Consider the following 57,671-nt stretch of genomic DNA (forward strand, 5'->3'; position numbering starts at 1 on the left):
CTAAATACATAATGGCATCCCAAATGGTTCTTAAATCATATTTTCGTTTTCTGTTATTGAAGTTTAAAGTCTTTTTTATAAATTGCCATTGATTGTCAGAAATGTTTGTAGAGTAATTTTTCACCGTAGCTTAATTGATTAGTTACCAACAAGTTACGAAAAATAATCTACATAAACAACTGACAATCAATTTTTTAAATTATTTTTTTACAGATCCACTCCTTACAAATTTTTCTAATTTAATTTTTAAACAGGCTCTAAAAATTATTTATCCTTATGCTAATTTTTCTATATTTGGGCACAAAGATAAAAAATATGGAAACTGCCACAATGGACAACTTAAAAATGATAGCTGAAACGGCAAAAGATTTTGCCGAAAAAAATATTCGCCCCAACATTATGGATTGGGATGAGAGCCAGACTTTCCCAAAAGAACTCTTCCACCAATTGGGAGAATTGGGTTTTATGGGAATCGTAATCCCTGAAGAATATGGCGGTTCGGGTCTTGGTTATCAGGAATATGTAACTATTTTAGATGAAATCTCACAAGTAGATCCGTCCATCGGATTGTCATTGGCTGCTCATAATTCACTATGCACCAATCACATTTACGAATTCGGGAACGAGGAGCAAAGACAAAGATGGATTCCCCAGTTAGCTTCAGGAAAGGTAATCGGCGCGTGGGGACTCACGGAGCATAACACAGGTTCAGATTCTGGCGGAATGTCCACAACAGCTGTCAAAGATGGCGACGATTGGATCATCAGCGGTGCAAAAAACTTTATCACGCACGCCATCTCTGGAGACATTGCAGTGGTCATGACAAGAACTGGAGAAGTGGGTGCAAAAAATAATTCGACAGCTTTTGTTCTGGAAAAAGGAATGGCTGGATTCTCTTCTGGTAAAAAAGAAAACAAACTGGGAATGCGCGCCTCAGAAACTGCAGAACTGATCATGGACAGCGTTCGCGTTCCGGATTCTCACAGATTAGGCGAAGTGGGAAGCGGTTTCAAACAGGCGATGAAAATCCTGGATGGTGGCCGTATTTCTATTGCAGCATTGAGTTTGGGAATCGCAAGAGGCGCTTACAAAGCGGCGCTAAAATATGCTCAAGAGAGACATCAATTCGGAAAAGCTATTTCGGGTTTCCAGGCGGTTAACTTTATGTTGGCTGATATGGCGACAGAAATTGACGCCTCGGAACTACTGATCAGAAGAGCGTCTGACCTTAAAAATGCAAAACAGAAAATGACCCGAGAAGGTGCTATGGCAAAACTATTCGCATCCGAAGCATGCGTTAGAATTTCCAATAATGCATTACAAATCTTCGGAGGTTACGGTTATACCAAAGATTTCCCAGCGGAAAAATTCTACAGAGATTCTAAATTGTGTACGATTGGCGAAGGAACTTCTGAAATCCAAAGATTGGTGATTGGAAGAGACATTACTTCTTAAGTTATTACAAACTTGTTTTAAATTCTATCAAAATTATTCCCCCAACCCTAAAGGGAGTAATTTTGATGGAATTTAAAATTTAGTTTTGCTCCCTTTAGGGTTGGGGCAAACAAAAATCAATTATAAATAAATACTTTTTTTTAAACATACTATAATAATTAAAATATCCAGCCCTTTCAAAATTAATAACTTTGAAAGGGTTTTTAAATTATATCCAATGAATCCAAACATCATTTCATACAATCATAAATTAGAATCTGAAGATGAAAAAATTGCAAATATTCTTTCCGAAGAAATCTGCAAACATCTTCCGCAAGCTGAGAACAACATCTGGCACGCACATCCGGTTTGGTTTCTCGATGGAAATCCGATTGTTGGCTACAGCAAGCAAAAACGAGGAATTAGATTAATGTTCTGGAGCGGAAAATCTTTCAATGAAGAAAAGCTGAATGTGGAAGGTGAGAAATTTCAGGATGCTTCAATTTTTTATAATGATTTGAATGAGATTGATAAAGACGATTTGAAACGTTGGCTGGAAAAATCCAAGGAAATCCAATGGGATTATAAAAATATTGTGAAGAGGAAAGGGGTTTTGGAACGTTTGAAGTAATTTTAATAAATCCTTCGACTCCGCTCAGGATGACAATTCTAATATTAAAAAATTAATCGTAAGCGATGTCAGGCTGAGCGGAGTCGAAGCCTTTTTTCAACTTGATTCTGACTTTTTGAAAACTATAATTACTACTCAAAAAACATTTTAATTTTATAAATGCTGTCTTTAAGGATGGCATTTTTTATATTTGTTAAAATTTTAGAAAATATATGGAAAAGTTAGATAGCCTGAACCAAGTTGCCGAATTTCACAAAACCTTCAACGCCCCAATTCTGGACACACCTCAGATCCCAGCAAAAGAACGTGCTGAGCTGAGAGTTAGCCTTTTACAAGAAGAATTGGACGAACTGAAAAAAGCGATTGAAGACCACGATTTGGTAGAAGTTGCGGATGCACTTTGCGACCTTCAGTACGTTTTGAGCGGTGCTGTTCTGGAGTTTGGATTGGGAGAGCAATTTGTAGAATTGTTCAATGAAGTTCAGCGTTCCAATATGTCCAAAGCTTGTGATAATGAAGTCCAGGCTCAGGAAACGGTAGAGTTCTATAAAGCCAAAGGAACCGATGCTTACTACGAAAAATCTGGCGACAAATACAATGTTCACCGCGTTGCAGACAACAAGGTTTTGAAAAACAAATACTACTCCGCTGCCGATCTGGCTTCACTTTTAAAATAAAAACTCAAGATGAAAAAAATTACAATATTATTTGGTTTGATGTCTTTGATGCTTGTCAGCTCTTGTGCAGAACGCATCATCGTGAACCGTGAAGTAGAATCCAAGAACGACGGCAAAATGCTTTTGGGAACGCAGTCGCTTGACCAATTCCGAAAAGAACCTTACAATACCTGGTTTGATGAAGAATACAACCGCTACCAGATTGACCAGCCAAGTTTGGCAGAATTGAAGAAAGAAAAACTGAACACCTACACATTGGTCGTTTTCGTCGGAAGCTGGTGCGAAGACAGCCACAGAGAATTTCCAAGACTGATCAAGATCCTGGAAACCCTGAAATACAATACTGAGAAAATGCAAATCATCGCCGTTAACCGCAAAAAGGAATCGCCTGCCGGCGAAGAAGGCCTTTACAACATCACCAGAGTGCCTACGGTCATCGTGAAAAAGTACGGTAAAGAAATCGGAAGAATCACAGAAATGCCGGAAACCGGATTTTTGGAGAAGGATTTGCTTAACATTCTGAAAAAAGATAACAACTCAGGTTTGTTTAAATAAAATAGTCTTCGCGAGCTTCAGACTGACAAAACGTATGGTTTTAAATAGGTCACACTCAGCTATTCGAAGTACATTTAATAATTTTAAACATTGCTGACAAATTCAAAATCAATGACAAAATTCACAGGCCTACTTTCTTTTATTTTCGGAATCATTCTTACCGTTTTCGTCTTTCTATCGTGGAGAAGCTGCAACAAAAAAGAAGATGCAGCGCTCATCAATCAGGATTATTACCTCATCACCAATCAAATTCAGAAAATGAATAAGATGGTGGTTTTGGAACAGGATTTCTCCAGTTTCCAGACGCACAAAAGTTCAGCAGCCAATATTGCCGGATTTGATATTCTGCCACGCGAAATGGTCCTTTACACAACGGCAAAAGCTCAGGTTTCCTATGATTTGAAACAAATGAAAATTGATGTTGATACTGTGAATAAAAAAGTCATCATCAAGGAATTGCCTCAGCCAGAAATCAAGATTTTTCCTGATGTGAAAATCCATTTTATGGATGATTACGCAATCAACAGATTCACTCAGAAAGACATTAACGGTGTGATGGACTCTGCCAAGAAAAATATGGCGAAAAGCGTGAATCAAAACCGTTTAAAAGAACAAAGCAAAAAACAATTAAAAGATAATCTGAATGATATATTCGTTTTGGCAAAGGCATTGCATTATTCCATAGAGGATAAGACCAATACTTTTCCCGCCACCGAATTATAAAATCAATCGTTATGGAACCAGATAAAAAACAAGAAAACGCCAACGCTTCCGAACAGCAAAAACAGACAGAAGATTTTCGCGATATGCCCGCTTCTTCCGACAAAAAGAATCCACCAAACATCAGTAAAAAAGACATCGATAAAAGCTTTGAAGTCAACAAAGACGGAAAGACCGACAACACGAAAAAGTAAATGTTCTTTGCGAAAAATTCAACAAGCCTTTCAGTTTATTCTGAAAGGCTTGTTTGTTTGGAAAAATTAACATACATTTAATATAGCGAATCAGGTTCTGTAAAATCCGCTTCGCAAGTGTTCTTTTAATTCCGTCTCATCAAAACATTACAGCTATGTCTTATATTGTTGTAGGGCTTTTTCCCACTCAGCTAGAGGCTGACAAGGTCCTTTTAAAATTGGAAAATGCTGGTTACAATGACTATAATCTTTCTCATTCTCATCTAGAGACTGTGCAAAATGTAGACATTGAGAAGAAAAATGGTTTTTGGAATTGGTTATTTGATGACAATCATATCGACAAAGCCCGTTTTGAATACGCAAGTATCGATCACAACACGATCACCGTCCATCTGCACACAGAGCAGGATGCGCACATCGTGAAAGATATCCTGGACAACAATGGCGCCGTGAATGTAGAAGAAAAGACTCAGGATTATATGACTGAAAACTTTGCCAATCACGAGAATGTTATTTCTGAGAGCAAAAATGCAAAGATCATTGCAAAAGCCAAAAACAATCTGTTTTTCACCAACAACCGAAAACCGCACCACGTTCACGAAAACCGAAAAGCCGAAGAAATAGACGCATTGGTATTTACCAAGTTCAAATAATTTTTGGGCAGCTATTTCCGTCCTCCACTCCCACTCTTTTTTTGCACACGCTTTGTGAATAAGATCGAATTTTGATCCCGCAAAAAAAGGAGTTCCGTTCAGGCCGGGCTGCATCACCCAAGTGCTATAACAAACTTTTAAAATTAACACGATGGAAACCTTTCGGCTGAAACCGGAAGGTTTTTTCTGTACCGAAAAGTTCAACCTGGCGAAGCGCGCCCCGACTTGAACGGAAATCCTTTTTTGCGGCTGGTAAAGCGATGGCAAAAAGATTGGGAGTGGAAGGCGGATCAAGGCGCCCAAATCTTAAATACTGTTAAAATTTTGTCCTACAATAGATTGTGTCATCATTTTTGTTTGGGTAAGGGAAATAAGTTTAACCACCCAAAAAAATAGGATTATGTCTTACACGATTATCGGGATATTCCCAAACGAAACAGAAAGCAGAGATGTCATTACAAAACTGGAAGAAGCTGGATTGTATGAATATTCTCTGGCCAATTCAGAAATCGAAGCTTTGGAAAAAGTGGAAACAGATAAAAAAGAAAGTTTCTTTGACTGGCTTTTTGACAGAGATGCGGTAGAAAAAGACAGATACGAATACGCCAGCATCAACAGCAACACGATCACAGTCTATGCAGAAACAGAAGCAGATGCTAACGCAGCCAAAACAATCCTGGACGAGAATGGCGCCATAGATGTGGAGGAGAAAACAAGAGATTACCTTTCAGAAAAATACCCTTCTACCAATCACGAATATCCAATTTCTGAAACCAAAAAAGCGAGGATCATTGCCAAAGCAAAGAACGACCTCTACTTTACAGCGGACAGAAAAGCGCCTAAAACCAGCACAGAAGGAATGGTAGATGAGATGGATTCTTTAGGAAATAAAGACTAAGCCCACCGTTTTTAATTTAATTTTACATAGGTGATAAGAGCCGAAAATTTTCGGCCCTTATTTTTTATTACACAATGGTCGATTTCCCTAACTGAACATTCTCGTGATTGTAATAAGACCGCTCGGAAAACCGAATATAATCTGCCATAAAATCCCCCACTTCACTTGTGGAATAATGAATATCAGCATTCAGATCTATGGTGACGTAGCGGCTTTCGATGGCATTTTCTACACTTTCTCTCAGTTTGTTGGCCGCCTGATCCAGCTTCAGATAATCCAGCATCATCGCTGCACTTAGGACAGAAGCAATGGGATTGGCAATTCCTTTGCCCTTTGCTTGAGGATACGACCCATGAATAGGTTCGAATAAAGCTTGCCCATCCCCAATTGATGCGGAAGGCAACAAACCGATAGAACCGCCAATCACACTGGCTTCATCAGAAATAATATCGCCGAACATATTTTCTGTAAGGATCACATCAAACTGTTTTGGATTCAGGATCATCTGCATTGCGGCATTATCTACGAACATAAAATCCAAAGCAACATCAGGATATTCCCAAGCAATTTCTTTCACGCTCTTGCGCCAGAGTCTGGAGGTGTCCAACACATTGGCTTTATCTACCAAGGTGAGTTTCTTTTTTCTTTTCTGTGCATCCTGAAACGCCAGATGTGCAATTCTTACAATTTCCTCTTTGGCATATCTGCAGACATCGTAAGCATAATCACCGTTTTCCTCCGTGAATTTCTCTCCGAAATAGATACCGCTGATCAACTCGCGGTAGATCTGAATATCGGTGCCTTGTACAATCTCTTTTTTAAGTGGACTTTTTTTCAGGAGCGAAGGATAGGTTTTGACAGGTCTGATGTTGGCGAACAATCCCAATTCTTTTCTCAGTTTCAATAAACCTTGTTCTGGACGCACTTTCGCATCTGGATTGTTGTCAAATGCCGGGTCACCAATGGCGCCAAACAAGACCGCGTTAGCATTTCTGCACAATTCCAAAGTGGCGTCTGGCAAAGGATTTCCTGTCTGATAGATCGCTTCTGCGCCCATCAAGCCATAATCGAATTGGAAATTGTATTGAAAAGCCTCACCGATGACCTTCAGAATTTTTACACTTTCATGGGTCACTTCCGGACCGATGCCGTCACCCGGCAACACTGCTATTTTATAACTCTTGCTCATATATTTTTTGTGTTTTTTGTTCAAATTTCTGAATGGCTTCTTTTTTACTCGTTAAAAAATCAATATCGTCATAACCGTTTATCAGACATATTTTTTTGTAAGAATCCAGTCCAAAACTTTCTGTTTTATCATGGTACGAAATCGTCTGTTTTTCTACATCCACTGTTACTTGAGTATCAGGATTGTGCGTAATGGTTTCCATTAAATCCTGAAGATAAGCTTCTGAAACTTTCACTGGAAGCAATCCATTATTAAGCGCATTGCCTTTAAAAATATCTGCAAAATAACTGGACACCACCACCTTGAAACCGTAATCCGTCAATGCCCAAGCGGCGTGTTCCCTGCTGCTACCACATCCGAAATTGTTTCCTGCCACCAGAATTTCACCGCAATATTGAGGATGATTCAGAACAAAATCTGGATTTGGTTCATTGGTGTGAACAAGATACCGCCAGTCTCTGAAAAGATTCTCGCCAAAACCTTCTTTGCTGATACTTTTGAGGAAACGCGCCGGAATGATCTGGTCTGTATCTATATTTTTACTCGGCAACGGAACGGCCTGAGATTTTATTAAAACTAATTTTTGCATACTTTAGTTCAATGTTCAAGATTTAAAATTCAATGTTTCAAATTCCATATTATAATTAATTCAAATTATCAAAAGCAGGAATTCGGCCTTCCACAGCCACTTTGGCGGCGGTTAACGGACTTGCTAAAAGCGTTCTTGCACCTTGACCTTGTCGGCCTTCGAAGTTTCTGTTGGACGTGGAAACGCAATATTCACCTTCGGGGATTTTGTCATCATTCATTGCCAGACAGGCAGAACATCCCGGTTGACGGATTTGAAAACCTGCATCATTAAAGACTTTATCCAATCCTTCCTCATAGATTTGTTCGGCTACTTTTTGCGAGCCTGGAACCAGCCAAGCCACAATATTGGCCGCTTTTTGTTTTCCTTTGACATAAGTTGCAGCAGAGCGGAAATCCTCAATCCTTGCATTGGTGCAACTTCCGATGAACACGTAATTTATTTTGATGTCTGAGGCAGATTGTCCTGCACTCAGTCCCATATATTTCAGGGCTTTTTCTTCAGATTCGTTTTGGGTTGTGGGGATTTTAGAATCTATGGAAATTCCCATTCCGGGATTGGTTCCGTAAGTTATCATCGGATGGATATCTTCTGCGGAGAATTCAAATTCTTTGTCAAAAATGGCATCAGAATCGGATTTCAACGTTTTCCAATATTCGACTTTCTCCGTCCATTCATCTCCTTTTGGTGCAAAGGTTTTGTCTTTTACATAGTCAAAAGTAGTTTTGTCCGGCGCCATCATCCCACCACGCGCTCCCATTTCGATGCTCATATTGCAAACCGTCATTCGGCCTTCCATAGACATTTCTTCAAAGATATTGCCTGCATATTCACAGAAATATCCCGTTCCAGAATCCGTTCCGACTTTCGAAATAATATAAAGAATCACGTCTTTCGGCTGAACATCTTTATTGAGTTTCCCGTTTACAGAGACCCGCATCGATTTTGGTTTGTTCATCAACAAACATTGGCTCGCAAAAACCTGCGCCACCTGACTTGTCCCAATTCCAAAAGCAATGGCACCAAATGCGCCGTGCGTAGATGTATGACTGTCACCACAGACAATGCTCATCCCGGGTTGCGTAATTCCCAACTCTGGTGCAATGATGTGGATGATGCCTTGATATTGATGACCAAGTCCGTACAACTCAATGTTATGTTTTTTGCAATTTTCTGTCAATTGCTGCACCTGTGTTCTGGATAATTGATCTCTGATTGGCAATTCCTGTCCCAAAGTTGGAACGTTGTGGTCAGCAGTTGCGACAATTTGATTTGGACGAAAAACTTCCAAACCTCTTGCTTCCAATTCCGCAAAAGCCTGTGGACTGGTGACTTCGTGGATCAAATGTTTGTCTATGTAGATCACTTCCGGTCCATCCGTAATGGTTTCTACCACGTGAGCATCCCAGACTTTATCAAATAATGTTTTGCTTGTGCTCATTTTCTATCCTATTTTTTGGTTGAAGGATCTCATCATAAAACTTAGATCATCATTATTAATTTCTTTTTTGGTGTCGGCAATTTTCAAAAACTCCTGATACAAAAGATCCAACTCTATTTTTGTCACATCAAAACCGATATTCTTGAAACGGTAAGCCAGAGCAGAACGTCCACTTCTTGCGGTCAAAACAATAGAAGATTCATTGATGCCGACTTCTCTCGGGTCTATGATTTCGTAGGTTTCTCTGTTTTTGATGACACCATCTTGGTGAATCCCGGAACTGTGTGCAAAGGCATTAGAACCCACGATTGCTTTGTTCGGCTGAACAGGCATTCCCATCAATTCTGAAACCAGATCACTCATTTCGCTCAGCATTTTGGAATTGATATCCGTGAAAAAATCAAGCTCAGGATGCTGTCTGATGATCATCACCACTTCTTCCAACGCCGTATTTCCGGCACGTTCACCAAGCCCGTTGATGGTGCATTCGATTTGTCTGGCGCCGTTGATAATTCCTGAGATCGAATTGGCGGTTGCCATTCCTAGGTCGTTGTGACAATGGCAAGACAAAATAGCTTTATCTATATCTTTAACGTTTTCTCTCAGGTATTTAATTTTTCTTCCGTATTCTTCCGGCAGACAATAACCCGTTGTATCAGGAATATTAAGAACAGTTGCGCCAGCTTTGATGACTTCTTCACAAACTTTTGCCAGGAAATCATTATCAGTTCTTCCTGCATCTTCCGCATAAAACTCGACGTCATCAACAAAATTCTTTGCGTATTTTACAGCTTCAATCGCTCGTTCCAAAACCTGCTCTCTTGTAGAATTAAATTTGAATCTGATGTGTGAATCAGAAGTTCCAATTCCTGTGTGAATACGTGGTCTTTTTGCATATTTCAAAGCTTCTGCAGCGACTTCAATATCTTTTTTGTTGGCTCTCGTCAGTCCGCAAACTTTCGCATATTTTACGATTTTCGAAATCTCCTGCACAGACTGAAAATCACCTGGACTGGAAATTGGAAAGCCTGCTTCGATAATATCAACGCCAAGAAAATCGAGTTTCTCGGCTATAATAATTTTTTGTTCTGTATTGAGTTTACATCCGGGAACCTGCTCACCATCTCTCAACGTCGTATCAAAAATTTCAATTTTTTCCGGATTCATAATAAAGTTTTTTACCTAATTTTGATATTCAAAAGTAGAATTTGATTGATGATATCTGATTGATACTTTTTAAAAAATACAATATTCAATTCCTTTAAAATAATTGACAACAAATTAGTTATCAATGATTTATATATTTTAAATTTACAATGTCAGAATTACAAAAAGATTTTTTATTTGTTCTCATCAAGTCACTTTCGACCTCAGAAAAGCGACAATTCAAATTGTATGTGAACCGACTGGGCATTAATGTTGACGCCAAATTTCTTTTGCTTTTTTCTGAACTGGACAAAATGAAAGCGTATAACGAGGAGGTGATTCTTGAGAAAAAAATATCGTCGAAACAGCAACTTTCTAATCTCAAAGCGCACCTTTATAAACAAATCCTGATCAGTCTGAGACTGAATCCTAGTCTTCAAAACAGCAGAATCCAATTGCGCGAACAGCTTGATTTTGCAACGATTCTTTATCAAAAAGGTTTATACAAACAAGCTTTGAAAATCCTTGATAAAGCCAAACAATCTGCATTGGATTTAGACGAAAAAAGCATCGCTTCCGAAATCATTGAACTTGAAAAAGTCATTGAATCCCAATTCATTACAAGAAGTATTGATGGACGGGCAGATGAATTAATTCTGCAATCGACTGAAATCAATAAACAAAATAGTTACGCCACGCAACTTTCCAATTTATCTTTGAAATTGTACAGTGAAATGCTGACACATGGTTATATTAAAAATGACGAAGACCGAGATAAAATCCTGGATTTGTTTGATAAGAAAGTCAAAAAAATTGATCTCAACAAACTTAATTTCACAGAGAAACTTTGGTATTTTAAAGCGCACGTCTGGAAAAATCAGCTTTTGCAGGATTACAAATACACCTTGAAATACGCGTATCAATGGGTAGAATTGTTTCACAACAATCCTGAAATGATAAAAAACCATCCGGTCTGGTACATCAAAGGAAATACTTATCTATTCAAAATTTTGTTTCTGTATGGCAACATTAAAAGGATTGAAGAAAGTTTTGAGAAGTTTAGTCGCGTTGTAAAATCGGACACTTTTATTCATAATGAGAATTCGCAATCGTTGATTTTCCTTAATTATTATAACACCAAAATGAATCTTTATTTCATCAAAGGAGATTTTTTCGGTGGCACAAAGATGATTCCCGAACTGGAATTAAAAATGGAAAAACACCGCGACAAGATAGATGAACATCATTTTCTCATCCTTTTCTTGAAAATCGCATCGATGTATTTTGGCAGTAAACAATATCAAAACACCATTAAATACGGTTTGAAAATCATTAATTCAAAAGGAAATATTCAGGAGGATTTGCTTTTCCACACAAGGATTTTGATTCTGATGGCGAAATTTGAAGCTGGTTTTGATGACGATTATGATGACTTTGTGAAAAGCACAATTAAGTTTGTGAAAAAGATGAAAAATCCCGGCGATTTGCATTTTAAAATTGTTGATTTCTTTAAAAAAATCAATGACCAAAATGCCAACGCGCAACTTTCAACTTTCGAGGAATTTGAAAAACATCTTCAGGAATCAGAAAAAAACAGATACGACAAAAGAACGCTCGTCTATATCGACATCCACGGCTGGGTAAAATCGAAAGTCAGAAATGTAGATGTCATCGAGATTATAAAAGAGAAAGTTAAGCTAAAATAAATCCGGTTTTTTCTTTAAAAAATCACTATTTTTGCATCCTAAAAATTTCAGTCATAATGCTAAAAATTACGCTTCCTGATGGCAGCATCAGAGAATATGAAGGAGCAGTTACTCCACTACAAGTTGCACTAAGTATCAGTGACGGTTTGGCAAGAAACACCATTTCTGCCGTCGTAAATGGAAAACAGACAGAAGTAGACACCACGATAACGGAGGATTCTACAGTGCAACTACTGACGTGGAATGACGATATGGGGAAAAAAGCATTCTGGCATTCTTCTGCTCACTTGCTGGCTCAGGCGATTATGGATTTTTATCCGGAAGCCAAGCTGACAATCGGGCCTGCAATCGCAAACGGATTCTATTATGATGTAGATTTCGGAGGAGAGCCTTTGTCTGAAAAAGACTTCGAAAAACTGGAAAAGAAAATCTTAGAGAATGCGAAGAAAAATTCGACTTTCAACCTTCGTGAAGTTTCCAAAGCCGACGCACTGAAAGAATATGCAGACAATCCTTTCAAAACCGAATTGATTGAAAACCTTCCTGATGGCGAAATCACTTTCGTGACGCACGACAACTTCACAGACCTTTGTAGAGGTGGACACATCCCATCAACCGGAATCGTAAAAGCTGTAAAAATATTAAACGCAGCCGGCGCTTACTGGCGAGGTGACGAGAAAAACCCACAGCTAACAAGAGTTTACGGAATCTCTTTTCCTAAACAAAAAGAACTGACAGAATATCTTGAAAGACTGGAGGAAGCCAAAAGAAGAGACCACAGAAAACTCGGGAAAGAATTGGGAATTTTCGCCTTCTCAGAAAAAGTGGGTGCAGGACTTCCACTTTGGTTGCCAAAAGGTGCTGCTCTTAGAAAAAAATTAGAAGAATTCCTTTCCAAAGCTCAGAAAAAACAGGGTTATGAATTCGTGATTTCGCCACATATTGGAGCGAAAGAACTGTATGTCACTTCTGGACATTGGGACAAATATGGCGCAGATAGTTTCCAGCCCATCAAAACGCCTAATGAAGGTGAAGAGTTTTTATTAAAACCAATGAACTGTCCGCACCACTGCGAGATTTACAAGGCACAACAATGGTCTTACAAAGATTTGCCGAAGCGTTATGCGGAATTTGGGACCGTTTACAGATATGAACAATCCGGAGAGTTGCACGGCCTGACGAGAGTTCGTGGCTTTACCCAAGATGATGCGCACCTTTTCTGTACGCCAGACCAGTTGTTGCAGGAATTCGAAAAAGTAATTGACTTGGTATTATATGTTTTCGGATCACTTGGATTTGCTGATTTTACAGCTCAAATCTCGTTAAGAGATAAAGAAAACAGAGACAAATATATCGGTTCCGATGAGAACTGGGAAAAAGCTGAAAACGCCATTGTAACGGCTGCCAAAGCAAAAGGTCTGAAAACGGTAACCGAATATGGTGAAGCGGCTTTCTACGGTCCTAAGCTGGACTTTATGGTAAAAGATGCGTTGGGAAGAAGCTGGCAATTGGGTACCATTCAGGTAGATTACAATTTACCGGAAAGATTCGACCTTTGGTACAACGGAAGCGACAACGAAAAGCACAGACCAGTGATGATTCACAGAGCACCGTTTGGTTCTATGGAACGATTCATTGCGATATTAATTGAGAATACCGCAGGAGATTTTCCACTTTGGCTGAGTCCGGAACAGTTCACAATTTTGCCAATCAGCGAAAAATATTCAGATTATGCAAAAAAAGTTTCAGAATCATTGGAAATTCACGATATTTGCGGATTGATTGACGACAGAAACGAGAAAACGGGTAAGAAAATCCGGGATGCCGAATTGAAAAAGTTACCATTTATGCTTATTGTAGGTGAGAACGAGGAAAATAACGGTACGATTTCTGTAAGAAGAAGAGGCGAAGGTGATTTGGGAGAAATGACGGTAGATGCGTTTATCACCTACTTTAAACAAGAAGCAAAACCAGCATTTGACTTAGGAGCCAACCAATAAGCCAACACTAATTATTAATTTTAAAATTTAAAACCATAGCACTAAAAAGAAACAACAGCAGAGGCCCGATGAGACGTCCAGTCCAAGAAGACCTCCATCAAATTAACGGTAAAATTCGTGCCAACGAGGTACGTCTTGTTGGTGACAACGTAGAACCGGGAGTTTATCCTTTATCAAAAGCTTTAGAAATTGCAAGAGAACAAGAGTTGGATCTTGTGGTGATTTCTGATAAAGCTGAGCCTTATATTTCTCGTATCCTGGATTATAAAAAATTCCTGTACGAGCAAAAGAAGAAAACCAAAGAGCTAAAAGCGAAGCAGGTAAAAGTGGTTGTAAAAGAGATCAGATTTGGGCCTCAGACCGATGACCACGATTATGACTTCAAGAAAAAGCACGCAGAAAAATTCTTAGAAGAAGGTTCTAAACTGAAAACTTATGTTTTCTTCAAAGGACGTTCTATCATCTTTAAAGATCAGGGAGAAATCCTTCTTTTGAAACTTGCCCAGGATCTGGAGCACGTTGGCAAAGTAGATCAGCTTCCTAAGCTTGAAGGAAAAAGAATGATTATGATGATGAGCCCTAAGAAGCCGGCTAAATAACATTGACCAATTCACATTTACATATAAAACCTCGAATTAATTTTTGAGGTTTTTTGGTGTTATGCTCTTATTCATACCATCGTAAAATCAAAACACAAATTTTACCATCTGAGTTTCAGATTTTTTTTGTAATTTTGCAAACTATTATTCTTAGATATATTTAGGAATAACAAAATAGATATTGATAACAAAACATAAAAAGCAAAACAATGCCAAAATTAAAAACGAAATCAGGTGCTAAAAAGCGTTTTGCTCTTACCGGAACCGGAAAGATCAAAAGAAAAGGTGCTTTCAAAAGCCACATCTTGACAAAGAAAGAAACTAAGCAAAAGAGAAATCTAACGCAAACTTCTTACGTTGCAGAAGTGGACAAGAAAAGTGTACTACGTCAATTAGCGTTAAGATAGTTTTTATAAATCTCATTCGGTTTATAGGAATTAAACAATTCAAAAATTAACCCTGAAACGGTGCACCTAAGAGAATTATTATTTAAGTATAAAATTCCGCCCTTTTCAAAAAAACAATTTAAATTATGCCAAGATCAGTAAATTCTGTAGCGTCTAGAGCGCGTAGAAAAAAAGTTTTAAAAAAGGCTAAAGGTTTTTTCGGTAGAAGAAAGAACGTTTGGACTGTAGCAAAAAATGCGGTAGAAAAAGCAATGTCTTATGCTTACCGTGGTAGAAAAGAGAAAAAAAGAAGTTTCAGAAGCCTTTGGGTAATGCGTATCAACGCAGGAGCCAGAGAACACGGATTGACTTACTCTCAGTTTATGGGAGCTCTTAAGAAAAACAACATCGAGCTAAACAGAAAAGTTCTTGCAGATCTTGCAATGAATCATCCAGAAGCTTTCAAAGCTGTTGTAGATCAAGTAAAATAATTACAAATCTTTGTTATCAATATAAAATCCTGAGGAATCCTCAGGATTTTTTTTATTTTTGCTAAAATTATTATTAATGATAAAAAAATACATCCGTTTATTTCTTTTTTTGGCAACTGCTCATTTTACACAAGCTCAAACTTTTATCCAGGCCTATCAGGACAGAGCTAATAAAGTTTCCCAAGTCAACGTTAACACTTATCTTCAGGAGTTCGAAGCTTTGGGTGTCAAAAAAACCGGAACAACTCAAAATACAAACGCTTTCAATTGGATCAGGAACAAATACACATCTTTCGGCTATACCACTGCTCATTTCCAGGAACATGCCTGGACAAGCAGTGGTTTTTCTTCCAAAAATTTTATTGTTACAAAAACAGGAACGCTTTATCCTAATAAATTTGTGATCGTGTGCGGCCATTTCGATTCTATTAATGGACCGGGAACCAATGATAATGGAAGCGGCACCGCCATCATTCTGGAACTGGCTCGTATCCTGAAAGATGTCCCAACAGATTATTCTATCAAGTTCATTCATTTTTCCGGTGAAGAACAAGGACTTCTGGGAAGCTCCAGATATGTTTCGCAAATCGTAAACGGCACCAGTCCGAAAATGGACATCAAAGTCGTCGTGAATCTGGACCAAGTAGGTGGATTGGCCACAAAATCTAATACTAAAATCTATTGTGACAAAGATCTGAGCAATCCAACGTCTAATAACGCTGCTGCGGCATTAGCAGTGCAGGAACTGGCAAACTGCACCACATTATACGCTCCACTGGGTGTAGATTTTGATCCGGCAGAAAGTACAGATTACGTCCCTTTTCAGCAAAATGGTGAAATCATCACTGGATTTTGGGAATATGAAGGCGGCTACAACAATCCTTTTGTCCACACAGCAAATGATCTTTATGTCAATATGGATCCTGTTTATGTATACAAAGTGGGCAAAGCTGCAGTTGGCGCCATCCAGCATTTTTCGGTAGCTTCTACAACGGCTCTGGCAGTAGAAGACATTTCAATTTCAAAAATATTGGAATCTGTAGAATTCTATCCAAATCCGGCGAATAGTATTTTGAATTTAAAAATGATGGATAATGCCTCAAAAACTTTCCTATTTGAAATAACAGACATGAGCGGAAGTCAGATATTGATGACCAAACAGAACACAAACACTATTGACATTTCATATCTAAAACCTGGCGTTTATCTTGGAACTATAACGATGGAACATGAAAAAGTCACTAGAAAAATTATGATTGAGTAAGTAAAACCCTCATACCAAACATAAATCCTGAGAATGATCTTGGGATTTTTTTATTTTCATTAAAGGGGATTGTGATTGTCCTTTATTCATCATACGACTTATTTTCACCACAAGGAACTCGAAGAGAAGGTTTTAATTTTATCAAAATGATTCCCGACCCTAAAAGGCGTAATTTTGACGAAATTTTCAAGGCATTTTTCCAATTGGTTTTTTTGATGGCGTCCACTCTATATTTAAAAAAGAATCAATTAAAAATGATAACACTTTACAAACATCTATAATTCCCGAATTTGACGAAAGGTAAGATTGATCCGCGGTTTCATCTGCTGCCCTGATTTGGCGATCCGATGTTCCCATTGCCTCTGCAGATCACCTTTCATGACAAGCAGTGAGCCGTGCTGGAGCGGCAGACTGTATTTGTTTTGATGATTATCCATTTTCCGGAAATCAAAATTCCTGACTTGCCCAAAACTGACCGACGCGATAACCGGACGGTTTCCCAATTCACTTTCCTTATCCCGATGCCAGGCTACAGAATCGTTCCCGTCTCTATAAAAATTGAGCAATACAGAATTAAATTGATGCCCCGTCAATTTTTGAATTTTAAATTTCAAACCTAAAAGATCCGGCGTCCAAGCATTGACACTGAAGTCGTTGCCTCCCAGATGGTAAGACTTGTCATGATCACCATACCAAGCCGTCAGACGTGGGGTCAAAACTTCTTTATCATATATTTTTTGCGTCCTTTGTTTCCAAGGAACAGTCTCTATCAATTTTTTTTCAAGTCTGGTGGCCTTCTCCTCAGACAAGAAGTGTTCGGTATAATCCAATAGCTCTGTCGGAAATTGGTAATAATCGCCTGCATCGAATAAACTGAGTTGCATATAGGTATTAAATATTTTAAAATTTATTTTAATTTAGAAACTTTGTCATCCAGATCTTGGATATCTTTTCTTAATTCCAGAAACATATCTTTCAAATGGTAATTATCAAAGTTGTCCGGTTCAAAATCCTCAGGAAAAATGCCCGACGCGTATTGCCAGATTTCCACAATATCGCCCAACGGAATTTCATAAGGTTTATAAAAAGAATTGTCTGCAGAAACCTCGATTGATTTTTTCTTTTTGTTTTTAAATCTTTTATAAGAAATCCCATCATTCAGAGTGACGAAAACGTAGCTCCTGTTCACTTTCAAATCCTCAATATCTTCCACATATTTCCCAATGATGAAGGAGCCATCTTTGAAAGGCGGCATAGAATCTCCCTGCGCAGGGAAAGCCCGGTATTTCCCATTGGTAAGAAATGGCAATGAGATCCTCTGCAGACTTTCGATATATTCTGGGTCGCTGTACCCAGACAGATAACCCATAGATGCTTTCTGCGGAATGATTTCTATGCTGTTGTTCCCCAATTGGTCTACCACTACTGGCAGTACGATCCTGTTATCCGGAAGATTCATCATGTCTTCCAAAGGATATTTTCTGATATTCACCGTCAGCAGCAGATCGATGCTGATGTGGAAGAACTTGGATATTTTAATCAATACATCATACGGAGGTTCCGACCGGCCATCCTCGTAAGAAACATAGCGCGATCTTGTAATAATTAATGTATCTGCCAAGTCTTGCTGAGTCGTTATTTTTTTAGCTCTTAAAAACCTGATGTTATCTGAAAAAATTGACATTGTTATAATTTGTAACAACAAAAGTAATCATTTTGTTTGAAAACGTAACTAATTTTGTCACGTGAATCGAGCAATTGTACATATGGATATGGACACCTTTTTTGTGTCCTGCGAGAGACTGAACCATTCAGAACTTGAAGGAATCCCTTTGATCATAGGTGGTGGAGACCGTGGCGTGGTGGCATCCTGCTCGTATGAAGCGCGCAAATTTGGCGTTCGCTCTGCAATGCCGATAAGAATGGCGCTTAGACTTTGCCCGGATGCAAAGGTGATAAGGGGCGATTATGAACTTTATTCCAAATTATCTCATCTGGTGACAGAAGTAATCCAGGAAAAAGTACCATTGATGGAAAAAGCCAGTATTGATGAATTTTATCTTGACTTGTCTGGAATGGACAAATTTTTTGGCTGTTACCAATGGTCCCAGGAAATTGCCGCCTCTGTAACCAAAGAAACCGGACTTCCGATCAGTTTTGCCTTATCGAATAACAAAACCGTTTCAAAAATCGGAACAGGAGAAGCGAAACCAAAAGGAAAACTTCAAATCACCGATACAGAAATACAGCCTTTTCTGAATCCTCTTTCCGTGAAAAAAATCCCCATGGTTGGGGACAAAACCTTTCAGCTTCTTTCCAGAATTGGCATCAGAACGATCCATACACTTTCCGAAATGCCCGTCTTGGTTCTTCAGCAGATGATTGGCGCAAACGGTAAAGAACTTTGGAAAAAAGCGAATGGTATTGATGAAAATCCCGTCGTCCCCTATTCTGAAAAAAAATCAATCTCCACAGAACGGACTTTCGCAACAGACTCTATCGATATCCTAGAAATAAAAAGGCTCATCACGGGAATGGCAGAAAAATTAGCCTACCAACTGAGACAGGAAAAATGGCTGACTTCTACGATCATTATCAAAATCCGATATTCTAATTTCGATACGGAGACCAAACAGCACAAAATAGCTTATACGTCTGCCGATCATACGCTGTCCAGGGTTGCTCTGGAAATTTTCAATAAAGTTTACACGCGAAGAATGCGCATCAGGCTAGTGGGTTTGCGTTTCACCGATCTCGTTCACGGCAATCATCAGATGAATCTTTTTGAAGATACCGAGGAACAGATGAACCTTTACCAAACGATGGATTACCTCAAAAACCGTTTCGGGAAAGACGTACTTGGACGCGCTTCCGGATTTGATTTCGGCAAATAATTTTTTAAAATTTTAATTAAATGTATCTCAACTGTCATTCTTTCCACAGCCTTCGTTATGGTACTTTATCAGTTAAAAATCTGGTAGAGCAAGCTTCTGAATTGGGAATCAAAGCATTGGTTTTGACGGATATCAATACGGTGACTGCGATTTATGATTTTAAAAAAGAATGCGAAAAATGTGACATCAAACCCATTGCCGGTATTGAGGTGAGAAAAGAAAACCAATTGCTTTATCTTGCCATCGCGAAGGAATTCAGCGGAATTGGCGAAGTGAATAAAATTTTAACAGCACATCATTGCGACGGCGTTGAACTTTCTGAAACGGCTCCAACTTACCACCAAGTATTTGTTATTTATCCTATTCAAAATATTCCTGAAACCTTAAGAGAAAATGAATTCATTGGAATCCGTGAAGAGGAACTTAATCTGTTGATCCGATCGGAATTTAAAGATAAAATCCATAAAATGGTGGTTCTGCAACCTGTCACTTTCAGCACGAAAAAGGAATATAATCTTCATAGAATCCTAAGAGCGATTGACGGAAATACCTTGATCTCCAAACTTTCTGAAAATGAGATTTGCAGAAAATCAGAACATTTCCGACCAGAAATTAATTTGATAAAATCGTTTGAGCGTTATCCAGAAATCATTAATAACACCAAAAACATCCTAGCTCTATGTACTTTTGAATTTACATATAAAGAACGAGGAAGTACTGAAAATAAGAACAAAAAATACTTTACAGGCTCTCAGCAAGAAGATATGGCACTTTTGGCGAAGCTTGCCTATTCCGGACTGAAAAAGAAATATTCTACAAGCGACGAAGTGGCAAAAAAAAGAATAGAAACGGAACTGAAAGTGATTGGCGACCTGCAATTTTCTGCCTATTTTCTCATCACTTGGGATATTATCCAGTACAGCAACAGAATGGGTTTTATGCACGTTGGCCGTGGCAGTGGCGCCAACAGTATTGTAAGCTATTGTCTTGGGATCACCGATATTTGTCCCATAGAACTGGATCTTTACTTTGAACGGTTTCTGAATCTTAACAGAACATCTCCACCAGATTTTGATATCGACTGGAGCTGGCAAAACAGAGATGCGATTCTCCAATATATTTTTGACAGATACGGAAAAGACCACGTTGCTTTCTGCGGGACGAATGTGGAATTCAAATACAAATCAATTTTCCGGGAAGTGGGTAAAGCCTTTGGTCTTCCCAAAGAAGAGCTGGACCATTTGGCTGGCAAATCGATGGAAAATCACGACCTAAACTTGATTGTAAAACAGGTTCATAAATACGGAAAGTTGCTGGAGAAATTCCCAAATCAGCGCAGCATGCACTCCTGCGGCATTCTCATTTCTGAAGAACCAATTACCAACTATACCGCTTTGGAAATGCCACCAAAAGGATTTCCCATTGTTCAGTTTGATATGAATGTCGCAGAAGACATCGGGCTGGAAAAATTTGACATTCTTTCTCAGCGAGGACTTGGAACCATCAATGACACAGTGGAATTAATTAAAAAAAACAGAGGTATTGAGGTTGACATCCGGGACACTTCTATTTCCAAAAATGAATCTGTCTGCAATGAATATCTCGCAATTGGCAAAACAATCGGCTGTTTTTATATAGAAAGTCCGGCTATGCGTGGCCTTTTGAGAAGATTAAAATGTGATAATTACAGAATTTTGGTGGCCGCATCATCCATCATCAGACCAGGTGTGGCTCAAAGCGGAATGATGCGCGAGTACATTTTCCGCCACAACCATCCAGATCAGTTTGAATATTTCCATCCAGTGTTTGAGGAAAATCTGAAGGAAACTTACGGCATTATGGTTTATCAGGAAGACGTCATCAAAATAGCACAGTATTTTGGCGGACTTACTTTGGCAGACGGGGACATCTTGCGGCGTGCGATGAGCGGGAAAGAAAGGTCGATTGAAAAATTACAAGAAGTGAAGTTTAATTTTTTTAGCGCTTGTAAAGCGCAAGGACATTCTGATCAAATGACGGCGGAAGCCTACCGCCAGATCGAATCTTTTGCAGGCTATTCTTTCTGTAAAGCGCACTCAGCATCGTATGCAGTGGAAAGTTACCAAAGTCTGTATTTGAAGGTTTATTATCCGTTGGAGTTTATGGTTTCGGTCATCAATAATCAAGGTGGTTTTTACCGGACAGAAGTTTACATTCACGAAGCAAGAATGTCTGGTGCTGATGTCCAAAATCCTTGTGTGAATAACAGTCATCATCAGTCGGTCTTGAAAGGAGAAGCAATCTATCTGGGTTTTATGGTTTTGCAGTCACTCGACAGTAAAATCGCTCAACTTATTTCAGAAGAACGTGACAAAAACGGCGACTATAAATCATTGGACAATTTCATCAAACGTATTCCGATTGGGATAGAGACTATTCAAACGCTTATTTTCATTGGTGCTTTCAGATTTACGGGGAAACCAAAGAATGAACTCTTGGTAGAAGCGAGGTTACTATTAATTAATTTTAAAATTGAGAATAGAAACAACGCCCTTTTTGAAGAATCAACTCATGAGTTCAAACTTCCACCATTAAAAAGAGAGCCGTTTGAAGATGCTTTTGATGAATTAGAAATGATAGGATTTCCTGTTTCCTGCAGTCCGTTCGATTTGTTACAAACCAAATTCCGAGGTCATATTTTTGTGAAAGATTTACTAAAATTATATAAACAGCAAGTGAAAATGCTGGCTTATCTGATTTCCAGAAAACACGTTCCCACCAAGAAAGGAGCGATGTTTTTCGGAACATGGATTGATGTGAACGGTGATTATTTTGATACGGCCCATTTCCCGGACAGTCTGGAAAAATATCCGTTTCAGGGTGGCGGCTGTTATCTTTTGTTGGGAACGGTGGAAGTAGATTATCATTTCCCGACCATCACAATCAATAAAATGGCAAAGATGCCGATGATCCCAGATCCGCGATATGCTTATGACAAAGAAAAGCAATATGATATCCACAAACAGATCAAAGAAGACATCAGTGTGACTTCCCGGCAACCTTATCCGCAGCCCCACGAGATTAATTTGCCAAGACAGAAGTTTAATTAAAACAAAAACGATCGCAAAAGCAATCGTTTTAATTTTTATACTATTTCGGAACTAAGACCTTTATCAAGCAATGCCTGATGCATGGGTTTAAGCTTCTCCAGAGCGCCTGTTTTTACGGTGCATTTTCCTTTGTAATGGATCAGCATTGTGCATTGTTCTGCCTGCTCCAAAGTATGCTCGCAGATTTCTACCAGACACATAATGACGTAATCAAAGGTATTGACATCGTCATTGTGAACGACCAATTTGTAGACTTCATCTTCCTGTTCCAAAACCAATACATCTTCTTCGTACTGGCGTTTTGGCTCGTCATAAGATTTATTATTATAGATTTTCATCTTAATAAAATTTAATTATTCGGTAATCTCATCGGTGATATCTTCCAAAAATGGTTTGTTGTATAAAAGCTCGACCAGTTCTACACTTTTATTCTGCATTTTCAGGATCTTGAAATGGTAATTACCATAATCAAATTCCTGATTCTCCTCCGGAATGTCCTGTAACTCATTCAGGATAAATCCAGCAAGCGTGTTATATTCTCCTTCTTCTGATGGTGGAATATTTTTCGGAAGCTGCTCATTGATCTCGTCCAGAGGCTGAGTTGCTTTTACCCAATAGATATTTTCGCCCACTTTGTCCACGATTTTTTCTTCTTCGTCCTCTTCATCCTGGATCTCTCCTACCAATTCTTCCAGAATATCTTCCAGCGTAATAATCCCTTCCGTTCCACCAAATTCATCAATGACGATTGCCAAGTGCTGTTTCTTCAACTGGAATACTTTTAGAAGGTCTGATATTTTTTTGCTACCAACCACAAAAAATGCTTCTCTCATAAAGTCTCTAAGGCTCTCATGAGTCACTTGTCCTTTGCTTTTGATGTATTCTCTGATAATCTCTTTTGTATAGAAAATCCCAATGATATTGTCTATAGAACCTTCATAAACAGGAATACGGGAATAGCCGCTTTCCATAATCTGGTTGATGATATCTTCCGGATCATCATTGATATCGATAGACGAGATATTCTGCCTCGTGATCATAATCTGTTTGGCATTGTGATCTGTAAAATCAAATGCATTTTTGATAATCTCGTAATTTTCTTCTTCAATTTCTCCGCTGTCTGCAGATTGTTTTACCAATAACTGTAGTTCCTCGGTCGAGTGAATGTCGTGCTCCGAAGCGGGAAATATTTTTACCAATTTCAGGAATGAATTCGATAATGAGTTCATCAACCAGATAAATGGCCGGAAGACATTATAAAAAACATGCAAAGGATAAGCGATGAACAAAGTCGTTGCTTCTGACTTTCTGATCGCAATTGATTTTGGAACCAACTCTCCGAAGACAATGTGCATAATCGTAATCAGTAAGAAACTACAAACCACGGAAATGGTAGTTACTGTAGCTGCTGCCAGTTCTATACTTAAGGAATGGAACGTGGCTTCTATGATGTGGTGCAGAGCGCTCTCTCCTACCCAACCTAAAGCTAGGGAAGCGAGTGTGATCCCCAACTGTGTTGCAGAGAGATAGGCATCAAGGTTTTTGATGATGTTTTCAGCTTTTTTGGCCATTGTGTTTCCCTCCGCGGCTTTCACCTGAATTTGGGAATAACGTACTTTTACTATTGAAAATTCGGCGGCTACGAAAAAGCCATTTAGAAGAACTAAAAATAATGCTATGAGAAGTTTGATTAAACTATCGGGGTCCATTTAATGTTGTTATATACAATCCCTGCAAAGATAGCTATTTTTTTTAACTTGAAAATTAGATCTTAGAAGTGAGATGTTAGAGGTGAGATGTTAGAGGTGAGATAAACCACCCCGTCAAAAATTCCGCGAATTTTTGAATCCCTCCAAGGAAGGGAAATTTTTAAGAACAAAATGCGTTTTGATGTTGAAGCGTGTTTTATGTGGAAGCTGCAGCCCGACTTGAGCGGCAATCCTTTTTTACTTGTACTCAAGTCCAACTTAACGGAAATCTCGAGCAAAAAAGATTGACTCCGTCGAACCACTTCGTTAGGTTTGGGAGCGGAAGGCGGATTAAGCTGCCCAAATAAAAATAATCAACTAAATACGAACGTCCATAAATAATAAAAAGCACTGAAGTTTGACCCTCAATGCTTTTTATAACTAACTACTAACTTTAACTTTATCTTTATTAACTGTTCTTGAGCGCTTCTGCTCCGGAAACAATTTCTAATATCTCGTTGGTGATGGCTGCCTGTCTTGCTTTGTTGTAGAAGATCCTAAGATCTGTTCTAAGCGCATCTGCATTGTCGGTTGCCTTGTGCATTGCTGTCATCCTTGCACCGTGTTCTGATGCTACGGAATCCAGAATGGCTTTGAAGATCTGAGTTTTGATCGATTTTGGAATCAACACGTCTAGAATCTCTTTTCTACCTGGTTCGAAGATATAATCTACATTGATCTCTGAAACCGTCTTGTCCTGTGAAACTGAAGAGATCGGCAAAACCTGCTCTGTCACTACTTCCTGCGTTGCTGCATTGATAAACTTGTTGTAAACCACATACACTTTATCAAATTTGCCTGCTTTGAAATCTGACATTACTTTCGCTGTCATATTTGAAACGTGATCGAAAGAAAGATTTTCAAACAGTGAACTGTGATTTTCGTAAACTGTCTTGTTTCTTCTCACCGCATCGAAGGCTTTTTTACCTACTGTCAAAACTTCTATTTCCACATTTTCGTTTGCTGAAAACTGGATATTCAGTTCTTTGATGACAGATGAGTTGAAAGCTCCAGCCAAACCTCTGTTGGAAGTTACGGTGATGAAAAGCACTTTTTTAACTTCTCTTTCCAATGCAAATTCCGAGATGTTCTCTGCATCAGACGCCGCACTTACATTTTCTATGATCTCCTGAAGTTTTTCAGAATAAGGTCTCAACATTACGATTGCATCCTGCGCTTTCTTTAGTTTCGCTGCGGAAACCATTTTCATAGCGCTTGTGATCTGCATCGTAGAAGATATAGATGTAATCCTGCCTCGTATTTCTTTTAAGTTTGCCATAATCTTTAATCTAACAATGTATCAATCTAACAGTTTAACAGTTTAACAATTCATATTGCTAAATTGTTAAACTGTTTTACTGTTACATTATTTTTTAATTGTATTTCGCAGAAAGTTCTGTCGCTACTTGTCTCAAAACACCAGTCAATTGATCGTCAATTTTTCCGGCTTTAAGAGCTGCCATTACTTCTGGATGCTTGTTTCTCAAGAAATCCACATACTCGATCTGGAATTCTTTTACTTTCTTGATTGGGATATTTCTCAACAGGTTTTCTGTTCCAACATAGATCATCGCCACTTGACTTTCCACAGGAAGCGGAGAGTTTACCGGTTGCTTTAGAAGCTCTACGTTTCTTTCTCCTTTTGAGATCACTGCCAAAGTAGCAGCATCCAGGTCGGATCCGAATTTTGCAAACGCTTCCAATTCTTTATATTGAGCCTGGTCCAATTTAAGTGTACCAGAAACTTTTTTCATTGATTTGATCTGTGCATTACCACCAACTCTGGATACAGAGATACCAACGTTGATCGCCGGACGAACTCCTGAGTTGAAAAGGTCTGTCTCCAAGAAGATCTGACCATCTGTAATTGAGATCACGTTTGTTGGAATGTACGCAGAAACGTCACCAGCCTGAGTTTCGATAATTGGAAGTGCTGTCAAAGATCCGCCACCTTTTACAAGAGGTCTTAGAGATTCTGGCAAGTCATTCATCTGAGCTGCAATCGTATCATCTTTGATGATCTTTGCTGCTCTTTCCAACAATCTTGAGTGAAGGTAGAAAACGTCTCCTGGATAAGCCTCACGTCCCGGTGGTCTTCTCAATAGTAGAGAAAGCTCACGGTAAGCAACCGCTTGTTTTGAAAGATCATCATAAACGATCAAAGCTGCACGACCAGAGTCTCTGAAGAACTCTCCGATAGATGCACCTGCCATTGCAGAATAAACCTGCATTGGAACTGGATCAGAAGCATTAGCTGCAACGATAACCGTGTAAGCCAAAGCCCCTTTGTCCTCTAATGTTTTAACGATCTGTGCTACAGTTGAAGCTTTTTGCCCAATGGCAACATATATACAATATACTGGTTGCCCAGCATCATAAAATTCTCTTTGATTGATAATGGTATCAATAGCCACAACTGTTTTACCAGTTTGTCTGTCACCAATGATCAACTCTCTTTGTCCTCTTCCTACAGGGATCATGGAGTCAATCGCAACAATACCAGTTTGAAGTGGTTCTGTTACCGGCTGACGGAAGATCACTCCCGGCGCTTTTCTCTCCAATGGCATCTCATAAAGATCTCCTTGGATAGGTCCTTTACCATCGATAGGATTACCAAGAGTATCTACAACTCTACCCAGCATTCCTTCGCCTACTTTGATAGAAGAGATTCGGTTTGTTCTTTTTACAGTATCACCTTCTTTTACCAATTTGGATTCACCAAGAAGTGCAACCCCAACATTATCTTCTTCAAGGTTAAGAACGATACCTTCTACGCCAGCCTGGAATCTTACCAATTCTCCGTACTGTACGTTTTCTAAACCGTAAACACGAGCAATACCATCCCCTATCGTAAGAACAGTACCAACTTCTTCTACGTTAGATTGAGTATCGAAATTTGCTAATTGCTGCTTTAGTATCGCTGATACTTCTGCCGGATTTATTTCTGCCATTATATGGTTGTTTTTTCTTAATTAAGTTGAAATTCTTTTTTGATATTGCCCAGTTTTGTTCTCACTGATGCATCGATCTGCTGATCTCCTACTCTCAGGATATATCCTCCTAAGATCTCTGGTTTTACGGTAGTTACTAAATCATAGTTAGAAATATTTACCATTTTGGAATCCGTAATGATCTTCTGAATATTTTCCTGTGATAAAGGCGAAGCTGTTACCAAAGAGATACGCTGCGTACCATTGATATCTTCTACTTTATTGATAAATTCCTGGGCGATATTTCTAAGCTGAGATTCTCTGCCTTGTTTGATAACCAGTCGGATGATGTTCTTAGAAACTGGAGAGAAATTTTTGAAGATCTCCAAAGCAATCGCTTCTTTCTTTTTGGCATCAATGATGGGTGTGTTCACAAACTGATTCAGTTCTTTGGAAGAAGACATGATTTTCACGATATCCTTCATCTCCCCGAAAACGGCATCTGTGTTACCAGATTCCTGTGTGAAATCCAACAGACCCTGAGCGTATCTTTTAGCTACTTTAGATGTTAACATCCTGATTAGTTAAGGTTAGATTTGTTAAGAATATTTTCTACCAATGCGTTTTGCGCGCCATCGTTATCCAATTTCTCTTTAAGAATATTTTCAGCGATGCTCACAGACAAAGTTCCGATTTGAGTTTTGATGTCTGCCATAGCCGCGTTTTTCTCAGTCTGGATAGATTGTCTGGCTGCTTCGATCATTTTTTCGCCCTCTACTTTAGCGCTGTCTTTAGCTTGATTTACGATCTTGTCTTTCATATCTCTAGCTTCTTTCAAGATACCATCTCTCTCAGCTCTGGCCTCACGAAAGATTCTTTCGTTATCTTCTTTCAACTGAGCCATTTCTTGTTTGGCCAATTTAGCTTGATTAAGAGCATCAATGATAGATGTTTCTCTCTCGTCTATTGATTTAAGAATTGGTTTCCAGGCAAACTTTCCCAGTAAGAAAAGTAAAGCTAAAAAAATGATGGACTGGATGATAAACAATCCTGATGAAAACTGATGAAGTAATTCCATTATATCGTTAGATTAATTTTTTTTTGAAAATTTTTAAATATAAAACATTGCTACAGCCAACCGCTGTAACAATGTTTGTTTTTTTGGCTTATGATGCGAACAACGCAGCGAAAGCAACACCTTCTACAAGTGCAGCAGCAATAAGCATAGCAGTTTGGATTTTTCCAGATTGCTCTGGTTGTCTAGCGATTGCTTCAAGAGCAGCAGCACCAATTTTTCCAAGACCGATACCTACACCTAGTACAATAAGACCTGCACCAATAATTCTAGGAATTTCCATAATGTATATAATTTAAAAATTGTTTTATTCTAATTTAATTAATGAGCGTGATCGTGATCGTGCTCCTCCACAGCCATTCCGATAAACAAGGCGGAAAGCATTGTGAAAATATAAGCCTGCAAAAATGCAACTAAGACTTCTAGTAAATAAATAACCAATGTCAGGAACGGGAATGCAACACCTGCGATCCAATTCTCGAAAATATAAATAGACCCGATCAACGTCATTACAACGATGTGACCCGCTGTCATATTCGCAAAAAGACGAATCATCAATGCAAATGGCTTTGTCAATGTTCCCAACAATTCGATTGGCATCATAATAAACTTCATTGGAACAGGAACGCCCGGCATCCAGAAGATATGTTTCCAGTAATCTTTGGATCCTGAGAAAGTCGTGATCAAATAAGTAAGGATCGCCAAGAAGAATGTAATCGCAATATTACCCGTAACATTGATCCCGAAAGGCATCAATCCTAAAACATTCAGGAATAAGATGAAGAAAAACACCGTTAACAGATAACCCATAAATCGCTTGTACTTGTGACCGATGTTTGGAATTGCAATGTCATCTCTTACAAAAATAATCAAAGGCTCCAAGAACTTTGCAGCACCAGACGGTACCAAAGATTTTTTATAAGATCTCGCCATTCCGCCGAAGATAAGCAACATCAAAACTGCTACGAAGAAAATCACCAAAACACTTTTTGTTATGGACAAATCTAGAACCCTCTTTTCGGTTGGATGATGATCTTTATCAAGAGTCAAAGTCCCTTTAGAATCTGTTCTGTAGATTTTTTCGTGATTCAGTGTATAGAATTTACCATCACTCTCTACTGGAGAACCATGGATAAATTCGTGACCGTCTACACCTTCTGTATTACTCATAAAAGTATGAAAACCTTCATCATAAATAATCACTGGTAATGGAAAACCGATATGATGACCATCCTTCACCATCAATGCAACGTCGTGAGCATCTAAAATGTGATGATCTACAAATTCTTTAACTACATTTGCTCTCTCATCTTTTTCAGAAAGTGCAGGCGTTTCAGTTACAGTCTTACCGTGTTGATTTTCAACAGTTTCGTGTTGAGCGAAAGCCGTTGTCAAAGTCAATAAACTGTAAAATAAAATTGCTGTTTTCTTTAGCATCGATAGATTTTTTTTTCGTTTTGCAAAAATAGACTATTTTTTCTCTTTTGAAGAATTAATTTACTGTTTTTTGTCATAATTAATTAACTGTATTGCATAATAGGTAAGCAATGCGGTGAGCATCAAATACGGCATGATAAAATGAAATTTAAAATTAGGAATCTCCTCAAAATGAAGCTTATTTTTGATGAGATACATCAACCCAAATTTCACCAGAATAAGGCCTATAACAGACATTCCCACAAATTGCGGAAAGGTTCTGTGGATGATCAGAAGCAAAGTAATCATCATCATAAAAATAACGCTAAGAAAGAGATAAAACTTGATGATCATCACTTCGTCCTGATGGAAAATAAACTTCCAGATTGCGAAATGAATAATGAACATCAGGAAAAACAAGACACTGATGACGATATTACTTTTGTTCTTCATTTTCTTCTTTATTTAAAACTTCAAGACGTTTAAGCGTGGTGTACAACGAAAGACAAAGTCCGCTGAGCCCAATGACCAAAACCAGAACATTGGATCCGGTTTCGAAGTACAAATCCAACTGATGTCCGCCCCAAAAGGAAATCCCAATAATGAACAACATCTGGAAAACGACGGATGAATATTTTCCATATTTCCGCAATGCATTTGAAGGATTGTTTTGCTTGTCTACCACAATTTATTTTTGCAAAAGTAAGTATTATAGTTGAGAGTCCGAAGTTGGATGTCAGAAGTTCGAAGTTGGACACACGAAGATGACAGTTTGTGATTCGACGTCGACCTCAGAGCTTACAATGATGTAAACTCTAAATGGCAATCATATTTTTGAATGAAAACCGAAGAGCGGTGAACTGTTAATAGATACCGATGATTACGATACGCAAAGCTCCGTAGGAGCGACCTGTTACTAGAATGAGGAAAATAGAAAATATATTTTATTGAAATAGATCTGTGTAAAATTGATAATCATTAAAAAATTAACATTCTGAAGAAATGCTATTTTATATTATGTTTTTTTTTAAAGTCGCTCCTCTGGAACTTAGATTACGCAGGTCGATTGATTTCTATTAACAAGTCGCCCTTACAAGGCTTTCTTTGTCATTTAAAATCCCTGATTCGACCCGAGTTTAAATAACAAACATTATACATTAAGACAAGGTTCGCTTTATCGTGAATCTGCAGCCCGGCTTGAGCGTAAATCCTTTTTTGCGTGGACTCGGGTTCTATTATAAGGAAATCGTCTGCAAAAAAGATTGGGAGCGGAAGACGGAAAAGCTGCCCAAACCTTCAGGTTCCACGGAGTCAAATAAAATAATGATAAAATGATGATCGATAAGAGATGATTGATTCTGTTTCCTTTGTTTAAATTTTCTTATTTTTGCAACCTTAATATATTACACAAAGTTATGTTCAACAGTTTACAAGATAAGCTAGATAAGGCGCTTCATAATATTTCCGGTCGTGGAAAGATCTCTGAGATTAACGTTGCAGAAACTGTAAAAGAAATCCGACGTGCACTCGTAGATGCCGATGTGAACTACAAAGTTGCAAAGGATTTAACCAAACGCGTGCAGGACAAGGCGCTGGGACAAAACGTCCTGACGTCTCTTACACCAGGACAATTGATGACGAAAATCGTTCACGACGAGTTGGTGGACCTAATGGGTGGATCTCAGGAAGGCATCAACCTTTCCGGGAAACCAAGCGTTATTTTGATTGCTGGTTTGCAGGGTTCTGGTAAAACGACGTTCTCCGGAAAATTAGCCAATTATCTGAAACAAAAACGTAGCAAAAAACCACTTTTGGTGGCTTGTGATGTTTACAGACCTGCAGCAATAGACCAGTTGAAAGTTTTGGGTGGACAGATCAATGTTGAAGTTTATACAGAACTTGAAAATAAAAATCCAACTTCTATCGCAGAAAACGCCATCAACTATGCAAAATCAAACGGTTTTGATACAGTGATTGTGGATACTGCAGGACGTTTGGCAATTGATGAGCAGATGATGATCGAGATCAAATCTGTTCACAGCACCATAAAACCGAATGAGACGTTGTTTGTTGTCGATTCTATGACGGGTCAAGATGCTGTGAATACGGCGAAGACCTTTAACGATGTTCTGAACTTCGACGGTGTTGTCCTTACGAAATTGGATGGTGATACGCGAGGTGGAGCGGCTTTGACAATTCGTTCTGTTGTAGAGAAGCCCATCAAGTTCATCTCAACAGGAGAAAAAATGGAAGCTTTGGATCTTTTCTACCCGGAAAGGATGGCGGACAGAATTCTTGGAATGGGAGATGTTGTGTCTTTGGTGGAAAGAGCTCAAGAGCAATTTGATGAAGAGGAAGCTAAAAAACTTCATAAGAAAATTGCGAAGAATGAATTTGGTTTTGATGATTTCTTGAAGCAGATCAATCAGATCAAAAAAATGGGTAATATGAAGGACCTAATGGGAATGATCCCAGGTGTTGGAAAAGCGATCAAAGATGTGGACATCAATGATGATGCGTTCAAACACATTGAAGCGATCATCCACTCTATGACGCCGGATGAGAGAAGAAGACCTTCGATCATCAATGTTTCAAGAAAGCAGAGAATTGCTAAAGGTGCCGGAAGAAAATTAGAAGATGTGAACGCTTTGATGAAACAATTTGACCAAATGGGAAAAATGATGAAAATGATGCAAGGTCCTCAAGGTAAACAAATGATGCAGATGATGAGCAAAATGCCTAATATGCCTGGAATGGGTGGCGGATTGTTTGGGAGATAAAAGCCCTATCAATATACTTAAAAAACCTCAGAAATTTCTGAGGTTTTTTTGTTCTATTTATTTTTTAAAAGAACCCACATAGATTTATTAGAAACTCTCACGCCCTTACTCGTGTAAGAATATATAACCCAATAAGATTCTGATGGCAAAACTTTATTATTAATTTTTCCATCCCAGAAAAAATATTTTGAATGGGTATATAAAAGTTTACCATATCTATCATAGATTTTTAATTCTACATTCTCAAAAGCTTTTAATAATGAATAGTCCCAAATATCATTAATCCCATCATTATTTGGCGAAAATACATTTGGTAAACTAACTGAATCTGGAACGATCGGTGGTCTAACAAGAATAACTTTTTTAACTATATAACAATTATACTGATTGGTAATTCTCACATAGACTTCGGTTAAGGGTTCGGAATAATTAGACAATAAATCTGTAATTTGGTTTTCTCTTTTATCTGCATCATTTTGAGATGGATAAAACTCAAACGTTTCATTATTATCATTAATTATAATACTATACAAATCAAAATAATATGTATCATCAAGAAAATATTTTGGTTGAAGTTCAGTTTTTATATCTGCAATAGGATTTGGTAAGATTGTAAAATTCGCTTTATAAACTTCATAATATCCATCATTTGCAGTGATTTTATAAATCAGTCTATCATTACCTGTAAATGAATCATTCACTTTCACTATGACTTTTCTATTACTAATATCAGCATTTCCATTATTAGGTTGTGTTAATATTTCAAGTTTGGAAAAAACATGTCCAGGCTGAGTAAATTTTGTATCAATTTCAAAATTATGGCAAACATTGCCAATATTAATATCATATATATTATATGGGCAATTAGGAATAAAAACAGAAGCCGTTGTAAAGCTAAATCCTGTATAAGTTACCACACATTGATAGTTCCCTTCTACTAAAGGTTGATATCCACTATTGTTTGCACCTGGAATATCAACACCATTTAATTGCCATTGAAAAGAAATAAAATCTTGATTATTCAGTCTAAGATAAACACTTTCCTGAATACAATTTCCGTTAACAAGGATATAAGGATCATTTGAAAACCCAGTGTAACTGCTTGCATAACCAGAAAAAGTAAAACCACCAACAACATCAACATTAAGATCTTTATCAGATTCTATCTCAAAATCACCCGAAGCAGGTACTATTGTATAATAGCCCCATCCATCTTTACCAATCATCGGAGAAGCATTTGAAATTATTTGTCCGTTAACTTTTAAATTGGCATTAATTGGTGTTTTAATAGATAATTTTGTATGCAAATTATAAGAACCTATTTTATTTACCATAGGAATTTTGACTATATTTTTAAGATTTTGTAACGGTTTAGGGCAATAATCCTTATCAATCGGATGAGAAAACGTCATACCGCTTGAATGTTGTGTGAAATCTGGGGAAGGTCCTTGAATCAAATAGTTATAACCTCCTATAAGTTGATATACATAAATAGGCTCATTTGACTTGATATACATTCCTCTTGTAGGAATAATAATACCATTATCGGGATTCTTAAAAAAAGGCTGATTACCATCTAAAAACTTTCTTTTCCCATATGGCCCAATAAAATGCTCTCCTTTATTCAATGTTACGGTTGGTTGAGTTTCGTCATTAAAAAAAACCTGAGTATTATCCTTAGTAGCTACAATGATTGCTTTTTCCATAGCAGCTTCTGTTTTTGTCATTCCGTTAATTAAAAAATATTCTTTCCCAATTCTATCTACTGGAACACTTTGATCATAGTTAACCCCCGCTCCTGCTTCTCCTAGATTTTGGCTGGTAAAATTTCCATTATTGATTACTACTGGTTTGTCTGAGGTAATTCTCGCACCTATTATATTTGGATCCCAATCATCAAGAATTACAGGAGGATTTGGATTATCTTCTTTACGAGCAACAATGATATAAGACTCATCTTTATTAAGATTAATATTTAGTTCTTTATCCGTATTTCCATCAATGAATTTTAGTCCAGAACCATAGTTTGAAACTTTTACATGTGTATTATCTTGAGTAGCCATTACAGATGCTTGATATAACATTCCATTTGGATTATTACCATATAGAATATTTTGATCTGTAACTATAAAAAAATCTTTTCCTAAAGCTGTTTTACCTTTTGATGCTACAACCTCATTTTTACAGGTATCTTTACATCCCATAAATCTAAGACTTGCATAAAAACTTTTTTCTCCAGACAAATGAAACCCCATAGAATTCGCTTTCATTGTTCTAACAGGTGTAGAAGCCTCTATCATTGAAAAATAAGTGGTAATTGGAATTTCTATTGGCGAATTTTTGGAAACCTTGACTTCTGTAAGAAGAATATTATTATTAAAAAGTTTTACAGATACATCTTCTTCTTTATCAGTAGATAGATATAAACTAACATCTGTAATAACATTTGGGGAAGTTCTAAAATATGGAGGAAACCAATGTTCTAAATCTAATTGGGCTTTAGCAAATATGTTGACACAAATAAAAAATAAAAAAAGGATTTTTTTATACATACTCAAAAATACGAATAAAAAAAAGAGACCGCCATATGGCGGTCTCTTTTTTTTATTCGTAAATGTAATTTACACTAGTTTACATCCCAAAACAATTTGGTAACTGCTTTATCTCCTCCAATTTTTGTAGCAGCAGCACTTACGTTTGGTCCATTCAGAACATATTCTTGATCAGAATATGGCATTCTTACAGGTACACCATCTAATTGAGAATTAGCTGGGTTTACAAAAACCGGATAATCCAATCTTCTAGAAAAATTCCAAGCAGCAAAGCCTCTATTAAACATTGCAACCCAAGCCTGTACACCAATTGATTGTTTCCAATTAGCTGCATTGTATGGATTAGCTGCTAAATAAGCCGTAGCATCTGCAGTAGCGACTGAATTTTCTGTCATAGATGCTACTATAGCTGCGTTATAAAAACTTTCAGCAGTTCCACCTACAGAGTAACCTCTTGCAGCAGCTTCAGATTTCAAAAATAAAACTTCTACATAACTAAGTAGGTTACCTGGAGCACTAGCAGATTGAAAATCACTACTCATGTGAGAAAAATCACCAAAGGTATTAAGTTCACCAAATACACCACCAACATAAGCTCCTCCTACTTGTGTAAACCATGTTGCACGTCTAGGATCGTTATTAGCATTCATAGTATTAATAACAAGTTCAGAAGGAACATAGTCATTTCTAGGACCTAGGTCATCAAAATTAGGATTAATAAATGTACCTCCATCAAATTTGAATACATAAGATTCATCTTCACTTGAAATTACACCACTAGTAATCGCTGCCTCTGCTGCAGATTTTGATAAAGCAGGATCAACGTCTGCCAAATTCATCGCTAATCTTAGTTTGATAGAATTTGCAAAATGCTTCCATTTGGTCATATCTCCTGTGTATACTATATCTCCTCCGTCAATATATCCATTACTAGACTCGTCTATAGTAGCTATTGCTGCATCTAACCTACTTAATAGACTTAAGTAAATTTCTTTTGCATCATCGTATTTTGGAGAATACAATTGTTCATCAGCTTTAAAAGCCTCACTGTAAGGTACATCACCAAAAGTATCTACAAGGTTTTCCCAAACAAAAATTTCAGAAATCTCTAAAGAAGCAAGCTTGTTAGCCTTAATTGCCGGAGTATTAGCTTCAGTTTCAAGATTCACTTTTGCAGTTTTGTAGTTATTTATGGAATAAACATACATTCTGTTAAAGTGATTTCTAGGCTGATTTCTAGTAACTAGATTATAAGTTGTTTCATCTGTATAGGTAGTCTGTGCCCATTGTTGAGTGAAAAATCTATAATTATTAAAGTTTACACTTCCTGTAAACATATAATATGAAGACTGTTGCAACCCCATTGCCAAAAGATTCTGAGAAGGCAGTGTAGACGGGTGCTTTGGATCGACATTTAGAGATGTCAAATCTCTTTCACATGATGTTAAGCTCATTGCTGCTACAACACCAATTGTTAATATATTAAATATTTTTTTCATTTTTTTTAATTTAGAATTTTAACGTTACGTTTACACCAATATCTCTAGTTGTTGGAAGAGAACCGATAGAATATCCGTAAGAACGGAGACCACCACCCACCATAGCTTCTGGATCTGCTCCTGGTAAGTTTTTGTGGATAATCCATAAGTTTCTACCTACAATAGATACTTTAGCTTCGTTAACAAAAGTTCCGAACAGTAAAGATTTTGGTAAAGAATAACCAATACTAGCTTCTCTTAGTTTTACGTAAGAACCATCATAAACAAATCTCTTAGCAGGCATACGAGCGTAGCCATCCAATGAACCAAATGCAGAAGGATTAGCCGTTACAGTTGTGTTAGTTTGTCCATTAGGATTTACACCTTCCCATACAGTCCCACTTTCTCTGTAGTTTTCTGTTCCAACATATAGACCTGTTGCAAGTCCATAATATTGGTCAAGAGAAAATATATCACCGCCTTTTCTAACATCAATCAAGAAGCTAAGTGAAAAACCTTTATAATTAAAACTGTTTCTAACTCCACCAATCCAATCAGGAGTAGCATTACCAATTACTTGGTTATTTTGTCTTAAATATCTACCTGTCGTAGCATTTACAACTTTTTGACCGTTTAAGTATACATAATCAGATCCAATTAAGGTACCCCAAGCTTCACCTATTCTAGCGTTCATTGATACCCCTCCTTGGAAACTAGCTAACAAATAATTCTTTGAGTCTCCAGATAAAGAAACAACTTTGTTCTCATTTTTAGACCAGTTGACATCGATATTCCAAGTGAAATTCGGTGTTTTGAAAGGAACTAATCCTAAACTAACCTCATAACCTTTGTTATCAATCTGTCCTGCATTAATATATTGAGTTGTAAATCCTGTTCCTGATGATACTGGTAAAGCAATAATCTGATCAATAGTTTTAGTCTTATAATAAGCAAGATCTAGAGTAATTCTATCCTTTAAGAAATGAACTTCTGTACCAACCTCAAACTCTTTTGATCTCTGCGGTTTAAGCTGATTATTATTATTAGTAGTTACAGAATTGTAAAGCCCTACACCAGATTCTCCATTATTGAAAACTCCAGCAGCTGTATAAGTGTTAATTAAAGAATATACTGCAGCTGTTCCACCAACTTCTGCGTAATTAGCTCTAATTTTCCAAAAACTTAACCAATCTGCTTTGATTAACTCTGAAGCGATGAACGACCCTGTAACTGACGGATAATAGTATGTATTATCACTCGCTGGAAGTGTGGAACTTTGATCACGTCTAAAAGTACCATCTAAATAGAAAGTCTTGTAAAAATCAACAGACGCAGTTGCATAGAAACTATTAGTTTGAGTAATCTGCAAATTTTCAGCTGGTGCTAAAGGAGCTAAGACAGAGTTGCTTACTGCATAAATCCCAGGAACCACTAATCCTCCCTCTGTAGAAGCATAAATAGAGTTATAATAATTTCTTCTAATATTACCTCCAGCAATTCCACTTACATTGATATTATCTGTAACATCAAATTTGTAGTTCAAATAAGCATCATAATTGGTCTCTGTTTGAGTAATATCTTGTCTAGCATAACCAGAGCCCACATTGTTCCCTGAAGCCCCAAAACCTTGCAAAAGAGAACCTTGAGCCAATCTATTTTCAATAGACAGGTTAGATCTATCATAAGATACTTTACCCGTTACACTGAAATTCTTGTTAAAATCATAAACTAACTGACCATAACTGAAACTTCTGTATCTTTTATCTGAAGTATAGCTTTCATAAGATTGAAAATACGGATTATTCCAGAAAGTTGGTTCTCCATTCGCCGCAGTGGTTCTATTCCAAGTTACGTTTCCATAGTTATTAGCAGATGTTGCATTATTAATACCATATTGATATGCACGTTGTAAATCTTTAACATCTACGTTTGTCTGCCACCATTGTCTGAAGCCTCCAACTAAGTTATCACTATACCCTGTAGTATTTCTACCTCTTGTATCCTGAAGTGTCAATGTAGAATAAAAAGAGGCATGTAATTTATCTGTAAGGTCATAATTTACCTTTAATGACATGGTATTTTTTCCAATATGAGAATTAGGCATCAAACCATCTGCAGTCATATTATCATAACTAAATAAGATATTTTTACCTTTCTGTCCTTTTTCTAAAGTAACAGTATTTGTATAAGTTACCGGCGTGTTAAAAAATTCAATAGGCCCATTTTTCGCAGCTACCCAAGGTGTAGCCTTTCCATAATTTGGAGAACTTGGATCAAAAGAATCCCACTGATAAACCAATAGGTTTGGATCAAACGCTGGCCCCCAAGATGCATCATCTGTATAGTTAGCATAAGGTGTTCCATCTGCTGCAGTAGAAGTGAATGACGGATCATAACCAGCTCCATACTTAGTTTGATATTTAGGGAATGTGCTTTTATCTATGAAACCTGCCTGTACTGTTGATGACAATGTCACACCCCAAGATCCATCATCTTTACCTTTACCGTTTTTAGTAACAATAACAATAACACCATTCAAACCTCTTTCTCCGTAAAGAGCAGAAGCTGCCGCTCCTTTCAATACGTTGATAGATTCTATATCTTCTTGGTTAATGTCAGATAGTGCATTACCATAATCAGTAGCAACACCAGGATTATTTACAGAAGAACCATAAGTTGAACTATTATTAACAGGAGAACCGTCAATAACGATCAAAGGATTACCTCCCCCAACTCCTTTAACACCCCTAATTACTAGGTTAGCAGAACCTCCAAAATTAGTGGTTGATGTTACATTAAGACCTGCAACTTTTCCTGACAACTGAGAAGCAATATTCCCTGTATTAGTTGTACCATCAGACAAAGCACCTGCTTTAATCTCTTGGGAAGCATAACCTAAAGATTTTTTTTCTCTTTTGATACCCAAAGCCGTCACTACAACGCCCTCGATATCTTGTGTTTTGGTGGAGTCTTGTACCGTTTGTGCAGAAACCACTGCAAAAGACGACGAAAGAACTACTGCCAACACGCTTGTTGTTAATTTTTTCATATCAAATCAAATTTTTCAATAAACAAAAATGCAAAACTTTATTAATATATACAACATAAATTGTTAAAAATTTGTTAATAACACTATGTAAAGTTTAGTATTTATATAACTTTGACATGTAATTTTTATTATGCCACTATTAAAAAACTTTTCTCAAACACTACTAGAAGCCGGATGCGACGAGGTCGGAAGAGGCTGTCTATCGGGTCCCGTGGTCGCAGCAGCAGTTATTGTAAACAAAAATTTTAAGCAAAATTTAGTTAATGATTCTAAAACGTTAAATTTTAAAACACGTCAAAATCTCGACCTTTATATCAGAGAAAATGCCGTCGATTTTGCCATTGCAGAACTTTCTCCAGCATTTATAGATGAACACAACATCCTCAACGCCAGTATTCATGCGATGCATTTGGCTCTGGATCAATTGAAAAGCAGACCCGAACTTATTTTGGTGGACGGCAATAAGTTCCATCCTTATAATTATATCCCACACCATTGCATCATCAAAGGTGACAGCAAGTTTCTTTCGATTGCAGCCGCTTCTATCCTAGCGAAGAATTACCGAGACAATCTGATGATCAAACTTCACGAAGAGTTTCCTGAGTACGGCTGGAATACCAATTTTGGTTACTGCACCAAAACGCATCAGAAAGGCCTGAAAAAACACGGACCCACAATCCACCACAGAAGATCCTTCCGGCTGGACTACGACGTAGAAATTGATTAATCTTTTATTTTTAAAACTATTTTGTAAATTGCTTCCTTAACTTATCATACAAGGATGCAAAATTCATACACCGTCATCAACGCCTCCGCAGGCTCTGGGAAAACGTACCGTTTGGTTCAGAGTTTATTGATGATTTGCCTTAGGTTTCCGAATCAGTCAGATTCTATCCGAACCATTCTGGCACTGACTTTTACCAACAAAGCTGCCAAAGAGATGAAGGAAAGAATCCTTTTCTACCTTGGCGAATTTGTAAAAGAAAACTACTCCGAAAACCAGGATTTGAAGAACATTCAGGAAGCATTAGGGAATCAAGGTTATAAGATAACCCTGGACGATCTGCATCAACGTTCTCAGAAAGTGCTTGATTATATTCTTCACCACTACTCGACTTTGAATATCGGAACCATTGACAAGTTCAATTCCCGATTGGTCAAGAGTTTTTCTTATGAATTGGGATTGGCCCAGAACTTCAATCTGGAAATCCAACCAGAACCCTATTTGATTGAAGCCGTTGACAAAATGCTGGATGAGATTGGCGAAGACGAAACCGTTTCCGATGCTTTTATGGATTACATTAATTATAATCTGGACAATAATGAGCGCGTGAACCTCAACCAAACCCTTTATAATTCTGCAAAGAAATTTGTGAGCGATGTTCATTATCAACCGCTTCAGGCCAACAAAGATTTTGAATGGGAAGCTTACGAAAACAAGAAAACCGAACTGCGGGAAACGATTAAAAATCTCAAATCGGAATCGCTGGAAACGGCAAAGAAAGCTTTGGAATTAATAAAAAATAAAGCAATTGAGATTGAAGATTTTGCGAGTGGCAAAAGCGGAATTGGCGGATTTTTCGTCAGTATTGTGGCGTTTCATCAAATCAAGGACAAAAAATTTCCGTTCCCGACAACTTCTGAAGACACCAAGATCGAAACTTTCCTGAAAGGCGCCTCCACCAAAGGAAAACACAAACAGGCGGACATTCAGGATATTTTACCGCAATTGATCTCGTGGCGAAGAGAAATTATTGATTTGTACATCAATTCTCAAAAAAAGGAAAAAGTTCTTCAGGCGATTCTGCCTTTGAAAGTGAACGCCGACATTCAGAAAAAACTATTGGAAATTGAGGAAGAAAACGACTTGGTTATGCTTTCAAAATTTAATATTTTGATTAATGAAAATCTCCGGAATGAACCTTCAGCTTTTATTTATGAAAAAGTTGGGACGCAGTTTCAGCATTATTTCTTTGATGAATTCCAGGATACTTCTACGATGCAGTGGCAGAATTTTCTTCCGCTTCGGGACAACAGCATCACGTCGGACGACACGAGTTTCACCATCGTAGGCGACCCAAAGCAAAGCATCTACAGATTCCGTGGTGGCGAGAGCGAACTGATGCTGGACATCATTAATAAAAAAGAAATCACACCCAAATTCGCTACTTCTGAAAACCTGATCTACAACTGGCGAAGTGCGAAAAACATTGTTGATTTTAATAATAAATTATACGATTTTATGTCCGGCGATCTCAGTGATGAGCATCAGAAAATCTTTGGAGAAAGCGCCCTTCAGGAATCGAAATCCAAGCTGGAAGGCCGGGTAAAAATCCATCTTCTGGAAAATGCCACCAAGACTGTTTTCTATGATGAAACGGTGGCGAGAATGCAGAACGACATTCAGGAAAGTCTGGACAACGGTTTTGATTTTTCAGACATCACGATTCTTTGCAGAGGAAATTCTGACATATTTAATTATTCTCAATTATTAGGAAATCTGAAAGTCAATTATAAAGGAAAAGAAACGTATATCAAAACGATTTCCGAAAAAGGTTTGACACTCGATTTAGCATTTACTATAAAAGCTTTGATTGAGTTTCTAAAATGGAATCTCGTTCCGAAAAATCGTCAGTTTCTTGTGAAAATGATGTATTTCTTAAATGTTTCAGGGAGAATTACGATGACGGATTTCACTTCAGAAATAAAAGAGATTCTGAAGTTCGAAAACAAGAAAGACATCGAAGATTTCATTAATGAAAAATATAATGTAACGCTGATTCAAAAAGACATTCCTCAACTTAATCTTTATAATTTCATTGAATATTACGTTCACGAATTCTCTGTCGAAAATAAAGAAACCGATTTCCTGTTGAATTTCTTGGAAATGCTCCATAATTACACGCAGAATACAGGCGCAACGCTGAAAGAATTTCTCAAATATTGGGATGATGAAGCATCGAAAATCAGTATCCAGGCGAGTGAAAATGTAGATGCGATCCAGATTATGACGATTCACAAGGCGAAAGGTCTGGAATTCCCCATCGTTTTCATCCCGATGCGGAATGAGAACAGCGACAAAAAATTCTCGGAATGGTTTGATTTGGGAAGTGAAGATGAGCTGAAAACGGTGATCCTGAATCAGTTTTCGCCCGAGCTGGAAAGGTATGATGAGGAGTTGGCAGGTTTCAATCTGATTAATTCGTACCGGAATAAAATTGACAGATTCTGCATCCAATATGTCGCAACCACGCGACCAGTGGAACAACTTTTCTTTTACCTGGAAAAACCGAATAAATCTGCGAATCATTTGGAATTATTTGATTTTGCAAGTCAGTTTCAGCCGGTTGAAAATGGTGAATTATCGGACTCATTCGATGTTTATAAAGTCTCCCCAGAATCATTAATGAAACAAAAACGCACAGAGAAAAAGGAATACCTGTCGGAAAACATCAATGCTATATCTCAGAAAACAGAAAAAGCTTCAAATATAGAAATCGCCACCTCATCCAAAAGTTACCAAAACCGAGTGGAACACGTGCGAATGGGAATTTTCACGCACGAAATCTTATCAAAAATTAAAACTAAAAAAGATGTACTGAAAGTGCTCAATTCTTATCTATTGGAAGGCACTATTACGGATGACGAGAAAACAGCGATTCTGGAAAGGATTGAAACTATTCTTTTGAATGCAGATTACCGTTCTTATTTTGATGAAAATCTGACCATTATTAATGAAAGAGATATGCTTTCTCTGGAAGACGGAGCTTCAAAAACCTATCGCCCGGATCGCCTCATCAAGCTGAAAGATGGTTTTATCATTGTGGATTTCAAAACCGGAAGTGAGAAAGAAAAAGACCAAAAACAGGTAGAACTCTATCAGAAAAAATTAGAACAATTTGGAAAAAAAGTTTTGAAGACGGATGTCATTTACATCTAAATCCTGGAGAAATGATCTTTTAGGCTAAAAACATTTTTTTCTCTTACCGTGCTTATCGTAAAATTACAATCTAAATGTTCATTATTTAAATTTGGATGTTTTTCTATCCATATTAAAATCTTTTTAAATTAAAAATTTACTGAAACAAAAATCATTACATTTGTAACAAATAACCAAAAAACTAAAAACAATGAAAAAGTTATTATTCTTTGTAATCATTTTGTTTGCTTTTAATTCAAAAGCTCAATTAAAGAAAGATGGAACACCTGATATGAGATATAAAGCAAATAAAGAAATGTATGGTAGTTCCAGTCCATCATATTCTGAACCATCAAGTTATTCAACTGCAACATATTCGTCGCCATCTTATTCCACACCGAAGACAGAAAGAAATTATGATAATGGAGGACAATTAAAGCTTCAAGAAGGATATATTAAGAGCAATGGAACTTATGTAGCGCCACATTTAAAAACTACACCAGACAACAACACTTACAATAATTACTCCCGCTAAATAAGTAATAACTTTACACTAAGAAAAGCTTGCCATTAACAATTTAGGAGCCTAATAAAATTTATTAGGCTCTTTCATAAAATATCAAAAATCAATTCGCGACTGGTACAAAAACACGTTGTGCCAATTCCTGATCGAAAAGGTATAATGCTGATGGATTGTCTTTTACCATTTTGATTTTGGTCACCAAAAGAGAAGCGCTGGATTCCTCCTCTACCTGCTCATTGATAAACCATTGCAGGAAACTTGTGGTTGCAAAATCGCTTTCGTCATTGGCCGCTTTCACGATGTTGAAGATGCTTTTTGTCACCAGTCTTTCGTGATCCAAAGCTTTTTCGAAGATCTCCTGAGCATTTGAAAATTCGTTCGGCGGTTTCGGAATTTCATTAAGGATTACTTTTCCACCAATATCATTCACATAATCAAACATTTTGTCTGCGTGCATCAATTCTTCTTTGGACTGCACACGGAAATAATTACCGATACCTTCCAGGTCCTGCGCATAGAACCAGGCGCTCATCGACAAATAAAGCTGAGCTGCATATTGTTCTTTTGTAATTTGCTCGTTTACGAGGTTTATAATTGTTTCGCTTACCATAATTTTATAATTTTCTCAAATATAAAAAAAAGAGCCGTTACATAATACGACTCTTCTGAAATTAACCATAAATAAAACGTTACTTAACTACGGGCGCATCGGTTCTTTTTCTGTCTTTAAAATTGGCCTTTCTGTCCGCCATTTTTTTGGCTTTCAGCTCCTGGAATTTTTTGTATTGATCTGGCGTCAGGATTTTTTGCATTTCCACTTCATTTTCTTTCATCTTTTGCAATCTGTCACCTTTTTTAGCTTCTATTGCAGATTTTCTTTCCATTGCATTCTTTTCGTGCAAGGCTTTCAACTGTCCTACTTGTGAATCTGTGAGGTTGAGCTCCTGCTTCATTTTCTGCATGTACTCAGCTTTTTTTTGGCCCATTTCTGCTTTTGTAGCATGTTGTGCAAATCCAAAAACACCTAATCCAAGAAATGCTGCGCTTAAAATTATTCTTTTCATTTTAAATTGATTTTTAATATTATTAAATGATAACTGTTGGTTTGATACTTTGACCATCATAAGGTTAATTGCTTAATTCATAAGATTATGTTAAAGTTTCAATTCATTAATTTGATGTCAATCTCATACCAGAGCTTCTGCCGTTATTTTGAGAATTAGGAGAAGTATTTCTTTGATTACTGCCTCTGTTTTCTATGGTTCTTTCAGAGTTTTGATTTGGTCTTATGCCGTTATTTTGTCCTCTGTTTCCTCCGGAGTTGATATTGGGCTGGGAATATCCAGTATTATTGTTTCCATTTCGGAATCCACCTTGGTTGATCTGTCCGTTGTCCTGATTAGATCTTGTGCTGTTATCATTTCGAACACCTCCATTCTGTGGATTTCTAGTTCCTCCGGAGATCCTTCCGTCGGATCCACTTCTCAATGGCTCTTTGCGCAGACCGTTGTTTCTATTGGTATCCATCATCCCCTGATTTCTTCCGACCGATCTAAAACCTTCTTTAAAGTTACCTCGGTTGACTTTATAAACATTTATATTCACATTTCTATAAACTGGTCTTACAGGATATCTTCTGGCATAGAAGTTAGCACAGCGGTTTCGGTAATAGACGAAAGGACTTGCACCGCGGAAATACACGTTTTGATAAACAACGAACACTCTTGGCCCCAAAATATTTTGCAATGCATAAAACCTGTCGTAATACCATCTGTCTGGATTATATCTGTAATAAGAGTTCCACACGCCATAAGATGCAAAACGGTTATTCAGCATCATCACCTGATTGATCTGATATGGAGTCAAGCGGTATTGCACAAAAAACTGATCCCAATTTACGCCATACACTGCATTCCTGTAATCGCTATAATAACCCTGATAATACTGATCCGGATAATAATCCGTTGGGTAGTTATAGTAATAATCGTCAGGATAGTCGTATGAGTTATCATAATATTCGTATCCGTTATATTCGGAAGGATAGGTGTCGTAATAATCTTGTGCAGAAATTAATCCTCCGAAAACTATCGCAAGTGTTAAAACTATCTTTTTCATGTGTTCTCTTATTTCTTAATTAATTTGAAAGTCATCCTTCCCTTTGAATGAAGCTTTCTACCTTTTGGATATGGGTTAAGAATAAAAGTTAAAGTCCAAAGAATTAATATCTGAAAAATACCAGTTTAATTACCATTAACAACTGATAATCAATCTTATAATTTTCATCAATAAGGACAAAAAAAACCTTTCAGAAAATCATCTGAAAGGTTTTTTCAATCTATTTTTATCACTGTTAGTAACGTCCGCTATCTTCTATCCAACCGGCAATTTTCTCATTGAACTGGGTTTGTTCTTTCAGATCCTCCAATTTCAGATGCATTCTGTATCGCCAATAATGGGGGAAAACTGCAGGATTATTGATCCTTTCTTCATCCATATCGGGGTTCATCAGCTCTTGATCTGTAGCCAAAAATTCCTGAATAGGGAAAATTGCCAACATTGCTTCCGTAAAAAGATGCTGCTTCATAATCATTTCTGATAAATCCGGCGTCAAATCCCAAGGCGCGGTGCCGTATTGTCCCAATTGATTATTGAAATATTTCTGAGTCAGATTCCTGTCCTCGTGCCACCACTGTCTCAGCGTGGAGCTGTCATGTGATGATGCCGTAACAACATTCAGGTAACTTGCGTTTTTCGGGTCATACCAACGGATATTGTCCGACGGCATTCTTTGAACCTTCAATGCTGTTATCGCTAACTTGTCCATTACAACTGGTACAGAATCAGGAACCAAGCCTAGATCTTCACCACAGATCAACATTGTGGTAGAGTTCAGCAAGGCCGGCAATTTTTCCATCGCTTTCTGGTACCAAAGGCCGTCCTGACGTTTGAAGAAATAGTCATTGTAAACATCACTCAACTTGGCTTTTTCCCAATCTGGGAGATATTGGTAAGATGACGTTTTAGCGATATTAAATCTTGGATGATAAACCGTTCCATTGTCTGTCTCTTCTGTCAGGAATAGGACATTTCCAGCAAGAGAGATCAGTTTCTCTTCTGCCCAATCCCAAGATTCTTTCTTGAAATAATTGCTTAGCTTTCTTTGGGTGTCATATTCTGGTTTAAAAGCATAAACCCCGTTGTGATGCACATCGAAGAAATGATTTTGCACTTTCTCTTTCACTTCTCCAAACGTTTCCCAAAGAATAGGTTCATTCACAAAAGGTCTCACATAACGATCTGAACTGAAAGGAATCTGCCTGTCAGAAAATTCCTTTTCTGTCACAGGAACTGCAGGATAAAAATAGCCCAACAAACCTTGCGTGGCAGAGATCGGCATTCTCCAGATTCTAAAGAATCCAAGAATGTGATCAATCCTCATGGCATCAAAATACTGTTCCAACACTTTGAAACGTTTTTTCCACCATTGATAGCCATCTGCCTTCATCACTTCCCAATTATAAGTCGGAAACTCCCAGTTCTGACCAAGGTCCGAGAACTGATCTGGCGGTGCCCCTGCTTGGAAATCCATCCCAAAAAGCTCAGGCTCTGTCCATGCTTCTACAGAATATCTGTAGATCCCGATTGGCAAGTCACCTTTTACTGAAAGTCCTAGTTTATGAAGATATTCTACAGCATCCTGCAACTGCAAATGTAGCTGATACTGGACCCACGCGTGAAGCATAATGGCAGAATAATCCTTATGTTTTGGCGAATATAAAGTGGCTACTTTTCCGGCCACAAATTTCTTATGGGTTTTCCAATCATTGAAATTTGGCGTTTTGTACTTGTCCCTCAGTAAGCAGAATGCAGAATATGGCATCAGCCATTCTTCGTTATCCTTAATGAACTTTTTAAAATTTTTATCCTTCAGAATACCGCTTTTGTTTTCCTCAAAAACGGCCGTCGCAAATTTCCATTTTCCAGATATCATCTGCTCATAATCGATGAGACTAAGAGCATTTAATGCGGCTTTTTTTGACTGGTATTCTTTCACTAACTCTTTAGACAAAGCATACTCCAACTTCTCGATGGAAAGATATTGCGGATGGAGTGCATACACCGAAATCGCTGCGTAAGGATAGGAATCTGTCCAAGTATAGTTGGCAGTGGTATCATTAATGGGCAGGATCTGGATGACAGAAAGTTTCGCATCATTGGCCCAATCTCCCAGTTTTTTGATGTCAGAGAATTCTCCTACTCCAAAACCTGCCTCTGTTCTCAAAGAGAAAACAGGAACAGCCACACCGGCAGAGTGCCAAAGCGTTTCATCATTGAATTTGAAATAATGGTCGGCTTTTACATACAGAAGATCCTTGGTCGGATTTCCGAAAACCCAACGGTTCTCGCCTGGTTCTACATAAAATAGTTGCCTTGTATTTTTGTCCTTGATGGCATATTTGTAAAGAACAGTCTGATGCGTTGGGATCTCAACACCAGCTTCCCAAATCCCATAATCGGTTTGTTTGAGTTCCACTGCTTTCTCCGCATCCCAGTTTCCGAGAGCATCCACATTCCCAATCATGACCAAGGTCCAATTCGGATGATACAGCGGCGCTTCTATACGGAAAAGGTGCGTTTGTTTTTTAACAACGGACAATTTTTCTGGTTTGAAACCTTGCAGACGGTTGTGGAGGATTTTGTTGGTCAAATAATTTTCTGGAAAATTCTTAAGATTCCATTGGTCAAAAATCACAAATTCTTTGAAGCTGTTTGGCAAAATAAGGTTGTGGCTAGGAATTTCTTCATCCAAAACGTCACCTTGTTCGCTCACCAAAAGATATTTGTACTGGATTGATTTTGAAAAATAATCGATCTCTGTGATCCAGTTATTATTTTCGGAATAGGTCAAGTTGTGGTCACGATGCTCGTTTTTCTCGTCGTATAGGCGCAAGACAAGCCGTTGGCCAACACGTGTTCCAAAATTAATACTAAAGTATAGTTTCATTATTAAGGTCTATTAATATGGACGCAATTTAACGAAATATTGAATTATATATATTATTCCACCAAAAAAATCATTTTTTCGTAATTCTTTCCAAATACGCTTCGATGTTATGATCCAAAGAAATGGTCATTCCACCTACATTTTTTGCTTTCATATACATCAATACTTTCTCGTCCCGTAATGAAAAGATCAGAAAATCATTGAGCTTATCCGCTGTTATCCCGGCTTCGGCAAAATATTCGGGATCAATATTACTGCGAATCCAGGCCAATCCGTCCTGCAGATCTTCATATTTATACAGTCTTTTCAACCTTCTGGACTTGCCGCTAAGCACGTCATAAATTGCCTGTATTTTGATGACAGGAGGAATCCCAATTAACGGCATCAAAATATCGTCTACGGCTTCTGCCGGTTTTTCCCGTGGCTTGTCTGGTCCTTTTGGTAAACCGATGGACTGCCTTAGTTCTTCTTCTTTAGAATGTGTAAGATTTTTATGAATGATCTGTACTTCTTCTATGTCCTGCGGCATCCTTTCGAGCTTGATGGATTGTAAATCATAGGACATCACTATGATCTTCCCCAATTTAAAACTTTCCTTTGCAAAGCGGATCTCGTCACCAATTTTTCCATCAATGACAAATTTCCCATCAGCATTACTGTACGTTTTTTTGTCTGTTGTCATATTCACAATTAAAACTTTGGGAATCAGGACATCATCCTCTGACATGACATTTCCTGAAATATTCTGAGCCAAATTAAATCCAGATGCAATGAGAAAAATAAGTTGTAAAAAAAATTTCAAAAGCTATTGTTTGGTCAAAAATAAGCGACTTTGTTAAAATAAAAATACGGTTTAACTTTCGTTAACCGTATTTGTAACTATTTAAGATGACTTTAAAATTGATTAAAGCAATTGGTAAGTTGTTCCGTCTCTTCCATCTTTCAATTCGATTCCTTTTTCCAGAAGTTGATCCCGGATCTGGTCAGACAATTCCCAATTTTTGGATTTTCTGGCTTGATTTCTCAAATCGATCAACACCTGCAAAGTCTGATCCAGTTTATCATTATTGGATTCTTCAACGGTCTGTAAGCCTAAAACATCAAAAACAATGGCATTCATAAACTGCTTCAAATCTTTAAAGTCACTGGTAGAAACACTTTCTTTTCCAAGCTTCGAAGCCGAAATAAACTTTACTACTTCAAAAAGATGCGCAATCAAAATCGGACTATTGAAGTCGTCTGTCAAAGCTTCATACACTTTGTCTTTCCATTGTTTCAAATCAAATGAGGACGTTTCCACGCCTTCTACGGCAGATTCTGTATTCAGGATTTTAACAGCTTCCATTAATCTGATAAAGCCTTTCTCACTTGCCAACATGGCATCATTGGAAATATCCAGGACACTTCTGTAATGTGCCTGTAAAAAGCAGAATCTCAATACACTGGGATGGAAATCTTTCTCGAAAAAATCGTTGTTTCCGGTAATCAGCGCCATTGGAAGGATGTAATTTCCTGTAGATTTGCTCATTCTTTGGCCGTTCATCGTCAGCATATTGGCGTGCATCCAATATTTCACAGGTTCTATGCCGTTGCAAGCTTTTCCTTGGGCGATTTCACATTCGTGGTGCGGGAATTTCAAATCCATTCCACCACCGTGAATATCGAATTGATCACCCAGATATTTGGTACTCATCGCTGTACATTCCAGATGCCAGCCTGGGAAACCTTCTCCCCAAGGCGACGGCCATTTCATAATATGTTCCGGTGATGCTTTTTTCCAAAGCGCAAAATCCTGTGGATTTTTCTTCTCAAACTGCCCGTCTAGATCTCTTGTATTGGCAAATAATTCTTCGATATTTCTTCGGGACAGCTCACCGTAATTAAGGCCTCTAGCATTGTATTCCAAAACATCGAAATAGACGGAACCGTTGCTTTCGTACGCAAAACCTTTTTCAATTAAATCTTTGGCAAGCTCCAATTGTTCGATAATATGACCAGTTGCAGTGGGCTCGATCGTCGGAGGGAGTAGATTGAATTTCTTCAGAACCTCGTGAAAATCGACGGTGTATTTCTGTACGATTTCCATCGGCTCCAATTTTTCCAATCTGGATTGCTTGATAAATCGGTCGTTATTGATATCGCCATCGTCTGTCAAATGTCCGGCATCCGTGATATTTCTGACATATCTGACTTTATAACCCAAAAACTGAAGGCTTCTGTAAATAAAATCAAAGGACAAAAAAGTTCTTACATTACCCAAATGCACATTGCTGTAAACCGTAGGTCCACAAACGTACATCCCGATATTGCCTTCTAATATGGGTTTGAAAACTTCTTTTTCGCCTGATAGCGAGTTGTATATTTTTAGTTGCATTGTTTTATGAATGATAGTTGATAAATGATTGAATATTGGACATAAAAAAACAGCAACAAATAATGGTTGTGATGAAAATTTGATGCGTCAGTTTTTTATATTTTATCATTATTAATCAAATTTTGCATGGCTTCCTACATAGTGTAAAAACTCCTGCCGTGTAATCGGATTGGTTCTGAAAATCCCGCTCAATTCTGCTGTGATTGTTGAACTTGCGGTATCTTTTATCCCACGACAATTGACGCAAAGATGTTTTGCATCTATGATACACGCGACATTGTTGGTGCCTAAAGCTTCTTTCAAGGCGTCCACAATTTGCATCGTCAATCGTTCCTGAACTTGCGGACGTTTGGCATAATAATCAACGATTCTATTAATCTTAGACAAACCAATCACTTCTCCGCTTGAGATGTAAGCAACGTGAGCTTTGCCAATAATCGGTAAAAAATGATGCTCGCAAAATGAATAGACTGTAATATCCTTCTCCACCAGCATCTGTCTGTACTTATATTGATTTTTGAAGGTAGAAATGCCGGGTTTATTTTCCGGAAGCAATCCTCCGAAGATTTCATGCACGTACATTTTCGCCACACGTTTAGGAGAATCTTTCAGGGAATCATCTGTCATATCCAGTCCCAAAGTTTGCATAATCTCACCGAAAAGCGCTTCTATTTTTTTTATTTTCTCTTCAGGTTTCAGATCAAAAGCGTCTGCTCTCAGTGGCGTATGATCTTTTCCTGTAAACAGATCATCATCATTGTCAGGAATGTGTTCCATAATAGCATTGGTAATATGTCGCAAAAATAAACAAAATTTATCTACTCTGTCAGAGTAAATCTAAAGATTTGATTATAAAAAGAATAGATTTATAAAGCGGTTAAAAAACTAAAAAAAAATTGAAATGATTTGAATTTTTATATATTTGCACCAAATTAACATAATTAAAAATAAAATACTATGTCAGACATTGCATCAAGAGTAAAAGCTATCATCGCTGATAAGCTTGACGTTGAAGAAACAGAAGTGACTCCAGAAGCTAGCTTCACAAACGATTTAGGAGCTGATTCTTTGGATACTGTTGAACTTATCATGGAATTCGAAAAAGAATTCAACATTCAAATCCCAGATGATCAAGCAGAGAAAATTACAACTGTTGGTCACGCTATTGCTTACATCGAAGAAGTTGTAAATAAATAATATTTATCAAGACAAAAAAAATTTATGGAATTAAAGAGAGTAGTTGTAACCGGCTTCGGCGCTATTACGCCCATTGGAAATAACGCGAAGGAATACTGGGAAAGCCTTAAAATAGGAGCAAGTGGCGCTGCCCCGATTACTCTTTTTGATTCCACTAATTTCAAAACTAAATTTGCCAGTGAGGTAAAGAATTTTGACCCTCTGCATTATTTCGATAAGAAAGAAGCGAAAAAAATGGATAGAAATTCTCAGTTTGGGCAGATTGCCGCAAGAGAAGCTATCGCTCACGGTAGGCTTATTGAAGACAATGTCGATAAAAACCGTGTAGGTGTGATCTGGGGATCAGGAATTGGCGGTCTGGAAACTTTTGAAACAGAAGTTTTGGGTTGGGCAGCTTCCAATAACGTTCCAAGATTCAACCCTTTCTTTATTCCAAAAATGATTGCGGACATTACGCCAGGAAACATTTCTATTGAATATGGTTTCCACGGGCCTAATTATACAACCGTTTCTGCTTGTGCTTCATCTGCCAATGCTTTAATCGATGCCAAAATGCTTATCAACTTAGGCAAAGCGGACGTCATTGTTTGTGGAGGTTCAGAAGCCGCTGTTACAGCTAGCGGAATGGGAGGTTTCAACGCGATGCACGCCCTTTCTACAAGAAATGATGACCCAAAAACAGCGTCACGACCTTTTGATAAGGACAGAGATGGATTTGTACTAGGTGAAGGTGCAGGTTGTATCATTCTTGAGGAATACGAACACGCAAAAAAAAGAGGTGCAACAATCTATGCAGAATTGGCCGGTGGCGGAATGAGTGCTGATGCACATCACATGACAGCCCCTCACCCTGAAGGACTTGGTGCTTATCTGGTTATGAAAAATTGCCTAGAAGACGCTGATGTAACTGCCGATGAAGTAGACCATATCAACATGCATGGAACATCTACTCCACTGGGAGACATTGCAGAATCTAATGCAATTGCAAAATTATTCGGAGAACACGCTTTTGATATTCAGATCAATTCTACAAAATCAATGACAGGCCACCTTTTGGGAGCCGCTGGGGTTATTGAAGCTATTGCTGCGTTACATACCATTATTCACGGCATTGTTCCACCAACGATCAATCATTTTACTGATGACGAAAACATCGACACCAGATTGAATTTTACATTCAATACGGCGGTCGAAAAAACTGTTGACATCGCAATGAGTAATACTTTTGGTTTTGGAGGTCACAACGCTTGCGTTCTTTTCAAAAAAATATAATATGTTTTTATGGAGTTGAAAAATTATTTTTCTAAATTCCTTCTTAAAAACAGAGCACAAAAACTTTCGGAAAAAGATATTCTTTTTCGCAAAAATATTTCTGCCATCGTTGGCTATAACATCCACGACATAGAAATCTTTAAAGAAGCATTTTCTTTGAAATCTTCTTCAAAAAGCACGAATAAAAAAAATTACGAACGTCTAGAGTTTTTAGGGGATTCTGTTTTAGGAACCATTATTTCTTGTCATCTTTTTCAAACCTACCAGAATGAAAACGAAGGATTTCTTACGCAAATGAAGTCCAAAATCGTCAACAGGAAAAACCTTAATAAACTGGGCGAAGATCTCAAACTAAGCAGTCTTTTACAAGCCGATACAAGCCAGACAATACTGAGTGAAAATATCTCCGGGAATCTTTTGGAAGCTTTGATTGGTGCACTTTATCTTGATATAGACTACGAATTTTGTAAAAAAATTGTCTTGGAAAGGATTCTGACACCTTCGACGATCAACAAGCTAGAACATAAAATCATCAGTTACAAAGGCCTTCTATTGGAATGGAGTCAAAAAATGAAAATCCCTATCAAGTACGAAACCTGTGAAGAATTACAGCCCAACAAAGTCGCTGTTTTCCGCTGTCACGTTTGGTTACACAATGAGAAGATCGCCAATGCGGTAGAAACTTCTAAAAAGAAAGCCGAAGAAAAAGCAGCTCAACGCGCATTTTACGTTCTGAGTAAAAAAGAAAATATTATTGAACATCAAAAAACAGTATCTTAAACTAGAAGAAGATCTTACAGAGATCAAAGTCGGATTGATTAGACTTGCAAAACCAATCCCGGAACACGAATTGTTTTTTTTCATTAATAAAATCAATCTTTTCAATTTCAAAAGAGTTGAAGACATCAAAATAGAAGGAAGTTATTTTGATCATTATTTCTCTAGATATCAGGCCTACGATCATTCTACAAAAAACTGTTACCGTTTTATTGCCAACAAATCTATTGCATCTGTTGAGAAAAAAGAACAAAATCAGCTTTTTTCAGATGAATCAAATATTAAATTTTTACTAAATCTACACCAAGATGTGGATTACCTTTTAACTAATTCCGATATGTTTGCGGAATTTTCGTTAATTTTGCTTCCGGAAAATTTCGTGTTCCAAATTCAGGAATATCCATTGAGTTCTGAAGAAGAGCTTTATCAACTAATTCAATATTATGAATAAAAATCTTAAGAAAACAAAAATTATTGCAACACTGGGGCCAGCATCTTCTGACAAGGAGACCATGATCCAAATGATCCAGGCTGGTGTTGATGTATTTAGAATAAATTTTTCACACGCCGATTACGAATTGGTACTGAAAAACGTTAATATTATCCGTGAGATCAACAAAGAATACGGCTACTCTGTATCTATCTTGGGAGATCTGCAAGGTCCTAAATTGAGAGTTGGTGTTGTAAAAGAGGGATCTTTCCTTAATCCTGGAGACATCCTGACGTTCACCAATGAAAAACTAGAAGGTGATGCTACCAAAGTTTACATGACTTATGAGAAATTTCCTCAGGATGTGAAAGTTGGAGAAAGAATCCTTATTGATGACGGTAAATTGGTTTTCGAAGTGATCGAAACTAATAACATTGACACTGTGAGAGCTAAAACCATCCAAGGTGGACCGCTAAGTTCAAAAAAAGGTGTAAATCTTCCTAACACAGATGTTTCTTTGCCAGCATTGACTGAGAAAGATATTGAGGATGCTAACTTTATGCTGGACCACGAGTTTGACTGGATCGCATTGTCATTTGTACGCCACGCTCAGGACATCATCGATCTGAAAGAATTGATGGCTAAACATCCGAACAAAACCAAAACGCCCATCATCGCTAAAATCGAGAAACCAGAGGGTGTGAAAAACATCGATGAGATCTTGTTGGAATGTGACTGTCTAATGGTTGCCAGAGGTGATCTAGGTGTGGAAGTTCCTATGGAACAGGTACCGGTTATTCAGAAAAACTTGGTGAATAAAGCTAGACTTTATGCAAAACCAGTAATCATTGCAACGCAAATGATGGAGACGATGATCAACATCTTAACACCTACGAGAGCGGAAGTAAATGATGTTGCAAACTCTGTTCTTGATGGCGCAGATGCTGTAATGCTTTCTGGTGAAACTTCTGTTGGAAAATATCCTGTAGAAGTGGTTAGAAACATGGCGAAGATCGTAAAAAACATAGAGAAAACACCTCTTTACTCAAAGCTAAATCACGTCATCGAAGAAAAGATCAACTGTGTAGATGAGCGTTTCATTACGGATAAAGTTTGCCGTTCTGCAGTGGATGTTGCCAAATCGACTGGTGCCGAAGCAATCGTAACTCTGACTTCTTCTGGATACACCGCTTTCCAGATCTCTGCACACAGGCCATCCTCGCACATCATCGTTTTCAGTAACAACAAGCGTGTGATCACGATGCTGAACCTACTTTGGGGCGTAAGAGCTTTCTATTATGATATGGAAAAATCTACAGATGAAACGGTGATCCAGGTGAATATGCTGACGCACAATTTCGGATTTGTAGAGCAAGGAGATTTTGTCATCAACCTGAATGCAATGCCAGTACACAACGGTGGTAAAACCAATACTATGAGATTATCTACGATATAATTTCATTGGACATAATACCAAAAGACACCAAAATTAATTTTGGTGTCTTTTTTATTTTGGAACCTTTTGACGGGCTATTCTTTAATAATTTTCTTTGTTACAGCGCCTGTTTTGGTTTTCACAATCAGGATGTAAACTGAACTTGGAAATTGACTGAGGCTGATTGCCTGTAACTTTGAAGTCTTGGCCTGCTCAAGGAATAATTTTCCGTTCATGTCAAACAACGCAATTCTCTCTATTTCGGAAGTCGCATTGATATGGATGGTATCTTTGGTTTTTGTAGGATAAATCTTAACCTCATTTTTAACCAAGTCTTCTGAAGCCAAAGTTTCCTTTTTGGTGCCTGTAGCTACCCATGCAAAATCCTGTGTTGCAGCATTTCCATCTTGATTCACCAACGCATTCTTGTTGCTCACCACTATTCTGTACGTACCATTAGCTACTGGATTACTGATCACAATTTGCTCTACGTTATCTACAGTGTTATCGCCTTTTGTCGCATTAGCATTCGGATCATTGATATCCAATTTCCACGGATAATAGGTCGTTCCAGAACCTACTTCCACCACTCGAAGATCCAGATCATTGACAATTCTGGAGCTATGATTCTGCTGGAGGTCTATATCACTGGTAAAAAATGCGATGGCAGGATCTACCCAGGAAATACTGACTTTCAGTGGTTCAGCGCCACTCGCTTTGATTTCTTTCGTAAAACTAACGCCAGACTGTAGATTTTGACTTTCCAAATAAGAATCTTCTGTCAATTTATTGACCAATACTTGTGCGGCTCTTTTAGCATCTACCAATCCCCATCCATACCACACATCTGGACCAGGCCTTCCAGCTTCGTTTGCAGTGTGCGTGAGTAAGGCCTTCATCTCATCAGCCTTAAATATATAACTGCTGTTTCCCAAGATATTTCTTTGTATCTGTGTGAGAGCTCCTGCAATTCCTGTGACGATGGGTGCAGCATAAGAAGTTCCAAAATTCAGTACATATTGGTTGGTTGCATTGGGATTTGCATTGGTGTAATTGGCCATAATCATATCCACACCAACTGCTGTAAGATCGGGTTTCACAGCACCGTCTTTTCTCGGACCAGCACTACTGAAACTGCCTTTTACCACGTCTGTC

General features: G+C 37.8%; 52 protein-coding genes (1 of these 52 running past the window's edge). 25 read left to right on the forward strand and 27 right to left on the reverse strand.

What is annotated here, in order from left to right; all coding sequences use genetic code 11:
* Positions 1-315: 315 nt before the first annotated feature.
* The 8 genes from F564_RS0109455 to F564_RS0109490 all read left to right on the forward strand — a co-directional run bounded on the left by F564_RS0109455 (position 316) and on the right by F564_RS0109490 (position 5,762).
* The gene (locus tag F564_RS0109455) at positions 316-1,455 is read left to right on the forward strand and encodes an acyl-CoA dehydrogenase family protein (protein ID WP_028122431.1); all 1,140 of its coding nucleotides are present in this window, start codon (positions 316-318) and stop codon (positions 1,453-1,455) included.
* A gap of 217 nt (positions 1,456-1,672) precedes the next feature.
* Positions 1,673-2,065 (forward strand): DUF1801 domain-containing protein, encoded by a 393-nt coding sequence (locus F564_RS0109460; protein WP_028122432.1) that lies wholly within the window; start codon positions 1,673-1,675, stop codon positions 2,063-2,065.
* 212 nt (positions 2,066-2,277) lie between these two features.
* The gene (locus F564_RS0109465) at positions 2,278-2,742 is read left to right on the forward strand and encodes a pyrophosphohydrolase domain-containing protein (RefSeq protein WP_028122433.1); all 465 of its coding nucleotides are present in this window, start codon (positions 2,278-2,280) and stop codon (positions 2,740-2,742) included.
* Positions 2,743-2,751: 9 nt separating this feature from the next.
* Positions 2,752-3,297, forward strand: a complete 546-nt coding sequence (locus F564_RS0109470) for a TlpA family protein disulfide reductase (RefSeq protein WP_028122434.1) — start codon at positions 2,752-2,754, stop codon at positions 3,295-3,297.
* A gap of 111 nt (positions 3,298-3,408) precedes the next feature.
* Positions 3,409-4,020, forward strand: a complete 612-nt coding sequence (locus tag F564_RS0109475; protein WP_028122435.1) for a DUF4230 domain-containing protein — start codon at positions 3,409-3,411, stop codon at positions 4,018-4,020.
* A gap of 11 nt (positions 4,021-4,031) precedes the next feature.
* Positions 4,032-4,211, forward strand: coding sequence for a hypothetical protein (locus F564_RS0109480; RefSeq protein ID WP_028122436.1), 180 nt, complete (start codon positions 4,032-4,034; stop codon positions 4,209-4,211).
* Between the two features lie 155 nt (positions 4,212-4,366).
* A complete protein-coding gene (locus F564_RS0109485) occupies positions 4,367-4,864 on the forward strand; it encodes a hypothetical protein (protein ID WP_028122437.1) in 498 nt (165 codons plus the stop codon).
* A 400-nt stretch (positions 4,865-5,264) separates the two neighbouring features.
* Positions 5,265-5,762: a hypothetical protein gene (locus F564_RS0109490; RefSeq protein WP_028122438.1), complete on the forward strand. Its 498-nt coding sequence runs from the start codon at positions 5,265-5,267 to the stop codon at positions 5,760-5,762.
* A 67-nt stretch (positions 5,763-5,829) separates the two neighbouring features.
* On the opposite strand, the gene leuB is transcribed toward F564_RS0109490, so the two are convergent.
* From leuB to F564_RS19045, 4 genes are read right to left on the reverse strand one after another with little or no spacing between them, the layout of a single operon-like run.
* A complete protein-coding gene (leuB, locus tag F564_RS0109495; RefSeq protein WP_028122439.1) occupies positions 5,830-6,951 on the reverse strand; it encodes a 3-isopropylmalate dehydrogenase in 1,122 nt (373 codons plus the stop codon).
* Positions 6,935-7,540 (reverse strand): 3-isopropylmalate dehydratase small subunit, encoded by a 606-nt coding sequence (gene leuD, locus F564_RS0109500; RefSeq protein WP_028122440.1) that lies wholly within the window; start codon positions 7,538-7,540, stop codon positions 6,935-6,937. Before leuD ends, leuB begins: the two co-directional genes overlap by 17 nt.
* Before the next feature lie 55 nt (positions 7,541-7,595).
* A complete protein-coding gene (leuC, locus tag F564_RS0109505) occupies positions 7,596-8,981 on the reverse strand; it encodes a 3-isopropylmalate dehydratase large subunit (RefSeq protein WP_028122441.1) in 1,386 nt (461 codons plus the stop codon).
* A 3-nt stretch (positions 8,982-8,984) separates the two neighbouring features.
* Positions 8,985-10,148, reverse strand: a complete 1,164-nt coding sequence (locus F564_RS19045) for a 2-isopropylmalate synthase (RefSeq protein WP_076605666.1) — start codon at positions 10,146-10,148, stop codon at positions 8,985-8,987.
* A gap of 149 nt (positions 10,149-10,297) precedes the next feature.
* Here F564_RS19045 and F564_RS0109515 point away from each other — a divergent pair, with 149 nt between their 5' ends.
* The 6 genes from F564_RS0109515 to F564_RS0109545 all read left to right on the forward strand — a co-directional run bounded on the left by F564_RS0109515 (position 10,298) and on the right by F564_RS0109545 (position 16,573).
* Positions 10,298-11,833 carry a hypothetical protein gene (locus F564_RS0109515; protein WP_028122442.1) on the forward strand — a complete coding sequence of 512 codons (1,536 nt, stop codon included), beginning with the start codon at positions 10,298-10,300 and terminating at the stop codon, positions 11,831-11,833.
* 56 nt (positions 11,834-11,889) lie between these two features.
* Positions 11,890-13,833, forward strand: coding sequence for a threonine--tRNA ligase (thrS, locus tag F564_RS0109520; protein WP_028122443.1), 1,944 nt, complete (start codon positions 11,890-11,892; stop codon positions 13,831-13,833).
* Between the two features lie 68 nt (positions 13,834-13,901).
* Positions 13,902-14,432 (forward strand): translation initiation factor IF-3, encoded by a 531-nt coding sequence (infC, locus tag F564_RS19050; RefSeq protein ID WP_051259629.1) that lies wholly within the window; start codon positions 13,902-13,904, stop codon positions 14,430-14,432.
* Positions 14,433-14,641: 209 nt separating this feature from the next.
* Positions 14,642-14,839: a 50S ribosomal protein L35 gene (gene rpmI / locus F564_RS0109530; RefSeq protein ID WP_028122444.1), complete on the forward strand. Its 198-nt coding sequence runs from the start codon at positions 14,642-14,644 to the stop codon at positions 14,837-14,839.
* A 125-nt stretch (positions 14,840-14,964) separates the two neighbouring features.
* Entirely contained in the window at positions 14,965-15,309 is a 345-nt protein-coding gene (gene rplT, locus F564_RS0109535; protein WP_028122445.1) for a 50S ribosomal protein L20, read from the forward strand.
* Between the two features lie 76 nt (positions 15,310-15,385).
* On the forward strand, positions 15,386-16,573 hold the full coding sequence (locus tag F564_RS0109545) for a M28 family peptidase (protein ID WP_154656843.1): 1,188 nt from the start codon (positions 15,386-15,388) through the stop codon (positions 16,571-16,573).
* 275 nt (positions 16,574-16,848) lie between these two features.
* On the opposite strand, the gene F564_RS0109555 is transcribed toward F564_RS0109545, so the two are convergent.
* Entirely contained in the window at positions 16,849-17,457 is a 609-nt protein-coding gene (locus F564_RS0109555; protein ID WP_034981254.1) for an alpha-ketoglutarate-dependent dioxygenase AlkB family protein, read from the reverse strand.
* 23 nt (positions 17,458-17,480) lie between these two features.
* Positions 17,481-18,257 carry an XRE family transcriptional regulator gene (locus F564_RS0109560; protein ID WP_028122448.1) on the reverse strand — a complete coding sequence of 259 codons (777 nt, stop codon included), beginning with the start codon at positions 18,255-18,257 and terminating at the stop codon, positions 17,481-17,483.
* A gap of 61 nt (positions 18,258-18,318) precedes the next feature.
* On the opposite strand from F564_RS0109560, the gene dinB reads away from it, so the two are divergent.
* A complete protein-coding gene (gene dinB, locus F564_RS0109565) occupies positions 18,319-19,467 on the forward strand; it encodes a DNA polymerase IV (protein ID WP_028122449.1) in 1,149 nt (382 codons plus the stop codon).
* Positions 19,468-19,487: 20 nt separating this feature from the next.
* Positions 19,488-22,556, forward strand: coding sequence for a DNA polymerase III subunit alpha (locus tag F564_RS0109570; RefSeq protein ID WP_028122450.1), 3,069 nt, complete (start codon positions 19,488-19,490; stop codon positions 22,554-22,556).
* Positions 22,557-22,591: 35 nt separating this feature from the next.
* Here the strand turns inward: F564_RS0109570 and F564_RS0109575 are convergent, their stop codons facing one another.
* The 10 genes from F564_RS0109575 to F564_RS19055 all read right to left on the reverse strand — a co-directional run bounded on the left by F564_RS0109575 (position 22,592) and on the right by F564_RS19055 (position 30,410).
* On the reverse strand, positions 22,592-22,894 hold the full coding sequence (locus tag F564_RS0109575) for an ATP-dependent Clp protease adaptor ClpS (protein ID WP_028122451.1): 303 nt from the start codon (positions 22,892-22,894) through the stop codon (positions 22,592-22,594).
* Positions 22,895-22,909: 15 nt separating this feature from the next.
* Positions 22,910-24,265, reverse strand: coding sequence for a hemolysin family protein (locus F564_RS0109580; RefSeq protein ID WP_028122452.1), 1,356 nt, complete (start codon positions 24,263-24,265; stop codon positions 22,910-22,912).
* 448 nt (positions 24,266-24,713) lie between these two features.
* Positions 24,714-25,583, reverse strand: coding sequence for an ATP synthase F1 subunit gamma (atpG, locus tag F564_RS0109585; RefSeq protein WP_028122453.1), 870 nt, complete (start codon positions 25,581-25,583; stop codon positions 24,714-24,716).
* Between the two features lie 94 nt (positions 25,584-25,677).
* Positions 25,678-27,255, reverse strand: coding sequence for a F0F1 ATP synthase subunit alpha (gene atpA, locus F564_RS0109590; protein ID WP_028122454.1), 1,578 nt, complete (start codon positions 27,253-27,255; stop codon positions 25,678-25,680).
* A 17-nt stretch (positions 27,256-27,272) separates the two neighbouring features.
* A complete protein-coding gene (atpH, locus tag F564_RS0109595) occupies positions 27,273-27,809 on the reverse strand; it encodes an ATP synthase F1 subunit delta (protein WP_028122455.1) in 537 nt (178 codons plus the stop codon).
* Positions 27,810-27,814: 5 nt separating this feature from the next.
* The gene (locus F564_RS0109600; RefSeq protein WP_028122456.1) at positions 27,815-28,312 is read right to left on the reverse strand and encodes a F0F1 ATP synthase subunit B; all 498 of its coding nucleotides are present in this window, start codon (positions 28,310-28,312) and stop codon (positions 27,815-27,817) included.
* Between the two features lie 88 nt (positions 28,313-28,400).
* Positions 28,401-28,592 carry an ATP synthase F0 subunit C gene (atpE, locus tag F564_RS0109605; protein WP_027384648.1) on the reverse strand — a complete coding sequence of 64 codons (192 nt, stop codon included), beginning with the start codon at positions 28,590-28,592 and terminating at the stop codon, positions 28,401-28,403.
* Between the two features lie 38 nt (positions 28,593-28,630).
* Positions 28,631-29,746: a F0F1 ATP synthase subunit A gene (atpB, locus tag F564_RS0109610; protein WP_028122457.1), complete on the reverse strand. Its 1,116-nt coding sequence runs from the start codon at positions 29,744-29,746 to the stop codon at positions 28,631-28,633.
* Positions 29,747-29,806: 60 nt separating this feature from the next.
* Positions 29,807-30,178 (reverse strand): hypothetical protein, encoded by a 372-nt coding sequence (locus F564_RS0109615; RefSeq protein WP_028122458.1) that lies wholly within the window; start codon positions 30,176-30,178, stop codon positions 29,807-29,809.
* Positions 30,162-30,410, reverse strand: a complete 249-nt coding sequence (locus tag F564_RS19055; RefSeq protein WP_034981257.1) for an AtpZ/AtpI family protein — start codon at positions 30,408-30,410, stop codon at positions 30,162-30,164. The genes F564_RS0109615 and F564_RS19055 overlap by 17 nt, the downstream gene beginning before the upstream one ends.
* 730 nt (positions 30,411-31,140) lie before the next feature.
* Here F564_RS19055 and ffh point away from each other — a divergent pair.
* Positions 31,141-32,505: a signal recognition particle protein gene (gene ffh, locus F564_RS0109625; RefSeq protein ID WP_028122459.1), complete on the forward strand. Its 1,365-nt coding sequence runs from the start codon at positions 31,141-31,143 to the stop codon at positions 32,503-32,505.
* A 53-nt stretch (positions 32,506-32,558) separates the two neighbouring features.
* Here the strand turns inward: ffh and F564_RS0109630 are convergent, their stop codons facing one another.
* The 3 genes from F564_RS0109630 to F564_RS0109640 all read right to left on the reverse strand — a co-directional run bounded on the left by F564_RS0109630 (position 32,559) and on the right by F564_RS0109640 (position 39,584).
* Positions 32,559-35,057, reverse strand: coding sequence for a T9SS type B sorting domain-containing protein (locus F564_RS0109630; protein ID WP_028122460.1), 2,499 nt, complete (start codon positions 35,055-35,057; stop codon positions 32,559-32,561).
* 74 nt (positions 35,058-35,131) lie between these two features.
* Positions 35,132-36,556 carry a SusD/RagB family nutrient-binding outer membrane lipoprotein gene (locus F564_RS0109635; RefSeq protein WP_028122461.1) on the reverse strand — a complete coding sequence of 475 codons (1,425 nt, stop codon included), beginning with the start codon at positions 36,554-36,556 and terminating at the stop codon, positions 35,132-35,134.
* 10 nt (positions 36,557-36,566) lie between these two features.
* Positions 36,567-39,584, reverse strand: a complete 3,018-nt coding sequence (locus tag F564_RS0109640) for a SusC/RagA family TonB-linked outer membrane protein (protein WP_028122462.1) — start codon at positions 39,582-39,584, stop codon at positions 36,567-36,569.
* Positions 39,585-39,714: 130 nt separating this feature from the next.
* Here F564_RS0109640 and F564_RS0109645 point away from each other — a divergent pair, with 130 nt between their 5' ends.
* From F564_RS0109645 to F564_RS0109655, 3 genes are all read left to right on the forward strand, one after another.
* The gene (locus F564_RS0109645; protein WP_028122463.1) at positions 39,715-40,311 is read left to right on the forward strand and encodes a ribonuclease HII; all 597 of its coding nucleotides are present in this window, start codon (positions 39,715-39,717) and stop codon (positions 40,309-40,311) included.
* A 54-nt stretch (positions 40,312-40,365) separates the two neighbouring features.
* Positions 40,366-43,524, forward strand: coding sequence for a UvrD-helicase domain-containing protein (locus tag F564_RS0109650; protein WP_028122464.1), 3,159 nt, complete (start codon positions 40,366-40,368; stop codon positions 43,522-43,524).
* Positions 43,525-43,714: 190 nt separating this feature from the next.
* Positions 43,715-44,038, forward strand: coding sequence for a hypothetical protein (locus tag F564_RS0109655; RefSeq protein ID WP_028122465.1), 324 nt, complete (start codon positions 43,715-43,717; stop codon positions 44,036-44,038).
* 91 nt (positions 44,039-44,129) lie between these two features.
* Here F564_RS0109655 and F564_RS0109660 read toward each other — a convergent pair whose 3' ends face one another.
* The 7 genes from F564_RS0109660 to folE all read right to left on the reverse strand — a co-directional run bounded on the left by F564_RS0109660 (position 44,130) and on the right by folE (position 52,182).
* Entirely contained in the window at positions 44,130-44,636 is a 507-nt protein-coding gene (locus F564_RS0109660; protein WP_028122466.1) for a ferritin, read from the reverse strand.
* Between the two features lie 79 nt (positions 44,637-44,715).
* Entirely contained in the window at positions 44,716-45,090 is a 375-nt protein-coding gene (locus tag F564_RS0109665; RefSeq protein WP_154656844.1) for a Spy/CpxP family protein refolding chaperone, read from the reverse strand.
* A gap of 106 nt (positions 45,091-45,196) precedes the next feature.
* Positions 45,197-46,141 carry a hypothetical protein gene (locus tag F564_RS19060; RefSeq protein WP_051259630.1) on the reverse strand — a complete coding sequence of 315 codons (945 nt, stop codon included), beginning with the start codon at positions 46,139-46,141 and terminating at the stop codon, positions 45,197-45,199.
* Positions 46,142-46,376: 235 nt separating this feature from the next.
* Positions 46,377-49,031 carry a 4-alpha-glucanotransferase gene (locus tag F564_RS0109675; RefSeq protein ID WP_028122468.1) on the reverse strand — a complete coding sequence of 885 codons (2,655 nt, stop codon included), beginning with the start codon at positions 49,029-49,031 and terminating at the stop codon, positions 46,377-46,379.
* Between the two features lie 70 nt (positions 49,032-49,101).
* The gene (locus F564_RS0109680; RefSeq protein ID WP_028122469.1) at positions 49,102-49,833 is read right to left on the reverse strand and encodes a hypothetical protein; all 732 of its coding nucleotides are present in this window, start codon (positions 49,831-49,833) and stop codon (positions 49,102-49,104) included.
* 102 nt (positions 49,834-49,935) lie between these two features.
* Positions 49,936-51,405, reverse strand: a complete 1,470-nt coding sequence (gene cysS / locus F564_RS0109685; RefSeq protein WP_028122470.1) for a cysteine--tRNA ligase — start codon at positions 51,403-51,405, stop codon at positions 49,936-49,938.
* 111 nt (positions 51,406-51,516) lie between these two features.
* Entirely contained in the window at positions 51,517-52,182 is a 666-nt protein-coding gene (folE, locus tag F564_RS0109690; protein ID WP_028122471.1) for a GTP cyclohydrolase I FolE, read from the reverse strand.
* 180 nt (positions 52,183-52,362) lie between these two features.
* On the opposite strand from folE, the gene F564_RS0109695 reads away from it, so the two are divergent.
* Genes F564_RS0109695 through pyk form a run of 5 tightly spaced genes read left to right on the forward strand, consistent with a single transcriptional unit; the run spans position 52,363 to position 56,537 of the window.
* Positions 52,363-52,602 (forward strand): acyl carrier protein, encoded by a 240-nt coding sequence (locus F564_RS0109695; protein WP_002976354.1) that lies wholly within the window; start codon positions 52,363-52,365, stop codon positions 52,600-52,602.
* A 24-nt stretch (positions 52,603-52,626) separates the two neighbouring features.
* A complete protein-coding gene (gene fabF, locus F564_RS0109700; protein WP_028122472.1) occupies positions 52,627-53,874 on the forward strand; it encodes a beta-ketoacyl-ACP synthase II in 1,248 nt (415 codons plus the stop codon).
* 9 nt (positions 53,875-53,883) lie between these two features.
* Entirely contained in the window at positions 53,884-54,654 is a 771-nt protein-coding gene (gene rnc / locus F564_RS0109705; protein WP_028122473.1) for a ribonuclease III, read from the forward strand.
* Positions 54,629-55,102 carry an IPExxxVDY family protein gene (locus F564_RS0109710; RefSeq protein WP_028122474.1) on the forward strand — a complete coding sequence of 158 codons (474 nt, stop codon included), beginning with the start codon at positions 54,629-54,631 and terminating at the stop codon, positions 55,100-55,102. The genes rnc and F564_RS0109710 overlap by 26 nt, the downstream gene beginning before the upstream one ends.
* Positions 55,095-56,537, forward strand: coding sequence for a pyruvate kinase (pyk, locus tag F564_RS0109715; RefSeq protein WP_028122475.1), 1,443 nt, complete (start codon positions 55,095-55,097; stop codon positions 56,535-56,537). The genes F564_RS0109710 and pyk overlap by 8 nt, the downstream gene beginning before the upstream one ends.
* Positions 56,538-56,611: 74 nt before the next feature.
* Here the strand turns inward: pyk and F564_RS0109720 are convergent, their stop codons facing one another.
* Positions 56,612-57,671 carry the 3' portion of a S8 family peptidase gene (locus tag F564_RS0109720; protein WP_028122476.1) on the reverse strand. It continues 1,004 nt past the right edge of the window, so 1,060 of the gene's 2,064 nt are visible here — the last part of the coding sequence; its start codon lies off the right edge, out of view — the gene reads right to left on this strand; its stop codon occupies positions 56,612-56,614.

Origin of the sequence: Epilithonimonas tenax DSM 16811 (genome assembly GCF_000428485.1) — a bacterium.
Classification (GTDB): Bacteria; Bacteroidota; Bacteroidia; order Flavobacteriales; family Weeksellaceae; genus Epilithonimonas; species Epilithonimonas tenax.

Coding starts and splice junctions, on each gene's coding strand:
- leuC (WP_028122441.1), bottom strand. CDS start 8,981: ATGAGCACAAGCAAAACATTATTTGATAAAGTCTGGGATGCTCACGTG.
- F564_RS0109615 (WP_028122458.1), bottom strand. CDS start 30,178: ATGAAGAACAAAAGTAATATCGTCATCAGTGTCTTGTTTTTCCTGATG.
- ffh (WP_028122459.1), top strand. CDS start 31,141: ATGTTCAACAGTTTACAAGATAAGCTAGATAAGGCGCTTCATAATATT.
- F564_RS0109665 (WP_154656844.1), bottom strand. CDS start 45,090: ATGAAAAGAATAATTTTAAGCGCAGCATTTCTTGGATTAGGTGTTTTT.
- infC (WP_051259629.1), top strand. CDS start 13,902: ATGAGACGTCCAGTCCAAGAAGACCTCCATCAAATTAACGGTAAAATT.
- F564_RS0109480 (WP_028122436.1), top strand. CDS start 4,032: ATGGAACCAGATAAAAAACAAGAAAACGCCAACGCTTCCGAACAGCAA.
- folE (WP_028122471.1), bottom strand. CDS start 52,182: ATGGAACACATTCCTGACAATGATGATGATCTGTTTACAGGAAAAGAT.
- F564_RS0109490 (WP_028122438.1), top strand. CDS start 5,265: ATGTCTTACACGATTATCGGGATATTCCCAAACGAAACAGAAAGCAGA.
- leuD (WP_028122440.1), bottom strand. CDS start 7,540: ATGCAAAAATTAGTTTTAATAAAATCTCAGGCCGTTCCGTTGCCGAGT.
- F564_RS0109460 (WP_028122432.1), top strand. CDS start 1,673: ATGAATCCAAACATCATTTCATACAATCATAAATTAGAATCTGAAGAT.
- F564_RS0109650 (WP_028122464.1), top strand. CDS start 40,366: ATGCAAAATTCATACACCGTCATCAACGCCTCCGCAGGCTCTGGGAAA.
- F564_RS0109695 (WP_002976354.1), top strand. CDS start 52,363: ATGTCAGACATTGCATCAAGAGTAAAAGCTATCATCGCTGATAAGCTT.
- F564_RS0109600 (WP_028122456.1), bottom strand. CDS start 28,312: ATGGAATTACTTCATCAGTTTTCATCAGGATTGTTTATCATCCAGTCC.
- F564_RS0109660 (WP_028122466.1), bottom strand. CDS start 44,636: ATGGTAAGCGAAACAATTATAAACCTCGTAAACGAGCAAATTACAAAA.
- F564_RS0109475 (WP_028122435.1), top strand. CDS start 3,409: ATGACAAAATTCACAGGCCTACTTTCTTTTATTTTCGGAATCATTCTT.
- F564_RS0109570 (WP_028122450.1), top strand. CDS start 19,488: ATGTATCTCAACTGTCATTCTTTCCACAGCCTTCGTTATGGTACTTTA.
- leuB (WP_028122439.1), bottom strand. CDS start 6,951: ATGAGCAAGAGTTATAAAATAGCAGTGTTGCCGGGTGACGGCATCGGT.
- atpE (WP_027384648.1), bottom strand. CDS start 28,592: ATGGAAATTCCTAGAATTATTGGTGCAGGTCTTATTGTACTAGGTGTA.
- F564_RS0109575 (WP_028122451.1), bottom strand. CDS start 22,894: ATGAAAATCTATAATAATAAATCTTATGACGAGCCAAAACGCCAGTAC.
- cysS (WP_028122470.1), bottom strand. CDS start 51,405: ATGCAACTAAAAATATACAACTCGCTATCAGGCGAAAAAGAAGTTTTC.
- F564_RS0109655 (WP_028122465.1), top strand. CDS start 43,715: ATGAAAAAGTTATTATTCTTTGTAATCATTTTGTTTGCTTTTAATTCA.
- F564_RS0109470 (WP_028122434.1), top strand. CDS start 2,752: ATGAAAAAAATTACAATATTATTTGGTTTGATGTCTTTGATGCTTGTC.
- fabF (WP_028122472.1), top strand. CDS start 52,627: ATGGAATTAAAGAGAGTAGTTGTAACCGGCTTCGGCGCTATTACGCCC.
- rnc (WP_028122473.1), top strand. CDS start 53,884: ATGGAGTTGAAAAATTATTTTTCTAAATTCCTTCTTAAAAACAGAGCA.
- rplT (WP_028122445.1), top strand. CDS start 14,965: ATGCCAAGATCAGTAAATTCTGTAGCGTCTAGAGCGCGTAGAAAAAAA.
- F564_RS0109465 (WP_028122433.1), top strand. CDS start 2,278: ATGGAAAAGTTAGATAGCCTGAACCAAGTTGCCGAATTTCACAAAACC.
- F564_RS0109675 (WP_028122468.1), bottom strand. CDS start 49,031: ATGAAACTATACTTTAGTATTAATTTTGGAACACGTGTTGGCCAACGG.
- pyk (WP_028122475.1), top strand. CDS start 55,095: ATGAATAAAAATCTTAAGAAAACAAAAATTATTGCAACACTGGGGCCA.
- F564_RS0109630 (WP_028122460.1), bottom strand. CDS start 35,057: ATGTATAAAAAAATCCTTTTTTTATTTTTTATTTGTGTCAACATATTT.
- atpA (WP_028122454.1), bottom strand. CDS start 27,255: ATGGCAGAAATAAATCCGGCAGAAGTATCAGCGATACTAAAGCAGCAA.
- rpmI (WP_028122444.1), top strand. CDS start 14,642: ATGCCAAAATTAAAAACGAAATCAGGTGCTAAAAAGCGTTTTGCTCTT.
- F564_RS0109545 (WP_154656843.1), top strand. CDS start 15,386: ATGATAAAAAAATACATCCGTTTATTTCTTTTTTTGGCAACTGCTCAT.
- thrS (WP_028122443.1), top strand. CDS start 11,890: ATGCTAAAAATTACGCTTCCTGATGGCAGCATCAGAGAATATGAAGGA.
- F564_RS0109635 (WP_028122461.1), bottom strand. CDS start 36,556: ATGAAAAAAATATTTAATATATTAACAATTGGTGTTGTAGCAGCAATG.
- F564_RS0109455 (WP_028122431.1), top strand. CDS start 316: ATGGAAACTGCCACAATGGACAACTTAAAAATGATAGCTGAAACGGCA.
- F564_RS0109485 (WP_028122437.1), top strand. CDS start 4,367: ATGTCTTATATTGTTGTAGGGCTTTTTCCCACTCAGCTAGAGGCTGAC.
- F564_RS0109560 (WP_028122448.1), bottom strand. CDS start 18,257: ATGTCAATTTTTTCAGATAACATCAGGTTTTTAAGAGCTAAAAAAATA.
- F564_RS0109580 (WP_028122452.1), bottom strand. CDS start 24,265: ATGGACCCCGATAGTTTAATCAAACTTCTCATAGCATTATTTTTAGTT.
- atpG (WP_028122453.1), bottom strand. CDS start 25,583: ATGGCAAACTTAAAAGAAATACGAGGCAGGATTACATCTATATCTTCT.
- F564_RS0109645 (WP_028122463.1), top strand. CDS start 39,715: ATGCCACTATTAAAAAACTTTTCTCAAACACTACTAGAAGCCGGATGC.
- atpH (WP_028122455.1), bottom strand. CDS start 27,809: ATGTTAACATCTAAAGTAGCTAAAAGATACGCTCAGGGTCTGTTGGAT.
- F564_RS0109555 (WP_034981254.1), bottom strand. CDS start 17,457: ATGCAACTCAGTTTATTCGATGCAGGCGATTATTACCAATTTCCGACA.
- F564_RS0109515 (WP_028122442.1), top strand. CDS start 10,298: ATGTCAGAATTACAAAAAGATTTTTTATTTGTTCTCATCAAGTCACTT.
- F564_RS0109640 (WP_028122462.1), bottom strand. CDS start 39,584: ATGAAAAAATTAACAACAAGCGTGTTGGCAGTAGTTCTTTCGTCGTCT.
- F564_RS19060 (WP_051259630.1), bottom strand. CDS start 46,141: ATGAAAAAGATAGTTTTAACACTTGCGATAGTTTTCGGAGGATTAATT.
- F564_RS19045 (WP_076605666.1), bottom strand. CDS start 10,148: ATGAATCCGGAAAAAATTGAAATTTTTGATACGACGTTGAGAGATGGT.
- atpB (WP_028122457.1), bottom strand. CDS start 29,746: ATGCTAAAGAAAACAGCAATTTTATTTTACAGTTTATTGACTTTGACA.